Below are 57,221 nucleotides of genomic sequence, written 5' to 3'. Positions count from 1 at the left end.
GCCTCCAGGTCTGCTTCGCGCTTGGCGTAAGCCTTTTCGGCGTCGGCGATCAGCGCCTCGCGCAGCTCGTCCTGCGTCAGCTCGCCCGGCTCGCCGACCGCGTCGGAGTCGATCAGGTCGTGGTAGTCCAGGCCCACCGGGTACAGCGTCTTGAGCGCGTCCCACAGCTTGGCCAGATCCCAGTCCTCGGCGTAGCCCTCGGCGGTGGCGCCGTCGACGTAGGCGGTGATGACGTCGACCAGCATCTTGTGCGCCGTCTCCTGGACGTCCTCGCCCTCGAGGATCGCCTTGCGCTCGCGGTAGATGACCTTGCGCTGCTGGTTCATCACCTCGTCGTACTTGAGGACGTTCTTGCGGACCTCGAAGTTCTGCTGCTCGACCTGGGTCTGCGCGCTCTTGATCGCGCGGGTCACCATCTTTGCCTCGATCGGCACATCGTCCGGCAGGTTCAGCCGGGTCAGCAGCGCCTCGAGGGTGGCACCGTTGAAGCGGCGCATCAGCTCGTCGGACAGGGACAGGAAGAACCGGGACTCGCCCGGGTCGCCCTGACGGCCGGAGCGGCCGCGCAGCTGGTTGTCGATACGACGCGACTCGTGGCGTTCGGTGCCCAGCACGTACAGGCCACCGACCTCGCGGACCTTCTTGGCCTCTTCTTCGACCAGCTGCTTGACCTTCGGCAGTTCCTCGTGCCAGGCCGCTTCGTATTCCTCGGGAGTCTCGACCGGGTCCAGACCGCGCTTGCGCAGGCGCGCGTCGGCGATGAAGTCGACGTTGCCGCCCAGCACGATGTCGGTACCGCGGCCGGCCATGTTGGTGGCGACCGTGACGGCCTTCAGCCGGCCCGCCTCGGCGATGATGCTCGCTTCCTTTTCGTGGTACTTCGCGTTGAGCACGTTGTGCGGGATGCGGCGCTTGGTGAACTGCTTGGACAGGTACTCCGAACGCTCCACGCTGGTGGTACCGATCAGGACCGGCTGGCCCTTCTCGTAACGCTCCTGCACGTCGTCGACGACGGCGATGTACTTGGCCTCTTCGGTCTTGTAGATCAGGTCGGACTGGTCCTGGCGGATCATCTCGCGGTTGGTCGGGATCTGCACCACGCCGAGCTTGTAGATCTCGTGCAGCTCAGCGGCCTCGGTTTCGGCCGTACCGGTCATGCCGGAGAGCTTGTCGTAGAGCCGGAAGTAGTTCTGCAGCGTGATGGTGGCCAGGGTCTGGTTCTCGGCCTTGATCTCGACGTGCTCCTTGGCCTCGATGGCCTGGTGCATGCCCTCGTTGTAGCGGCGGCCCACCAGCACGCGGCCGGTGAACTCGTCGACGATGACGACCTCGCCGTCGCGGACGATGTAGTCCTTGTCGCGCTGGAACAGTTCCTTGGCCTTGATGGCGTTGTTCAGGTAGCTGACCAGCGGCGAGTTCGCGGCTTCGTAGAGGTTGTCGATGCCCAGCTGGTTCTCGACGAACTCCACGCCCGCTTCGTGCACACCGATGGTGCGCTTGCGGATGTCGACCTCGTAGTGGACGTCCTTCTCCATGAGCGGCGCGATGCGCGCGAACTCGGTGTACCAGTTCGACGCACCGTCGGCGGGTCCGGAGATGATCAGCGGGGTACGGGCCTCGTCGATGAGGATCGAGTCGACCTCGTCGACGATGGCGAAGTTGTGGCCACGCTGGACCATGTCTTCGACCGAGTGCGCCATGTTGTCGCGCAGGTAGTCGAAGCCGAACTCGTTGTTGGTGCCGTAGGTGATGTCGGCGGCGTACGCGGCGCGACGCTCCTCGGGTGTCAGCTGCGACAGGATCACCCCGACGTCCAGTCCGAGGAACCGGTGTACGCGGCCCATCCACTCGCTGTCGCGCTTGGCCAGGTAGTCGTTGACGGTGACGACGTGCACACCCTTGCCGGAGAGCGCGTTGAGGTAGGCAGGGAGCACACAGGTCAGGGTCTTGCCCTCACCGGTCTTCATCTCGGCGACGTTGCCGTAGTGCAGCGCGGCGCCGCCCATCACCTGAACGTCGAAGTGGCGCTGGTCCAGCACCCGCCAGGCGGCCTCGCGGGCGACGGCGAAGGCCTCGGGCAGCAGGTCGTCGAGCGACTCACCGTCGGCGATGCGCTTCTTGAACTCGTCGGTCTTGCCGCGCAGCTCGTCGTCCGACAGCTTCTCGACGTCATCGGACAAGGTGTTCACATAGTCGGCGACCTTTTGCAGGCGCTTGACCATGCGGCCTTCACCGATGCGGAGCAACTTCGACAGCACGCTTTTCCCCTGTGGGTCTGGAACGGATATACGTCAGCGGGTTAGACGTGACCATCGTAGGTGACCGGCGGAATCGGCAGATAAGAGTGCGCCCCCGGCGGTTCGGCCGGGGGCGCATCAGCGGGACCTCAGGACAGGCGGATCAGTCCGTAGTCATAGGCGTGTCTGCGGTAGACCACCGTCGGCCGGTCGCTCTCCTTGTCGTGGAACAGGAAGAAGTCGTGTCCGACGAGCTCCATCTCGTAGAGCGCGTCGTCGACCGTCATCGGGTTGGCCGGGTGCTCCTTGACGCGAACCACCTGGCCGGGCACGTGGTCATCGAGCTCGGCGGAGGCAGCCTGGCTCGGCGGCGTGGGCAGGTCCTCGGGCGGGACGATGGACGTCGCCTCGGCGAGGCTCACCGGCGTCTTGTCGCCGTAGTGGATCTTGCGGCGGTCCTTGCTGCGCCTCAGCCGGTTCTCGAGTTTGCCGACGGCGGCTTCGAGAGCGGCGTAGAAGCTGTCGGCGCACGCTTCGCCGCGGACCACCGGACCGCGACCCCGCGCGGTGATCTCGACATGCTGGCAGTTCTTGCGCTGGCGCCGATTCTTCTCGTGGTCGAGTTCGACGTCGAACAGGTAGATGGTGCGATCGAAGCGCTCCAGTCGGGAGAGCTTCTCGGAAACGTAGATGCGGAAATGTTCGGGGACCTCGACGTTGCGGCCCTTGACGACGACGTCGGCGTGCGGTTCGGACGCAGGCTCGGCATCTTCGGCAAACATGGTCGAGCGGACGGAATCCACGGATTGTGTTGTCATGCTTAGCAACTCGCTTCTCTCTCGCAGTGCACGTGTGGCTCTTCTTGCACACGGTCTGAACTACGCGCCGAGCGGGTCTGCAAGTCGCCGCAGCCCGGCGCAAGGTGTTGACTACTCACCTCCTACCGCTGTCAGCGATTTGGTACCGAGTGAATGTGTCGGTACCGCCGTGAGGCTTCACGGATGGTTGCAGCCGACGGTAGTCCGAGTTCACCTAGTCGTGCCACCGATTTCGCATACCGGTTTTGAGAACTTCATATCGAGTTGATGTAGGTGCGTTGCGGGCCGTGTCCTACCGCCTCGAAGCTCATGCGTGTGCTATCGCGAGCACGGCCGAAACCTGTGCTCCGAAGGTTTGCAGGACGCGCACCGCCTCGGCCGCCGTCGTACCCGTCGTCACCACGTCGTCGAACACAATGGCCTCCCCAGCCACCGGTGTGCGCTGCCGGACCCGGCCGCGGATATTGCGCTGTCGTTGCGCACTGGACAGGCCGACGGAGTCTTTGGTGAAGGCCCGCATGGCCAGCGCGGGCTGGACCGTCACGCCCGTCATGCGGCCGGCAGCGGCCCGGGCGATCTTCGCGACGGGGTCGCCGCCGCGTCGCCGGGCGGCCAGGCTGCGGGTCGGTGCGGGCACCACCGTCAGCGGCGGCACGATCAGGCCCCAGGTGATCAGGGTGTGCAGGGCTACTGCGACCGCGTCGGCCAGCGGCGCGACGAGATCGGTGCGGCCGTGTTCTTTGAGCCCGACGACGGCCCGCCTTCTGGCGCCGGCGTAGCGCCCGAGCGCGAACACCGGCACGCCCGGATCCTCACGCGGCGTGACGACGTGCGGTTCGTCGGGGCGGACCGTCAGTTCGGCCGCGCAAGCGGGACACCACCGGGTCGACGGTGCGCCGCAGCCACCGCATTCGACGGGCAGAACCAGGTCGAGCATGGCGTCAGCATGCCGGTGGGGTACGACAGCGGGCCGGTTCAGCCAGGCAGCACCGGCAGCGCGCCGGCGAGCATCAGCGGCCGGACATCGGTCCACATCAGGTTGTTGTCCGCTGCCGAACCCGACAGCTGCAGCACACCGCGCTGGTCGGCGAGGTACACCGTCGAGGTGTTGGCCGCCACGGTGGACACCGGGACCACCAGGTTCCGGGTGGGGCCGTCGGAGTTCACGCCGTCGAGGTTGACGTATGACACGGGGTGCGCGCCATCGGTGCGGGTCACCACGATGTCGTCGCCGGTGCGCCAGGACAGCGACTGCGCCGTGTTGCCCAGACCGAAACCGAGGCGGCGCGGGTAGGTGAGCGCGAGCTGGCCGCCCTCACGCTGCTCGACGCTGGCCAGGATCACCTGGCCGTTGATCACCATGGCGGCGCGGGTGGCGTCGCGGGACAGCTGCAGCGCGCTGATCGGGCCGGGGAACTTGGTGGCCACGGCCGACGAGTCGACGGGGATGCGGGCGGGCTGGCCCGATGCCGCCTCCTGGATCGCGCGCACGACGTTGGTGCCGTCGACCACGATCCAGATCGCGTCGTCGAGCGACCAGCTGGGACGCGACAGCGTGTGCGCGTCGAGTGCCTGAGCGGCGTCGCCGTTGACCGGGCCCACCCACAGCGACTGCGCCATGTCCGGGGCCCCGGGCCGCAATGTCACCACCGAGGCGACCTCCTGCCCACTGCGCGACAGGGCAGCCGAGGTCTGGCCCGGCAGCTGGCCGAACGCGCCGGCGACCCGCGGCGCGTTGTCGCCTTCCAGGGACACCAGCGATCCCCCGGCCAGGGCATGCAGGCCGGCCGCGGCGCCGGGATCGGCACCCGGATCGGTGGCCGCGACGTCGGAGGTGTTCCAGCCTTCGGCGAAGCGGTCGTCGAGGGCGGCGCCGTCGGCGTTGATCACGTACGGGCCGTTGACGCCGGCCCGGAACAGCGTCCAGATGATCTGCGCCGCAAGCAATTGCCGACTGTGCGGGTCGGTGGTCGACAGGCTCTCGAGGTCGATGCGGGCACCGCCGTAGCCGCGGCCGACGCCGGTCTTGCCGCCGTCGGCCCGGGTCACCGGACCGCGCAGCCGCAGCGGTGCGGCCATCAGATTCCGCACGCTGCTGGCCATTTCGGGCCGCGGCCCGGACAGCAGCTTGGTGACGAGTTCGGTGGCCAGCTGGTCCGGGTCGGACACCGCGACGTAGCGCGGGTCGGGCACGACGGTCTTGCCGGTCGGGTCGACGAAGTACAGCGTGTCCCGTTTGTAGGTGGACTGGAACTGTTGCCAGTCCAGGAACACCCCGTTGGGCAGCTTGTCGATGCGCCAGCCGCGCGGTGTCTTCACCAGGTCGATGGGACCGGGATCGGGCAGCGCACCCTCGCCCGTCTCGAATACCCCGACGTCCGACAGCGAGCCCAGGATGTCGGCGTGCATGGTCACCGAAACCTTGTCCGTACCACGGGTTTCCACGAATACGACGCGGTCGATCAGCAGGGCGCTGCCGGCGTCGTCCCACGAACGGGATGCCGATTCGGTGAGGAACTGGCGTGCCGCGAGGTGTCGGTTCGCGGGATCGGCGGTGGCTTTGAGGAATTCGCGCAGCAGCAGGTCCGGGTCCATGCCGGGCGACGGCGTCGGCAGATTGCGCGGGGCCGGCCGGTCGACGGTGCCGACGGCCTGCGGCGCCGACGAACTGGGTACACCGGCGCATCCCGTCAGGACCAGCAGCAGCACGGCCCAGAGCGCCAATGCCCCTTTCACGACGTCTCCCCCGCGGGCAGTTCCCCGGATGAGAGTGCCGTAACCGATTTGGGCCCAGTGGGTTTGAGGGGCAACGGACTGGTGGTCACCTTGTGGCCGCGCACCAGCGGCAGCGTGAGCCGGAAGCAGGCACCGTGCCCGGGCTCGCCCCAGGCCTCCAGGCGACCCTGGTGCAGGCGAGCGTCCTCGATGCTGATGGCCAGGCCAAGACCGGTGCCACCGGAGCGGCGCACCCGCGAGGGGTCGGACCGCCAGAACCGGCTGAACACCATCTTCTCCTCGCCCGGGCGCAGGCCCACGCCGAAATCGCGGACCGTCACTGCCACGGTATCCACATCGGCCGCCATCTTGATCTGAACGGGCTTCTTCTCCGCATGGTCGATCGCGTTGGCGATGAGGTTGCGCAGGATGCGCTCGACACGGCGCGGATCCACCTCGGCGATGACGGCCTCGTCCGGAAGATGCACGGCGAGTTTGATATTGGCGTCGTCGGCCAGGTGCCCGACGTTGTCGAGCGCGCTCTGCACGGTGTCACGCAGGTCGACCGACTCGACCGACAGCTCGGCCACACCGGCATCGTGGCGGGAGATTTCCAGCAGATCGGCCAGCAGCGTCTCGAAACGGTCCAGTTCATTGACCATCAACTCGGTCGAGCGCCGCAGCGCCGGGTCGAGTTCCTCGCTGTGGTCGTAGATCAGGTCGGCGGCCATGCGCACCGTCGTCAGCGGCGTCCGCAGCTCGTGGCTGACGTCAGAGGTGAAGCGGCGCTGCAGGTTTCCGAACTCTTCGAGCTGGGTGATCTGCTTGTGCAGGCTCTCGGCCATGTCGTTGAACGACACCGCCAGGCGCGCCATGTCGTCCTCACCACGCACGGGCATGCGCTCGGTGAGGTGGCCCTCGGCGAACCGCTCGGCGATGCGCGACGCCGAGCGCACCGGCAGCACGATCTGCCGTGCCACCAACAAGGCGATGGCCGCGAGCAGGCCCAGCAACACGATGCCGCCGGTGGCCATGGTGCCGCGTACGAGAGCGATGGTGCTCTCTTCGTTGCTCAGCGGAAAGATCAGGTACAGCTCGAGATTGGTGACCTGTGACGACGTCGGGCTGCCGACGATCAGCGCGGGACCGGAGAACCCGTCGGTGTGGACGGTCGCGTACTGGTAGCTGACCTGACCCGCTTTGACGAAGTCCCGCAACGAATTCGGGATCTCGCCCACCGGTCCGGCCGACGTGGCCGCGCGCGGACCGTCACCCGGCACCACCAGCACCGCATCGAACGCGCCGGCCAGCCGCGAGCCCGAATCGACCTTGCGGTCGATCAACGTGTTGCGCGCCAGCTGCAGGCTGCTGTTGAGCGAGCGTGTCTCCTCGCCGCCGACGATGCCGCTCACCGTCGTGCGGGCGTGCTCGACCTCTTCGGTACCGGCACGGACCTTGGCTTCGAGAATGCGGTCGGTGATCTGACTGGTCAGCACGAAACCGAGCACGAGAATGACGGCAAGGGACAAACCCAGCGTCAGCGACACCACACGCAGTTGCAACGAACGGCGCCACGCGTAACCGACCACCCGGCCGACTGCGCCCAGCCCACGCACGAACGCACCCGAGCCGAAACCGCCTCGGATGCGTCGTCGGGATCCCCAGATCACCGTCGGATCACGGCGGTCCGGCCTTGTATCCCACTCCTCGAACGGTCAGCACCACCTGCGGGTTCTCCGGGTCCTTCTCGACCTTGGCCCGCAGGCGCTGCACGTGGACGTTCACCAGGCGGGTGTCTGCCGGGTGGCGGTAGCCCCACACCTGTTCAAGCAGCACGTCACGGGTGAACACCTGGCGCGGCTTCCGGGCGAGCGCGACCAGCAGGTCGAACTCCAGCGGCGTCAGCGAAATCTGCTCACCCTGACGGGTCACCTTGTGGGCCGGCACGTCGATGTCGACGTCGGCGATGGACAGCATTTCTGCCGGCTCGTCGTCGTTGCGGCGCAACCGCGCCCGCACCCGGGCCACGAGTTCCTTCGGTTTGAAGGGCTTCATGACGTAGTCGTCGGCGCCGGACTCCAGGCCCAGCACCACGTCGACCGTGTCGGTCTTCGCGGTCAGCATGACGATCGGCACGCCCGAGTCGGCGCGCAGCACACGGCACACGTCGATGCCGTTCATTCCGGGCAGCATGAGGTCCAACAGCACCAGATCCGGGCGCAGCTCGCGGACCGCGGTCAGCGCCTGGCTGCCGTCACCGATGACGGCGGTGTCGAAGCCTTCGCCCCGCAGCACGATGGTGAGCATCTCGGCCAGAGATGGGTCGTCGTCGACGACCAGAATGCGTTGCCTCATGGCGTCCATGGTGTCACCAGATCGCGATAAAGCTGTGATCTCCGATGGGTGTTTTGCCTCTTACCTGACAACTTGCTGCTAGACGACGCGGCCCGATCACCCCAGCAGCGTTGCGGCCAGCTCCCCCGGGTCGACGTCTGGCGCGACCAAAGCCCAACGGCCGACCCAATTTTCGGCTGCGAGCGCCGTGTACACGGCAGCGGTGCGGCCCTGCAGGCCGCCGTCGCGCTCATAGGCGTCGCGGGTCCGCGTCTTGTCTTGAGCTTCCCGGCGCGCCGCCCGCTCCGCGGCAAGATCGGTCGGCACATTGAGGTAGAGCTGCCAATCCGGCACCGGCAGCGCCAACCGCTCGAACTCCAGCTGCCGCACCCAGGCGACGACGTCCCCGTCGGCGTCCTGGTGCAGCCGGGCCGCGCTGTAGGCGGCGTTGGAGGCGACGTACCGATCGAGGATCACCACATCATTCGCGTCGCTCAATTCCGCGATCTCCGCCTTGGCGCCCGCGCGGTCGAGCGCGAACAGCATCGCCATGGCGTACACCGACTCCGCCAGGTCGCCGTGCCGGCCGTGCAGCGCCTCCGCCGCGATATCCGCCTCGACCGACCGGCCGTACCGCGGGAACGCCACGGTGGTCACCGACTTGCCGCGGGCCTCGAACTGCGCCCGCAGCCCCTGGGTCAGGGTGTTCTTCCCGGCACCATCGACGCCTTCGATTGCGATCAGCACGTGGCGAGACTAATTGCTGAATTCGATATATCTGCTGCGCGACGTCACAGAAACATCGCAGAAATCGCGCGGTGATGCCCGCTCAGTACTTTCGCGCGATGGCGACCAAGATCGAACCTCCCCAAAGCGAGATGATCCGGCTCGCCAACAAGCCACCGTGGTACTCGTCGCTTTTCGTGCAGCTGCTCGTTGCGATCGTCGCCGGAATCCTGGTCGGCTGGCTGCAACCGAAGGTCGGCGCGGACCTCAAGCCGTTCGCCGACGGCTTCATCAAGCTGATCAAGATGCTGATCGCGCCGATCATCTTCTGCACCGTCGTGCTGGGCATCGCACACGTCGGTGACCTCAAGTCGGTCGGCCGGATCGGCGTGAAAGCGTTGATCTACTTCGAAGCGGTGACCACCTTCGCGCTGCTCTTCGGGCTGGTGGTCGGCAACATCGTGAAACCCGGGGCAGGTTTCCACGTCGACGCCGCCACACTGGCGACCGGGGCCGACGCGATCGCGAAGAAGACCCAGAACAAGGAACTGCCGCACACCGTCGACTTCCTGCTGAACATCATCCCCGAGTCGGTGTTCAAGGCGTTCACCGACAACAACCTGCTCCAGGTGCTGTTCTTCGCCGTCCTGTTCGGGCTGGCGTTGGCGAAGTTCGGCGAGAAGGGGCCGCCCGTCATCCTCGAGATCGTCGACCATCTGAGCCACCTGTTCTTCACCGTCATCGGCTGGGTGATGCGACTCGCGCCGATCGGCGCGTTCGGGGCGATGGCCTACATCGTCGGCCAATACGGCATCAGCTCGCTGGGCAGCTTCGCCAAGCTGATCGGCTGTTGCTATCTCGCGGCCGCGCTTTTCATCCTGGTGCTCGGGGTTGTCGCGAAGGTCTTCGCCGGCGTCAACCTGTACAAATTCCTGGTCTACATCAAGGACGAGATGTTCCTTGCGCTTGGCACCGCGTCCACCGAGGTCGTGCTGCCGCGCATCATGGCCAAGCTGACCAATGCCGGCTGTTCACGCACCACAACAGGTCTGGTGGTGCCGACCGGTTACTCGTTCAATCTCGACGGAGCGACCCTCTACCTCTCGATCTGCGTGCTGTTCCTGGCCCAGGCCCTGGGCGTGAACCTGAGCCTTGGCGAACAGATCACCGCGGTGCTCGTGCTGATGCTGACATCGAAGGGCATGGCCGGGGTCCCCGGCTCGTCCTTCCTCGCGCTGTCGGCGACCGTCGCCGCCATCGGCCACGGGGCCATCCCGGTCGCCGCGGTGGCCCTGCTCCTGGGCGCCGACCGCATCATGGACTCGATGCGCGTTTCGGTGAACCTGCTGGGCAACTGCGTCGCGACGTTCGTGGTGGCCGCGTGGGAAGGGCAACTCGACAAGGACCGCATGCGCAAAGTGCTCGACGGCCAAGACGTTCCCCCGCTCGACGACGCTGACCCGATGGCGGATCGGGCCGCACGCAGTCATGGTCCTGCGTAAACCCGGACGCGCGTAATTGCCGCCCTGACGCACCCCGAGGTGGCAATAGACTGAGCAGTCGGCAAGCACCGACTCGCGCCGTAGGGGGGACCTATGGGACGGCCACTCGAACTCGTCCAATCTGAATTTTCGGCTGCCTCGAACAGCCTGAGCCACTCCGCACAGGAACTGCAGGATGGGCTGTCGCACGTGGACCTGAGCGTTTCTCAACTCCTGACGTCCGATTGGAAAGGCGACGCTGCATCGGCCTTCCGAAAGGTATGGGACCAATGGCACAACGGCGCAGGCCAGGTGGTGCAGGGATTGCAGGCCATGTCGAGCTTGCTCTCGGTGGCCGGACAGCAGTACGGCAACACTGACGAGCAGGGCGGCGCAGCGATCAGTTCGGCCATGGACGGCGGCGGGTCTGCCGGTGGCGGCAGTCCGGCTGCAGCGCCCGCAACGGCGGCTGCGTCGCCAACCGGGGGCGCGTCATCCGGCGCCGGGGGCGGCGCGAGCAGTGTGGCCTCGCAGCTGCCCAGCCTTGCCCAACAGATGATGGGTTCACTGGGTCAGGCAGCCCAGCCACTCTCGCAGGTCGGCCAGATGGCCGCCGGGCTTGCGCAGGCCGGCGCACAGATTGCGACCGCGGCGGCCCAAGCTGGACAGCAAGCGGCGCAAGGCGGCGCCGAGAAGGACGCTCACGAAGCCAAAGACAAGGGCGAGAAAGACGCCGACAAAGACGGCGCCGAAAAAGACCAGGACGAAAAGGCCAGCGATCCCCAGGATGGCGCGGCCGGCGCCCCCACCTCGCCCGGCGCAGCCCCACTGCCGACCTCCACGTCAGACGCTGAACACCGTCGTGAGAACAGGAGAGCCTGATCATGTTCGTGGTGGACCCAGATCAGTTGACCCACGCCGCCGATGACGTAGAAGCGTTCCACAACAAGGTCAAGAGCGTCTTGGAAGAGGTCGAACGGACCATGACGACGTTGCGCGCGTCGTGGCATGGGGAGGCATCCGACGCACAGGCACAGGCACAGCAGCAGTGGAAGACCGGTGCCGAACAAATGGATCAGTCACTTCAGGCTCTGAAGAAGGTCCTGACGGCAGCGCAGAAGAACTACTCCGATGCGGTCAAGAACAACGGTCAGATGTGGGGCGGCACATAGCCGGCCGCCGCGCCCGGCGCAGCCACCGAGGCCGTCGTGCGAATTGAGGTGGAACCCCAGGCGTTGATCACCGCGGGCGCGATGATCAAGTCAGTCGGCGAGCAATTGGCCGCACTGTCAGGCGCATTGAGCGCCGCTTTCAGCAGCGGCCTCGCCTGCGGAATCGATGGGACCGGTCTGGCGTTCGGGCTGAATTACGAGCAGCAGGCCGAGATGTTCGCGACAACGTTGGCCAAGGCCGCCACCGCGTTCAAGAACATCGGATTCATGGTCCAGGTCTCCGGATACAACTATCTCCATGCCGACCAGGCGTCGACGGTCGGCGGTCCAGGCCCCAGCGGCACACCAGGCGAACCACCCAGCACGACCGACGCGCATCTCGACGTACACACCAACATGGGCTTGGTGCCGCCGCCACCGAAATGGTTCCTGGTAGAGCCGCTACTGATGGTTTCAGGAATAGGAACGGCCCTGGGCGTTGCGATGGCCTGGCCGACCGGCGACTCCGGCCTGATGAAAGTCACTGCCGCGCAATGGCACAACATCAACACTGGATTGAACGCGCTGCAGAACCTACTGGCTCCGGCCCGCACGCTTATCGCTGCGCAGAAGATTCCTGAGGGCGCCGCCATCGCGTCGGGGTTGGACACCCTGGACGGCACCATTAACCAATTGGTCCAAGACAGCTCGACCATCGCGACAAAGATCGACGAATTCGCTGCCGGCGTGCAACAAGCCCAAGACGGCATCCGCCGCATATTGGACAGGTTGACATCGTTCAACACGCTCAAAGACCTCCTCACAGGGAAGGGCAAAAAGGTCCTGGAGGAGGTCGCCCGCGATGCCTCGACCCTGCTGAACAACTTTCAGCGACAAGTCAAGGCCCTCACTAGTGTTCTCGACTTCATCAAAGGCAAGCTCAGTGAATGGGCGGACCGCCTCGAGAAGTGGCTCAAACCGACCCTGATCTCCTTGCTCGGCGAGGAAGTCGGCGGAGCCATCGCCGACTACGCCATCTTCCGAATTGATCTCGCCGTCGGCGTGGTGAACGGCGTCATTGGGACCGTGTCGGGTGTCGTGGCCATGGCCGACCCTGATACTTGGAAGGGCATGGCCGATCTCGCGACTGCACTCGCCGAAGACCCGTCGAAAATCCCCGGCACGCTCAAAGAAATGGGTAAGCAGTTCCTGGCGATCGACGCGATCACCGGTGACCACCCGGGCCGCGGAATCGGCGAGGCGGGGTTCAACATCGCTTCGTTGTTCATGCCGGGAGGTGCCGCGTCGAAGACCGGCTCTATTGCCAAAGCCGCGAAGTTCGGTAAGGGCTTGCTTGATGAGGGGAAACTCAGCAAGCTCGGTGATCTGACCGGATTGGGTTCAAAGACAACCAAACTCAATGAGCTCGATCATGTCGGTAATCTAGGCGGCCTGGGCTCCAAGATGCCCGAAGTCCCGGAATTCAAACCCGGCGCGATGCCCGGATCTCCGGACGCGCCAAGGGTTCCCACAGTTCCCGACCCGCCTTCCGGCCCGCGCGGGTTCGACGGCGGCGCCCATGATCCACCAGGACCCGACCACACGCCGGTCAAGGGCGACGGTGGTGGTGGTGGTCCTTCCGAGCGACCAACGGGGCCTGCAGATTCCGGGCCACGACAGCACGAGGGACCAACCAACCCGTCGTCCAATGGGCCTGCGCATTCCACAGACTCCCCGCGGTCGGGTGACGGTCCACGATCGAGCGACGGTCCACGATCGACCGACGGGCCGCGGTCGACCGAGCCGCCGGCCACAAACCACACACCGTCGGGGGATTCTCCGTCGACCGGAGGCCAGCACTCCCCCGAATCATCAACTCGCCCAAACGGTGCCGACGAAGGGCGCACTCCGTCCGCACACGAGCAGCCAAGCGGTCACGATGCGCCGTCTGCGCACGACCATCCCTCGGCACACGACACCGGAGGACACGCGACCAACGATGCGGGGCATGGCGCGGATAGCGGCACCCACGATGGCCGTCAGTCTGGTGACCACTCTCCGAATGCCGACCATCGCCCGAACGCCACCGAATCCGGCGGTCGGAACGAAAGTCACTCTCCCACTGAGCATCAGCCCACGCACGAACCGCGCACAACCGACGCTCCGCACGACCGCAACGGGCAGCCCGCTGATCACTCGCCGGAGCACTCAAGTTTGCCGGACAACAACCCCGCTGAGCGCCACGACTCCGGCACAGCCTCGTCCGGGCTTGCCAACGCGATGGGGGCGGGACTTCACGGGCCTGCCGCCACCCACGGCCCGACGAGCCATAGCCCGAGCGGTGGCGGCCACACACCGCCAGGTAAGCCTGACGGCACGCCGCAGAGTCGGGAAACAACAGCGCCGAAAAGCACACCAGCAGAACGTTCACACGAACGGCCAGCCAATGCCGGCCCGGCGCATGAACGCAACCCAAGCCCGCCGGTCAAACCGACTGGGACGAATGCCGAACAGGGCTTCAGTGACAGGGCCCATGCCGGGGCGGATCCGCAGGTGCGGCGAGAACCAATTGGGCGCGCACCGGAAAAACCAGTAGCTCACGACGAACAACACAGCGAGCACACGCGTCGATCTGCCGATGAGAACCAGGAAACCCACAGCACCACTCCGGCGGAGGCGAACCATCACGCCTCTGACGATGTCGGCGATCGATCGGACGGCCACTCACGCGACTACGATGCCAGCGGCAATACGATCCCCACAGACCAGCTTGTCCACCCTCATGCAGACCTGTTAGACCATGGACTTCTCGACGACGCGGCATCAAACCCCAGTCGAGTCACTGACGCCCTGTCACCAGGTGCGGCGAGTACACACCCGGAGGTGCAGGCTGTGGTTCCAAACAGTTACGACCCACTAGGCGGGCTTCCGCGAGACGACTGGAATCGCGAATTCTGGCCCACCGGCAATCGGGATGCCCACGGGAATCCCGAGTTAGTGTGGCCCGACCCGCAAGCACATCCTCAAGGCTTCAGTACGCCCGAAGACCGGACGCCGACCGTGCTGGAACCAGGCGCCGTTTTCGACAGATTCGGTCCTGGATTCGGGCAATTTGGCTCACCGCTGGGCACTACATTCCCTGAGCGTGCGCTACCGCCGCACAGCCTCGATGCTGGCTACCATCGCTACGAAGTTATTCGACGTCTACCGATTTGGGAGGGCCCGATTGCCCCCGCGATGGGGCAAGTCGGTGGAGGCATTCAGTACTACTTCCCGAATGCAATTGTTGACCTGCTTAATGCCGGCTATCTGAAAGAGGTTCCGCTATGAATCTTACCGAACTTGCAAAGGCACTAGCTTCCATCGGAATTCCGTCGGCTGTACTGGCACTCGGCGGCCATGCAGATTACTCATGGTGCGTCGAGCAATCCCCCGATGGCTTGTGGGAAGTGTATTGGTACGAGCGCGGAGCCAAAAACGGCTTGGTCAAATTGAATACCGAAGCGGATGCCTGTTTCCAACTCTTGGGCCGCCTGACCTACAGCCAATTGTTGGCTGGCGTCGTCGGGCGAAACAAGTAGGTCAAATAGCAAGTCGACACGCTGGATTGTTTTATTGCGCGACCCGCAATCGCGTGCGACAGACACAAGGCTGGCGATCGGCATGCGTGAATACCCTTGAAAGACTTGCTATTTCAAGAGTATTCACGCGACAGTCCGAGCGGCGGTGGGATGTCGGTGTCTGCAGGCGAGTGCTCGGTCGTCTCCTGCGATTGCTGTTGTTCTTCGGCCTGGCGGCCGGCTTCGCGTTCTTGGCGTTCTTTGCGTTGGCGGTCGAAGGCTTCTTGCGCGCCTTTTTGAGCGTCGATGTCGGCTTGGTTGAGGGCGCGCTCGTAGGCGATCTGCTGGGCCTGGTTTTGGGCGCGGGTGCGGCGGCGGATGGGCATCATCAGGCCCCGGCCGGGGGCCGGCGGAGCGTCAGTGTCGAGGTCGGCGGAATCCGGTGGTGGATTCGGCAGCGGTGTGTCGGTGACCTTACGGGGGAACAGGATTCGACTTCCGGGCACGCTGATATAGGTGTGACCGGTCGGCGCGGTCCACACAACGGTGCCATCGGGCTCTTGACGGTCCCGCCACCCATCACGGCCGCCGTAAAACGTTTTCAGCAGATGGTGTTTGCGGCACTTCGGGCTCAGATTGCCCGGATGCGTCGGCCCGGCCGGCCACGCAATCGTGTGGTCAATATCAGAGGCGGTGGCCGGGTGATCACACCCCGGGAACATGCACGTCATCGCCCGCATCCGCACGAACTCATCCATCACCGCCGACGGCCGGTACCGCGCCACCGCGCCCAAATCGGCGGCCGAAGCGACGGCGCGGACCGTCGCGCCGCGCGCCACCAAATCCGCCAACACCGCCGGCGGGACCGCCCCGCCACCGACGACATAACCCACCGGGGTACGCACCGGCGCCGGGGGCTGAGCCGAAGACGGGACGGGAACGGGGCTGGGCGCCGCGTCAGCCGCCGGAGCAGGCTCGACGTCGCCGGCCGCGTCGGCCGCAGCAGGAGCCGGTGTCTCGGCAGGCCGCGAATCGGCTGCTGGTGCGGGGCTGGGCATCGGTGCCATGTCGTCCGCCAGCTCGGCTGCCGGCTCAGATGGGGGCGTGAACACCGGCTCGATCACTGGCTCAGGCTCAGGCACCAGCGGCCCAGCCGGATCCCCGCTCAGCAGTGGATCAGCGACCGGAACCGGCAGGCCATCGGTCAGCACATGAATCACCACCGCCGCCGCCCGCACATCCGGCCCCGCCGCCGGGCAATCCGGGGCACCGCACTGACAGACCAGCCGGTCGCCGCGGGCCGCCAACACCCCCAACGCATCCGCGCGGCGCTGCCCGAAAGTACGCGGATCGCTCTCGCACACCTGACGAGCCATCTCGGTCAACACCCGATCCAACAACTCCGCATCAGTAGCCAGCAACGCACCCCAAATCGACGCCACACCCGTCTCGTCATCAGGCTTGCCCACACCCACCCCACGACGACGGGCCGCCGAGCGCACTTTCAACACCGCGGCCGGGTCGAACTTGTGCACCCAGCCGTCGATCTTGCGCTCAATCTTCTTGCGCGACAACCCCGCCCACTCCGACAGTGCCCCCGCCAGCGCGACATCGATCACGGCCAGGGTGTTGGTGTCCTCCACCAGACGAGTACGCCAGCAGATCGTGCCCACCGTCCGCGCCGACACCCCACCATCGGCGAACACCGCCGCCACCCGCGGAAGCCGGAACCGCAGCGCAACCGCGATCGACAACTGCCCCGACGCTTCACGCTTCCCGATCCCCAGCGCCGCTCCGACCTCAGCGACTGCGGCGTCCCAGCCATCACAAGCCCACCACTGCCGCTCACCCTGGTCATCAACACGCAACATCACCAAGTCGGCGATCGCACTGAAGCGGATGTACGCCGCCCGCGCCTCCACCCGGGCACCATGCCTAATGGCGTCGACCACGGAGGCATCGTGGATCAGCTTCCCACCGACCCCAATACCCTCATGTTCGAACATATGTGCGATTCTACGCCAATCTACTGCTTCAAACTTTCTGGCAGGCACAGATTGTGGATGAATCGCGCTCTGTGGATAAATCAGAATCCCAGCCAGCTCGACAAGGACTTCCAGGCACTGTTCACCAGCCACGACGACCCGCTGCTGCGGCACGTGCGAACCCGGATCAAATCCCGACAAACCAACGGCGTCATCGAACGATTCTTCGGCACCCTCAACGACACCGTTGACGCGGCTACATCGGCGACGGCGACGCCCCCGACATGGAAGCCCACCACTTCCGCATCATCTACAACACCATCCGACCCCATCGAGCACTCGGCGACCGCACCCCCAAACCTGCCAACTTCTTGACGCGCGACACCAAGCATCGGCATATGTCACGAAAACAGCCGACACATCGATAACCCCTTCAGGACACCATCGAACGTTTTCCAGCGCTCCTACGTGTCATTGGGTATAGGACCCGGAAGGACCCTGAGATGCGTACTGCACTAATAACTCTCATAACTCTCACCGCCACCGCCGCCGTGCTGGCCCCCGCCGCGCCGGCAGCCGCCGAATCGGCGATCGTCACGATCGGCCAGCTGGAGGCCGAGGGATTCCACGTGAACGTCGACCGGGTCGGTTCCGCGCCGCTCGATCGGTGCGTGGTGACCAGCGTCCGTAACCCACAAGAGGAGACCAGGTTCATTCGAGTGGACAACGGCCACGGCCGGGATGTGATCGTCCCCATCGTGGTACGACGGACCATCACGGTATCGCTGGATTGCAGTAAGTAGCGTCCGCGCTCAGTTCCCGATCACCGGCAACGTGATCGACGACGGATGTGCGGGATCATGCAGAATGGTCTGCGTCGCAACGACTGTCGCCGCATCCCGCCCGAATGGCGCACCGGTGTTGGGATTCGGCGCGAACTGTGGATAGTCGCTGCTGGAAATCTCGACCCGCACCCTGTCCCCCGGCCTGAGTTGGTAACTGGTGGGCCAGATTTGGATGCGGTACTGGCACGGCTGACCGGGGACGATCGGCGTCGGCGCCGACAGCGAGTCCCGGAATGACGCCCGGAGGATCCCGTTGTTCAGGTTGACGGCCGTCCCATCGGGCTTGACCACCACCAGCTTGGCCGTGAAATCGGTATCCACAGCTGAGGATTGGGCCCACAGCGTGACGGTGGCCGCCCCGGTGATCTCGGTGTCATGGGTTACCGGGTCGCCGGTGTACACCAAGACGTCGGATCGCTGCTCCACCGGAGTCTGGTCATATGGTCCTTGCGGACCGGACTTGGCACCACAACAGGAGTGCCCACCCAGGCTCGGAGCCGGATTCAGCGGATCGTAGGTGTAGGTGTCGGCCGGCTGTGGTCCCGGCAGCACCGGCAACAGCTTACCGTCGCGATCCGCGATGCCCCCGGCACCGGAGAGATAGTAGTTGATCCACTGCGTCTGCGGCAGTGGCCAATTCGCTCCCGTCTTCCACGTATTGGCGCCCATGGTGAAGTAGTCGACCCGCGGCTTGCCCGCCACACCGTTGTCGACGCCCTTCAGGAAATGGTCGAACCAGGCCAACATCAGCTCATTGATCGGACTGTTGCCCACCGCCCCGATGTCTTTGAGCATCGGAGCGGGCTCGGAGTCAGGGCGGCCCCATGCGACGTGGTCCCACGGCCCGATCACCAGACGCTGATTCGTCCGCGCAAAGTCGCTGCCACCGTGGGCCACCATGCCGGCAAAGTTCTCCACGCCGCCGGCCAGGAAGGCGTCGTACCAGCCCTCGAAGTGCAGCACCGGAATTCGCACCGATGGATACCGGTCGCGAATGCTGATCTGCTGCCAGAAGGCGTCGCGCGCGTTGTGCCGAACCCAGTCGAAGTACCACGGTGCCACCGCCGGATTATGCGGCTGCATCGGCGGAAGGTCCTGCTGCGGGCGGAAATTCAGCCATCGCGTCGGGTCGGCGCCGGCGTCCCGCAACAGCCGCTCCGCCTCAGCATCCCGGCGGTTCTGGGCAGCACCGAGCGCGATCGACTCGATGGCCCACGGCTGCACGAACGCCAGCCGGAATTCACCACCCTCATAGGTCCAGCCATCGTAATAGTCCGACGCGGTATTGGCCGGCGCGATCGTCACCAGGTGCGGCGGTGCCGTCACCGCTGCAAGCCATTGCGTCGCACCGACATACGACGAGCCGTACATGGCGACCTTGCCGTTCGCCCCGGGCAGGCCGGCGGCCCACTCGACGGTGTCGTAGCCGTCGGCCATGTCGTTGGTGAACTCGCTGAACACGCCGCCGGAACTCCCCTGGCCCCGAACATCTTGCACCACAACGAGATAGCAGTGGGAGGCGAACCAGTCCGGCGGCTCGTAGCGCTCGGGCGACGTCTGCGCCCCGGACTTGCCGTACTGCGTGCGCATGAGCAGCACCGGCACCGGGTCAGAGGTCCGCGGGCGGTAGACGTCGGCGCGCAGCACGACGCCGTCGCGCATGGTGGCACCGACGTCACGTTCGGTATCGACGGCGCACGAGCCCCGACCCGTCGCAGCAGGAAATGGAGAAGCAGGCGGACGGTCCGCGCCACAGGCACCCAGCACAGCCAGCACCACCACGAACGCCGTCACGCGGATCAGAGCGCGCACACCACCACGCTAGACGGTTACGACGGCGCGCTTCCGCCTGACCTCGTCGTCAGCACCAGGACGTTCTCGTCACGGTCGAGGAACGCCTGCGTGGTCATGCCCGGACCGGAGAAGTGGTTGTTGAGTTCGGTTCCCGACAGGTACGGACCGCCGGGCAGCTCCGACTGCAGAATCTTCTGCACCATCGGTTGCCGATCGGTGGCAGACGGGTGGTATTCCGCCACCAGTCGAGCGGTCTCCGCAGGCGACAGCTTGACCACGGCGTCGACCCAGTTCACTTTGCCGGCGAGGCTGGGATCGCCGCTGTTGTTCCAGGTGACCCACACCGCTTCGTCGGGTTTGCGCAACTGCGGGAATTGCCAGACCAATTGCTGCACGTCATGTCGGACCATCTCCGGCGGTATCGGCGGACCCTTCACAGCAGGCGACGCGGAGCCGAAGACGTCCAGGCTGCCGAGGTTGATGCTGTCGCAACCGGTCAACGCCGCCCCTGCCACGGCCAGCAACGCGATGCGTCTTGCCCATCGGTTCTCCTGCATGGCCGACGTCCCTTCACGAGGGTGCCCTGGTGTCGGGAAATTCTAACGCCGAAATCCGCTCGCCAGCAGATCTTCAGCAAACACAGGAATCGTGCCGCGCAAATCGTAATTGTCGTCTGTTGCAATATAACGACCGGCGACACGGCCCTCGACAGCTAATTCGCCGAGATGTGCCGAGCCCCGCAGATACGAAAACCCCCAATTCCCGTGAGAATTGGGGGCTTTCGCGTGTGCTCGCGCGAAAAGCGCAAACAGACTCAGTAGCGGTAGTGCTCCGGCTTGTACGGGCCGTCGACGTCGACGCCGATGTACTCGGCCTGGTCCTTCGTGAGCTTGGTCAGCGTGCCGCCGAGAGCCTCGACGTGGATGCGCGCGACCTTCTCGTCGAGGTGCTTGGCCAGGCGGTAGACCTCGTTGTCGTACTCGTCGTTCTTGGTCCACAGCTCGATCTGGGCGATGACCTGGTTGGAGAACGAGTTCGACATCACGAACGACGGGTGTCCGGTGGCGTTGCCGAGGTTGAGCAGACGGCCCTCGGACAGCACGATGATCGACTTGCCGGTGTCACCGAAGGTCCACAGGTCGACCTGCGGCTTGATGTTCAGCTTGGTGGCACCCGACTTCTCGAGGGCCGCCATGTCGATCTCGTTGTCGAAGTGGCCGATGTTGCCCAGGATGGCCTGGTTCTTCATGGCCTTCATGTGGTCGAGCAGGATGATGTCGTAGTTGCCGGTCGCGGTGATGACGATGTCGGCGTCGGCGATGCCCTGCTCGACGGTGACGACGTCGAAGCCGTCCATCAGCGCCTGCAGCGCGTTGATCGGGTCGATCTCGGTGACCGAGACACGGGCGCCCTGGCCGGCCATGGACTCGGCACAGCCCTTGCCGACGTCGCCGTAGCCGCAGATCAGCACCTTCTTGCCACCGATCAGCACGTCGGTGCCGCGGTTGATGCCGTCGATCAGCGAGTGGCGGGTGCCGTACTTGTTGTCGAACTTGCTCTTGGTGACCGAGTCGTTGACGTTGATGGCCGGGAACGCCAGCTCACCCGCGGCGGCGAACTGGTAGAGCCGCAGCACACCGGTGGTGGTCTCCTCGGTGACACCCTTGACCGACTCGGCGATCTTGGTCCACTTGGTCTTGTCGTTCTCGAAGCCCTTGCGCACCAGCTCCAGGAAGACCTTCCACTCGGCCGAGTCGTCTTCCTCGGCCGGGGGCACGACGCCCGCCTTCTCCCACTGCGCGCCGCGCAGCACCAGCATGGTGGCGTCGCCACCGTCGTCCAGGATCATGTTGCAGGGCTCGCCCTCCCAGGTGAGCATCTGCTCGGCGCACCACCAGTACTCCTCCAGTGTCTCGCCCTTCCAGGCGAAGACCGGGGTGCCCTTGGGCTCCTCAGGGGTACCGTGCGGGCCGACGACGATGGCCGCGGCCGCGTGGTCCTGGGTGGAGAAGATGTTGCACGACGCCCATCGAACTTCAGCACCGAGAGCGGTCAGCGTCTCGATCAGCACCGCGGTCTGCACGGTCATGTGCAGCGAGCCCGAGATGCGCGCGCCCTTGAGCGGCTGCACGTCGTGGTACTCGCGACGCAGCGCCATCAAGCCGGGCATCTCGTGCTCGGCGAGGCGAATCTCCTTGCGGCCGAACTCGGCCTCGGACAAATCGGCGACCTTGTAGTCGATGCCGTTACGGACGTCTGCCTTCAATTCCGTCATGGATTAGAGCCCCATTCATTCGTTCCACTGGAGTGACCCCATGGCCTGCGGGCTCGCGGGACAGGCGCCGGGAATCCTGCTCGAATGGCGCGCTGACGGCTACGGGGTATCCCCACTACCGTAACGGTCGGCGAACGGCGTCATGAGCCGGGCCAGGTCAGCGGCCACATCGTGGTCCGCTTCCGGCGGCATTGACACGTAACTGATGGCCAGGCGGACGATCGCCCGAGCCAGCACGCCGGCGTCCTCGTCAGAGGTCTGCACCCAGCTGTTGCGGAACGCTTCGGTCAGACGCGCCGAACAGTGCGAAATGATCGGCGCGCTGTCGGTCGTGATGAGCTGCAGCAAGTCCGGTTTGGCGACGCCCGTCAGCAACGAGATGACGAGCGGATCGGACGCCGACTCCGTGAAGAACATCCGGAAGCCCTGCAGGAAGGCCGCGTGGATGTCGCCGACATTGGCGTAGATGGCGTGCTCGACGGCGTCGACCAGGCGGTCGGCGAGGCGCATCGCATACCCCTCGGCGAGGCCCTGGCGCGAGCCGAATTCGTTGTAGATGGTCTGCCGGCTGATGCCGGCCGCGCGGGCGACATCGGACAGCGTGATCGATGACCAGTCCTTGGCCAGCAACAACTCTCGCATGCCGTCCAGGATCGAATGCCGCAGCAGGACCCGAGAGGCCTCGGCGTACGGCACCCGAGGTGCCGCGGGGCGCGACGCCTCGGGTCCGTCCGGCACTGCGGCCGCGGCGGTCACGACGCCACGACCTCCACCATGTCGAAGTCGGACTTGGCGGCGCCGCAATCCGGGCAGCTCCAGTCCTCGGGGATGTCGGCCCAGCGGGTGCCCGGGGCGATGCCGTCCTCCGGCCAGCCCTTCTCCTCGTCGTACTCGAAGCCGCACTGCAGGCAGACGAACTTCTTGAACGGCTCGCTCATGAACTCACTCCTCTTGCATTTCCCGTCGCTTCGCTCGCCCCGACGGACTCGAAATCGATCTTCTCGCGGACCGCGCAGTCCGGGCAGCACCAGTCGTCGGGAACATCGTCCCATGCCGTGCCCGCCGGGAATCCTTCGCGCGGAGCGCCTTTGGCCTCCTCGTAGACATAACCACAGCCCGGGCAGGCGTAGGCACTCATGCGGCCACACCCGCCCCGTACTTCGCCATCACCTTGTCCCGCACCCGCGGGTGGACGTTGACCTTGGTGATGTCGCCGTCGTAGTGCTCGATGACGCGGTGGTCCATCATCCGGCGCCACAGCGGCGGGATGTAGGTCAGGCCGATCAGCGTCGCGTAGCCACTGGGCAGGTTCGGTGCGCCGTCGATGCTGCGCAGCGTCTGGTAGCGACGCGTCGGGTTGGCGTGATGGTCGCTGTGCCGCTGCAGGTGGTACAGGAACAGGTTGGTGACGATGTGGTCGGAGTTCCAGCTGTGCACCGGGGCGCAGCGCTCGTAGCGGCCGCTCTCGGTCTTCTGCCGCAGCAGGCCGTAGTGCTCCAGGTAGTTGACCGACTCCAGCAGGCTGAATCCGTAGATGCCCTGGATCAGGACGAACGGGATGAGCGCCGGGCCGAACACCGCGATCAGGATGCCGAAGAACACCACCGACATGAGCCACGCGTTGAGGACGTCGTTCTTCAGGTAGGTGCGCGGGTCCCACGGGCTGCGGCCGAGGCGACGGATGCGCTGGGCCTCCAGCTCGACCGACGACTTCAGGGCGCCCCACACGGTGCGCGGCAGGAACTCCCAGAAGTTCTCACCGAAGCGCGCCGAGGCGGGGTCCTCCGGGGTCGCGACGCGGACGTGGTGCCCGCGGTTGTGCTCGATGTAGAAGTGGCCGTAGAACGTCTGCGCGAGGGTGATCTTGGCCAGCCAGCGCTCCAGGTTCTCCTTCTTGTGCCCCATCTCGTGGGCGGTGTTGATGCCCACGCCGCCGAGGACACCGACCGACAGCGCGACGCCGAGCTTGGCCCACCAGGCCAGCCCGCCGTCGAAGCCGAGCCAGCTCAGGTCCTTGGCGGTGAACAGGTACGCGCCGAGGATGACGCTGGCGTACTGGAACGGGATGTAGACGTAGGTGCAGTAGCGGTAGTACTTGTCGTTCGCCAGCTGCTCCATCATCTCGTCGGGCGGGTTCTCGCCGTCGGGCCCGAACTTCAGGTCGAGGATCGGCAGCAGCACGTACAGCAGGCCGGGACCGATCCACAGCGGCACCTGCGCGAGCGCATGCCATCCGGCCTGGTTCAGTGCCCAGATCAGCGGGAGCATCACGAACAGCGCAGTGGGCGCAATCAGGCCCATGAGCCACAGATGACGCTTTCGATCGCGCCACTGCGGGGCGTTGACGTCGGATACCTCAACTGACACGCGTCCACCTCCATTGGTTGGGCCAGCAAGTTGTGATCTTGACTATAGACGCCAATTTGTCGCCGGTCTAGACAATGGAGGTGATTTTGTAAAACGGCTAGTGGCAGCCGTCACCAGCTAACCGCGGTAGAGGTCCGGCTCGATGTAGATGATGCGGGCGTTCGGCACCGCGGCCCGGATCGTGACCTCGGCGGCGTCGATCGTGGCGGCGACGGTCGCCAGATCGGTGTTGGGAGCCAGCGCGATCTTCACCCCGACGAGCATCTCCTCCGGCCCGAGGTACTGGGTCCGGAGATGGATGACGCGGTCGACGTGTGGCGTCTGCTCCAGCGCGTTGCGGATCGCGCCGGTCTCGTCGACTGTCGCACCCTCACCGATCAGCAGGCTCTTCATCTCGACCATCAACACCACCGCGATGACGCCGAGCAGCACACCGATCGCCGCGGTGCCGATGCCGTCCCACACCGGGTCGCCCGTCAGCATCGACAGGCCCACACCGCCCAGGGCCAGCACCAGACCGATCAGCGCGCCACTGTCCTCCAGCAGCACCACCGGCAGCTCCGGGTTACGCGAGGTCCGGATGAACCGCCACCAGCTGCCGGAACCCTTGAGCGGACGCGATTCCTTCACCGCGGTGTAGAAGCTGTACCCCTCCAGCCCGATCGCCACGACCAGAATGGCGACAGCGACGACGGGCGACGTCAGCGGCTCGGGGTGGGTGATCTTGTGATAGCCCTCGTACAGCGCGAACATCGCGCCGAGGCTGAACAGGACCAGCGCCACCACGAACGAGTAGAAGTAGCGGCTGCGGCCGTAGCCGAACGGGTGCAGATGGTCGGCATCCTTGCGCGCCTGCCGCTGCCCCCACAGCAGCAGCCCCTGGTTGGACGTGTCCGCCAGCGAGTGCACCGACTCCGCGAGCATCGACGAACTGCCCGTGATCAGGAAGCCGACGAACTTCGCCGCCGCGATCCCGGCATTGGCCAACAGCGCCGCGATGATCGCGCGCGTACTCCCCGAGGCCGACATGACCTGCCCTTTCGTAGGTTTTTCTAGATCCCCACCGTCGCACGGAACACCGTCGACGGCGCGTCAGCCACCAAGCGCACGGGGCCCTCCCCGGCGGCGATCCAGGCGGCGGCGCCCTTGTTCAGAGTCAGCTCGCCATCGGCGGAATGCACCTGCACGCGGCCATTCGTGCCCAGCAGAATCTGCGGGCCGGCATGCACCCGGGGCAGTTCGACCGCATGGCCCACCCGGTCGTCGCCGATCCGCACGACCGACACCGCGAATTCCGGTGCGGGCGTGTCGAAAACCTCCTCGACACCGTCCTCGGCCGGCCGCGGATGGATCGGCCGCCCATCCGTCGGGGTGAAGTCGAGCACCCGCAGGAGTTCGGGCACATCAACGTGCTTGGGCGTCAGACCACCGCGTAACACGTTGTCGGAGTTGGCCATGACCTCGAAACCCATACCGTGCAGATAGGCGTGCAGATTGCCGGCCGGCAGGTAGATGCCCTCCCCCTCGACCAGGCTGATGCGGTTGAGCAGCATGGCCGCCAGCACCCCGGCATCTCCCGGGTACCGCTCACCGAGTTCGAGCACGGTCTTGGCCTCAGCCGCGAATTCCGTTGCCCCCGAACGGATGTAGTTCACCGCACCGTCGAGGACGGCCGGCACCAGCACGTCGAGATCGGGCTGCGGCAAGGTGATCCAGGTGGTGAAGACGGCCCGCAGCCCCGCCGCGTCGGACTGGCCGGCCAGCAGGTTGATGTACGGATCGAGGTCGGACACCGCCAGCACCCGCATCAACTCGACGGTGCGGGCCACGGGCCGGAACCCGGCGAGCGCCTCGAACGGGCCGAGGGCCACGATCAACTCGGGTTTGTGGCTGCGGTCCCGGTAGTTGCGGTTGCGCGCATTGAGGGCAATGCCCTGGCGCTCTTCACGATTGAAGCCCTCGGCAGCCTGCTCGGCACTGGGATGCGCCTGCAGTGACAGCGGTTCGTCGGCGGCCAGCACCTTCGCCAGGAACGGCAACGACTCGCCGAAACGGGCCAGGACCTCGGGCCCCAGCTCGCCGGCGGGATCGGCCCGGATCACGTCCAGCAGCGACACCTCACCGTCGGCCGTCTCCAGCCGCGCCGGGTCCCCCGGGTTCGCGCCCAACCACAGCTCAGCCTCGGGATGCGCTGAGGGACTTGGCCTTCCGGTGAAATCGGCCAAGGCGGTACGCGACCCCCAGGCGTAGTTCCTGACCGCGCCTCGTAGCAGATGCACTATGTCTAACCTCGAACCAGTTTCAGGTATACGGCCGTCATCTCCAGCCGGACCGCGAGCATCGCGATCTGTTGTTCCAAGCGACTACCCGGCACATGCAGGACGGAGTCGGGAACGTCGTCGGCGCTGACCACGTCGACATCACCGCCGAGGGGGTCCATCCGGGCGACCACACCCGGGCGCTCCACGTCAGCACACAGCACCACAGTGCGCACCCGGGCCGGCACGGGCCCATCGATCTCGGGATCGTGGAAAAGCGCGTCCTCGTAAGACATTTCGACGGTCTGCCGGCCGAGCCCACCGTGCAGCGCCACCAGGGCGTCGGCCCCGCTGGTCGCGGTGACCAGTTGATGGGCCACCCGCAGCAGCACCGTCGCGGCGTGGCGGACCAGCGCCAGCATTGCCGCGCCCTCACCGGCCAGCACCACCTGCCGTCCGGACATCCGCTCCGCCAGGTTCTTGGCCGGGTTGGTGAAAATCTCGCGGGCCGCGCTGTTACGCAGGGCCTCGGCGTCCAATTCGTCGGCCAGGGCATCCAGGTCGATGCGTAGCGCCGGGTCGACAACCATCATCGTCGCGAGCCCCGCGGCCAGATAGCGCGTGAGGCCGAAGTCGTCGGGCACCGGCAGCCGCGGCGGCAGCACCACGGCACGGCCGGCGGCGGCATCGCGAAGTGGACCGTCGTTGGGCGCCACCACGATCACCCGCGCACCGCGGCGTACGCCGGTCGCCACCGCCGTCACCAGTGCGGGGTCCGCTGGGTCGTCGCCCGCGGCCACCACGACATCGAGCGCCCCGATCCACGGCGGCACGTCCGTGGTCACGACGAGCGGCACCGACGATGTCGCCCCCAGCGCCGCGGCCAGCACGGTCCCGGCCGCACCGGACGCTCCCGATGCCCCGCGGCCGCACACCCACGTTACGGTCCGCGGACGTTGGTCCGAGCGCAGCTTGTCGAATTCGCCTTCAGTGAGCGCCGCGGCGACCGCGCGGGTCTGTGCACCGGCCATCGACGCCGCCCGTAGCAGGCCGTCGCGGTCGGCCGCGATCAGACCGTCGACATCGTCGAGGTCCAGGGTCGCCGGGGCGGCACTCATGGCGTAGTGGCCCTGATCTGGGCCGCGATGTGGTCGACGATCTGGTCGACTTCCACCCGGGTGCGGGCTTCGACGTTGAGCCGCAGCAGCGGTTCGGTGTTGGAGCTGCGCAGGTTGAACCAGCGCCCATCGCCGAGGTCGACGGTCACGCCGTCGAGTTCGTCGGTCGAGGCGATCTCACTGCCGTACGACGTGAGGACCGCCTGCACGCACGCCGGTGCGTCGGCGACGGTGAAGTTGATCTCGCCGGACGCCTCGTACCGCTGGTACTTGGCCATCAATTCCGACAGCGGACGGTCCTGCTCCCCGAGCGCGGCCAGCACGTGCAGCGCGGCGAGCATGCCGGAGTCGGCGCCCCAGAAGTCGCGGAAGTAGTAGTGCGCCGAATGCTCGCCACCGAATATCGCATTGGTCTCGGCCATCAGCGCCTTGATGTACGAGTGGCCGACGCGCGAGCGCACCGCCGTGCCACCGCGCTCGGCGATCAGCTCGGGCACCGCCCGCGAGGTGATCAGGTTGTGGATGACGGTCGCGCCGGACTCCCGGGCCAGCTCGCGATCGGCGACCAGCGCCGTCACGGCCGACGGCGAGACGGGGTCGCCCTTCTCGTCGACGACGAAGCAGCGGTCGGCGTCGCCGTCGAACGCCAGGCCGATGTCGGCACCGTTGTCCAACACATGCTTCTGCAGGTCAACCAGGTTGGCCGGGTCCAGCGGATTGGCCTCGTGGTTGGGGAACGTGCCGTCCAGTTCGAAGTACAACGGCAGCAAGGTGATCGACCCGACGGTGCCCAGTACCGCGGGCGTGGTGTGCCCGCCCATGCCGTTTCCGGCGTCGACCGACACCCGCAGCGGGCGCAGCGCCGACACGTCGACCAGCGAACGCAGGAACGTGCCGTATTCGGCGAGCACGTCGCGCTCCTCGACCTTGCCTACCGCGCCGTCGTGACCGGGCACGCCGTCGGTGACCTCACTGGCGACGGTGGCCAGCCCGGTCTCTTTTCCTACGGGCTTCGCGCCCGCCCGGCACAACTTGATGCCGTTGTAGGCGGCCGGGTTGTGGCTGGCCGTGAACATGGCACCCGGGCAGTCGAGCAGACCCGCGGCGAAGTAGAGCTGGTCGGTCGACGCCAGCCCGATCCGGACCACATCCAGACCCTGCGCGGTGACCCCCTCGGCGAACGCCGTGGCCAATGACGGTGAGCTGGGCCGCATGTCGTAACCGACCGCCACCCGGGTGGCGCCCTCGGCGCGCATCAACCGGGCGAACGCACCACCGACATCCGCGACGAACGACTCGTCGATCTCCTCGCCGACGAGCCCACGCACGTCATAAGCCTTGATGACGCGCTGTACAGAGGCAGCAGGCCGAGACATAGCCCTCCCGATCTCGTCGTTCGCAGACCACTGCATCACCGAGGGCCTGTGATGGTCAGCCTATCGGCTGGCCCATCTGCCCGCGGACGGTCGGTGGGGTTCGGTAGGACTTGAGTCGCTAACTCTCAGGCGGATCCGGCAACACCCGGAGATGGCCGCGGCGCCGCCCGTTGTGCTGAGTGCGCGGTGCGGGCGGGGCCATGACGTTGCCGCCGGGCGCGCCGGCATGGCTGCCGGGCAGCGGATCGGTGAAACCCGTTGGGATGCCCCCGCGAGAAGGCGCGTCGCGTCCCTCGCGCACTGCGTCGGCGAGCGCGACGAGGTCGTCGTCCTCAGAGGGCGTGGGCAGCGGGCCGGCGTGGCGGACCAACTCCCATCCGCGGGGCGCGGTGATGCGACTGGCGTGCGACACACACAGGTCCCACGAATGCGGCTCCGACGCGGTGGCCAACGGACCTACGACTGCCGTGGAATCCGAGTAGACAAACGTCAGCGTCGCCACGGCGTAGTGCGGGCAACCTGGCCGGCAGCAGCGACGGGGAACATTCACTCGGCGAGATTATCGCGCCGCCGACGCGCCCACTGCCGGACACGCGCGTCGCGGGCGCGTCGATCTCCAACCGTTACTATCGGCCGATGGCCCACTCGCGTGTGCGCCGCCGACGCGGCATGCGCGGCCCGCTCCTCCCCCCGACAGTTCCCGGATGGCGCAGTCGCGCCGAGCGATTCGACATGGCGGTCCTCGAGGCCTACGAACCCATCGAACGCCGCTGGAGCAGTCGGGTGTCCGGACTCGACGTCGCGGTCGACGAGATTCCGCGGATCTCCCCCAAGGATCCCGATGCCATCCAGTGGCCGCCCGAGGTGATCGCCGACGGGCCGGTGGCGCTGGCGCGACTCATCCCGGCCGGGGTGGATGTTCGGGGTAATTCGACACGGGCACGAATCGTGTTGTTCCGCAAGCCCATTGAACGGCGGGCGAAGGACTCCGTTGACCTCGCCGACCTATTGCACGAAATTCTCGTGGCGCAGGTAGCCACGTATCTCGGCGTTGAACCGTCGGTGATCGACCCGACCATCCTTGACGACTAGTCGGTCGACCTACCCGCGGTATGTCAGATGACGCCGCGCTTGATCCGCCGGCGCTCGCGCTCCGACAGACCGCCCCAGATGCCGAAACGCTCGTCATGCGCCAAGGCGTACTCGAGGCACGCGTCACGCACCTCGCAGCCCTGGCAGATGCGCTTGGCCTCGCGGGTCGAGCCACCCTTCTCCGGGAAGAACGCCTCCGGGTCGGTTTGCGCGCACAGGGCACGCTCCTGCCACTGGTCTTCCGTGAACTCGAGTTCGGTGTCGATGTGATCAGGCACCAGACTCAGCTGCGGCCGTCCGGCGACGACGTGCTGAACAGGTCCGGTGTTCGTGTGCGGTGCGGTCCCAACAGAGCCGAGCATCCGCCCGTCGAACTGCATCACGTGATCGAAATCTGCGTGTTCATAAGACATTTGCCGCCTCCTCCCCTGCTTTACGTAGTTTTCAAAACGGAGTCCAACTACTCGCCCTGCGTGCCGTGAGTGGCGAACAAAATTCGAACAAACGGTCGAATCTCAGTCTGCTGCACCGGAACCGGTAAACAAACCGGGAATGACACTGTTGTGATTACACACGGGTTAGCTGCCACGGTCAAGCGGATGAAGCGCATTTCCTACCATCTTGTGACCTGATTACGGCGCGTCGTTACCGCGGCGTGTCGCGATAGTGACCAATAACACGCTGCCGCACAACGTGGTTGGTAATGGCGATAACTGATGCGGCTGTTACTCAAGTGAATAATGAGGTTTAAAGTTTGCTGCGCGCCGAATTGCCATCCGGGCGCGTCATTCCACCCGCGCGTCATCGCCTAGGGTGAGTCGACGTGAAGGTGACGGTTCTGGTCGGTGGCGTCGGCGGCGCTCGTTTTCTGCTCGGCGTCCAGAAACTGCTGGGGTTGGGTCAATTCGCCGAACCCGGCATAAACGGCTCGGCCCCTTCCCCCCACGAGCTCACCGCGGTAGTCAACGTCGGTGACGACGCCTGGATGTTCGGCGTCCGCATCTGCCCCGACCTCGACACCTGCATGTACACGCTCGGCGGCGGCATCGACCCCGAACGGGGCTGGGGACACCGCAACGAAACCTGGCACGCCAAGGAAGAGCTCGCCGCGTACGGCGTGCAGCCCGACTGGTTCGGCCTCGGCGACCGCGACCTGGCCACGCATCTGGTGCGCAGCCAGATGCTGCGGGCCGGCTATCCGCTGTCCCAGGTGACCGAGGCATTGTGCGACCGCTGGCAGCCCGGCGCCCGGCTGCTGCCCGCCAGCGACGACCGCAGCGAAACCCACGTGGTGGTAACCGATCCCGAATCGGGCAACCAGCGCGCCATCCACTTCCAGGAATGGTGGGTGCGCTACCGCGCCCAGATCCCCACCCACAGCTTCGCGTTCATCGGCACCGAGAAGGCAAAGGCCGCACCGGGAGTCGCCGACGCCATCGCCGACGCAGACGTCGTGCTGCTGGCCCCCTCGAATCCGGTCGTCAGCATCGGCGCGATCCTGGCGGTGCCCGGCCTGCGCAGCGCGCTGCGGTCCACCCCCGCACAGGTGATCGGCTACTCCCCGATCGTCGCCGGAAAGCCGTTGCGCGGGATGGCCGATGACTGCCTCAAGGTGATCGGGGTCGACAGCACCTCCGAGGCCGTGGGCGCGCACTACGGCGCCCGCAGCGGGACCGGCATCCTCGACGGCTGGCTCATCGACGAGGGCGACCACGCCGAGATCGACGGCGTCAATATCAAAGCCGTGCCGCTGCTGATGACCGATCCGGCGGCCACGGCCGAGATGGTCCGCGCCGGATTACAACTGGCAGGGGTCTCCCTGTGACCGGCCCGGCAGCCGAAGAACACGGGGCCGCGGCCGCCATCGAGATCCTCCCGGTGCCCGGGCTTCCCGAGTTCCGTCCCGGCGACGACGTCGCCGCCGCCATCGCCGCCGCGGCCCCCTGGCTGCGCGACGACGACGTGCTGGTGGTCACCAGCAAGGTGCTCTCCAAATCCGAGGGCCGGATCGTCACCGCGCCGACCGACCCCGACGAGCGGGACGCCCTGCGGCGCAGGCTGATCGACGACGAGGCCGTGCGGGTGCTGGCGCGAAAGGGCCGCACCTTGATCACCGAGAACGCCATCGGGCTGGTCCAGGCGGCCGCCGGCGTCGACGGATCCAACGTCAGCACAACCGAATTGGCCCTGTTGCCCGTCGACCCCGACGGCAGCGCGACCCGGCTGCGCGCCGGCCTGGCCGAGCGGCTCGGCGTCACCGTCGCCGTCGTCATCACCGACACCATGGGCCGGGCCTGGCGCAACGGCCAGATCGATGCCGCCATCGGCGCGGCCGGACTTGCCGTGCTGCACGGATATTCCGGTGTCCAGGACACCCACGGCAACGAGCTGCTGGTGACGGAGGTCGCCATCGCCGACGAGATCGCGGCGGCCGCAGACCTCGTCAAGGGCAAGCTGACCGGCATCCCGGTCGCCGTGGTGCGGGGCCTGTCACCGCGTGACGACGGCTCGAACGGCCGGACCCTGGTGCGCGCCGGTCAGGACGATCTGTTCTGGCTGGGCACCGAGGAGGCACTGGCGTTGGGCCGGAGGCAGGCGCAGTTGATGCGCCGGTCGGTGCGCACGTTCAGCCCCGAGCCGGTCGCGCCCGAACTCATCGAGGACGCCGTCGCCGAGGCGCTCACCGCGCCCGCGCCGCACCACACCCGCCCGGTCCGGTTCGTCTGGGTACAGGACCACGACACGCGAATCCGCTTGCTGGACCGCATGAAAGACAAGTGGCGCAAAGACCTCGCCTCGGATGGGCGCGCGGACGAAGCTGTCGACCGGCGCGTGGGCCGCGGCCAGATCCTCTACGACGCACCGGAACTCGTCATCCCGTTCCTGGTCCCCGATGGCGCACACAGCTATCCGGACGCGGCTCGTACCGAGGCCGAGCACACCATGTTCACCGTCGCGGTGGGCGCGGCCGTACAGGGGCTCCTGGTGGCCCTGGCGGCGCGGGACGTCGGCAGCTGCTGGATCGGGTCGACGATCTTCGCCGGCGACATCGTGCGTGCCGAGCTCGAGCTGCCGGCCGACTGGGAACCGTTGGGCGCCATCGCCATCGGCCACTTCCCCGAGAGCGACGGGCCGCGCGAACCGCGGCCGCCGGTGCCGACGGACGAACTGCTGATCCGTCGATGAGCGACTCGCTGCACGATTCGGTGTTGATCGCGCTGCGCGACTGGCCGGCGCCCGACCCCGATCAGGACACCCTGCGGCACGCCGTCGCGGCCTTCGTCGCGGCCCGCCCCGACGCCTGCCGGCGCGCCTGCGTACCCGGGCACATCACCGCGTCGGCGCTGGTGCTCGACCACACCCGGACCAGGGCTCTGCTCACGCTGCACCCGCGGTTGGGCCGGTGGGTACAGCTCGGCGGTCACTGCGAGGACGTCGACGCCGACATCCGCGCCGCCGCGCTGCGCGAGGCCACCGAGGAATCCGGCATCACCGGGCTGGAGATCGCCGAGTTGCCCGCCGCGCTGCACGTCCACGCGCTGACCTGCTCGCTGGGGGTCCCGACGCGGCATCTCGACGTGCAATACCTGGCCGTCGCGCCGGAGCACGCCGAGATTCACTGCAGCGATGAATCACTGGATCTGCGGTGGTGGCCCCTGGACGGGCTGCCGGGCCCGGACCCGGGTCTGGAGCGGCTCGCGCGGGCCGCTCAGACGTCCGTGGAGTAGCGAATACCGCCGTCCGGGATGGTGACACCGGGCCACACCCGCGCGCCGCGCAGCAGCTCGCACCGGGCACCGATGTTGGCGCCGTCGCCGATCACGCCGTCGCGAATCAGCGCCCGCGGGCCGATCCGGGCGCCGAACCCGACGATGGACCGCTCGATCACCGACCCGGCCTCGATCTTGACGCCGTCGAAGATCACCGCACCGTCCAGCCGGGCACCGGCGCCGATCTCCGCGCCGCGGCCCACCACGGTCCCGCCGATCAGCAGCGCACCGGGCGCGACTGCGGCACCCTCGTGCACCAGGCTCTCGCCGCGGTGCCCGTCGAGTACCGGCGACGGTGCGATACCGCGCACCAGATCCGCTGAGCCGCGGACGAAGTCGTCGGGGGTGCCCATGTCACGCCAGTAGCTGGCGTCGACGTAACCGCACACCTTGAACCCGTCGGACAGCAGCTTCGGGAACACCTCGCGCTCGACCGACACCTCCCGGCCGGTGGGGATCTCGTCGATCACCGCGCGCTGGAACAGGTAGCAGCCGGCATTGATCTGGTCGGTCGGCGGATCCTGCGTCTTCTCCAGGAAGGCTGTCACCACCCCATCGGAATCGGTTGGCACACAACCGAACGCGCGCGGGTCGCTCACGCGCACCAGGTGCAGCGTGACATCGGCCTGCCGCTCGCGGTGGCTGGCGACCATCGCGCCGAGATCCAGCCCGGAGAGCACGTCACCGTTGAACACCATGGCGGTCGGGTGGCGCAGCTTGGGCGCCACGTTGGCGATACCGCCACCGGTGCCCCGGGCCTCCTCCTCGACCACGTACTCGATCTCCAGCCCCAGCTTGGAACCGTCGCCGAACTCCGCCTCGAAGACCTCCGCCTTGTACGAGGTGCCCAGCACCACATGGCGGATACCCGCGGCGGCGATCCGGGCGAGCAGGTGGGACAGGAACGGCACCCCCGCCGTCGGCAGCATCGGCTTGGGCGCCGACAGCGTCAGCGGGCGCAGCCGCGTGCCCTGCCCACCCACCAGGATGACCGCGTCGACGTCAACCGGATTCACCGCGTCACTCAACTCGCGTCCTTTCAAGCCTCGAGGTCATCGCCGGTAGCCTAGTTCGCCTGACGGCGCTTCCGCCTGCTATTGCCCACCACCGCGCGTTCGCGGGCGCGCAGGGCCGACTTGATGGTCCAGCGCAGCGGGGCCTGCCACCAGTGCGGATGCCGGTCGGCAAGGAATGTATAGGTACTGCGGTGGTGCGCCGCGAGATTGCGGGCCGGGTCCCGACCGGTGGAATGTCCCTTGTCGTGCAGGATTTCGGCCGCGGGGACGTACACGTTCTCCCAGCCGCCGCGCGCCAGCCGGTCCCCCAGGTCGACGTCCTCCATGTACATGAAGTAGTTCTCGTCGAATCCGCCGATCTGCCGGAACGCCTTGGTGCGCAACAACAGACATGAGCCCGACAACCAGCCGACGGCGCGTTCGCTGGGCTCCAACCGGTCCTGGCGGTAGGCCGCCGTCCACGGGTTGGACTTCCAGAACGGACCCACCACCGCGTGCATGCCGCCGCGGATCAGGCTCGGCTGATGCCGCGCCGACGGATAGACCGAGCCGTCGGGGTCGCGGATCAGCGGACCCACCGCACCGGCCCCTGGCCACCGCGCCGCTCCGGCGAACAGCTCGTCGATGCTGTTCGGCCCCCACTGCACATCCGGGTTGACCACGACGAAGAACTCCTGGTCGACGACGCTGTCGGGCGTGTCGAGGTACGCCGCCACGGCGCGGTTCACCGCGGTGCCGTAGCCGAGGTTGCCGCCCGTGCGGAACAACTCGACGTCGGCGTACCGCTCCAGGGCCGCCTCGGGCGCGCCGTCGGTCGATCCGTTGTCGGCCATCACCACCAGCAGGCGGCGTTCGGTCGCGTGGGCCAGCGTCTTCAGGAAACGGTCCAGATGCGCGCCGGGTGAATAGGTCACCGTCACCACGAGCAGCGGTCGGTCCGGCGGTCCCGATGGCTGCTCGATCACGGCCTAGAGGTTAGCGGGCCGACGGCCGTACCCGCACCAGGGTGTGACCCGCCGAACCCCGGGCTACCGGCCACGGCAGGCCCTCACCAGTAGCCTGTCCTGGTGCCAGGTCGACTGTTCCGCATCCTCGCCGTCATGACGACGGTGCTCGTGATGGTGGGCACCGGGGTGGCCTGGAGCAGCCTGCGTTCGCTGGAATCGGGCATCAACCGCATCAGTACCGCGGCCCTCGGCGGCGGAGGCGACGACGGTGCCGTCGACATCCTCCTGGTGGGCATGGACAGCCGTACCGACGCGCACGGAAATCCCTTGTCAGAGGAAGAACTCGCAACGCTGCGCGCCGGCGACGACGTGTCCACCAACACCGACACCATCATCCTCGTGCGCATCCCCAACAATGGGCGCTCGGCCACCGCCATCTCGATCCCGCGTGACTCCTATGTGCAGGCGCCGGGGCTCGGCAAGACCAAGATCAACGGTGTCTTCGGTCAGGTGAAGCTCGAGAAGATGAAGGAACTCGTCGAGGAGCAGGGTGAGGACGCCGCCACCGCCGAGCCGAAAGCCGTCGAGGCCGGCCGCGAAGCGCTCATCAAAACCGTGGCAAAGCTCACAGGCGTGACCGTCGATCACTACGCTGAAGTCGGCTTGCTGGGCTTCGCCTTGATCACCGATGCGCTCGGCGGCGTCAACGTGTGTCTGAAGAACGCCGTCGATGAACCGTTGTCGGGCGCCAACTTCCCGGCCGGCTGGCAGAAACTCAACGGCCCGCAGGCCCTGAGCTTCGTGCGGCAGCGCCACGATCTGCCGCGCGGCGACCTGGACCGGGTGACCCGCCAGCAGGTCTTCATGGCGTCGCTGGCGCACGACATCATCTCCGGGCAGACCCTGTCCAGCCCCAGCACCCTGAGCCGGCTCCGGAACGCCGTGCAGCGCTCGGTGGTGCTGTCCGACGGTTGGGACATCATGGATTTCGTGCAGCAGATGCAGAAGCTGGCGGGCGGCAACGTCGCGTTCGCCACCATCCCCGTGCTCGCCGAGGACGGCTGGAGCGACGACGGCGCCCAGAGCGTCGTGCGCGTCGACCCCGCACAGGTGCAGCAGTGGGTGGCCGGTCTGCTGCAGGACCAGGCCGCGGGCAAGACCGAAGAGCTCGTGTACACCCCCGGCAACACCACCGTCGACGTCGTCAACGACAGTGACATCAACGGGCTGGCCGCCGCGGTGTCGGAGGTCCTCACCGAAAAGGGCTTCGTCGCAGGCAAAGTCGGCAACAACGAGGCCGACCACGTGACGTCGAGCCAGATCCAGGCCGCGAAGTCGGACGACCTCGGGGCGAAGGCCATCGCCCAGCAACTGGGCAACCTGCCCGTCGTGGAGAACGCCTCGGTGCCGAGCGGCGCGGTGCGGGTGGTGCTGTCGCACGACTACGCGGGCCCCGGCTCCGGCCTGGAGGGCGGCAGCCACACCGTGACCCAATCCGCTTCCGACACCAGCGATTCCGGCTCCAGCACTCCGGTACCGCCGTCGCCGATCATCACCGCGGGCGCGGCCGATCCGAAGTGCGTGGACTGACCGTGACCAATCTGTCCAACGCGATCCTCGACCCGTTGCTGCGTGACGACCCGGCCGGGCCGCGGATCACCTACTACGACGACGCCACCGGCGAACGCATCGAGCTGTCGGCGGTGACGCTGGGCAACTGGGCCGCCAAGACCGCCAACCTGCTGCGTGACGAACTCGGCGCGGGCCCGGGCAGCCGGGTCGCGGTGCTCCTGCCCGCGCACTGGCAGACGGCGGGCGTGCTTTTCGGAATCTGGTATATCGGTGCGGAAGTGGTTGTCGGAGAACCGCTTCCGACCCAGTGTGACATCGCCCTGTGCACGGCCGACCGCATCGACGCGGCCGACGAGACCGGCGCCGGCGAGGTTGTCGTGCTGTCGCTCGATCCGTTCGGCAAGCCCGTCCCCGACCTTCCGATCGGCGTCACCGACTACGCGACGTCCGTGCGGGTGCACGGCGATCAGATCGTGCCCGAACGGACCCCCGGGCCGGCGCTGGCCGGCCGCTCCGTCGACGACGTCCTCGCCGCGGCGCGAAACAGCGCGGCGGCAAAGGGTTTCACCACCGGTACCCGGCTCCTGTCGACGGCACCGTGGGGCAGCCCCGACGAACTCGTCGCCAATCTGCTGGCGGTGTTCGCCGGCGGCGCCTCCCTGGTGCAGGTGACCAACCCCGACGCGGGCGCACTGGACCGGCGCCGCGCGACGGAGAAGGTCACTGCCGACCTCTAGCGCGCGGCGTCAGCGCAGCAGGGCGCGGGACATCACGACCCGCTGAATCTGGTTGGTGCCCTCGTAGATCTGGGTGATCTTGGCGTCGCGCATCATGCGCTCCACCGGGAAGTCGACGGTGTAACCGGCCCCGCCGAACAGCTGCACGGCGTTGGTGGTCACCTCCATCGCGACGTCCGAGGCGAAACACTTGCTCGCCGCCGAGATGAAGCCCAGGTTGCCCTCACCGCGCTCGGCGCGGGCCGCGGCGTTGTAGACCATGAGGCGGGCCGCCTCGGTCTTCATGGCCATGTCCGCGAGCATGAACTCGACACCCTGGAACTGGCTGATCGCCTTGCCGAACTGCTTGCGGTCCTTGGTGTACGCGATCGCGGCGTCCAGCGCACCCTGCGCCACACCGACGGCCTGCGCGCCGATGGTGGGACGGGTGTGGTCGAGCGTCGCCAGCGCGGTCTTGAAGCCGGTACCGGGCTCGCCGATGATGCGGTCGCCGGGGATGCGGCAGTTCTCGAAGTACAGCTCGACGGTCGGGCTGCCCTTGATGCCGAGCTTGCGCTCCTTCGGGCCGATGGTGAAGCCCTCGTCGTCGATGTGCACCATGAACGCCGAGATGCCGTTGGCACCCTTGTCGGGGTCGGTCACCGCCATCACGGTGTACCACGTCGACTTGCCGCCGTTGGTGATCCAGGCCTTGGCGCCGTTGAGGATCCAGTCGTCGCCGTCGGCCTTGGCGCGGGTGCGCATGGCCGCGGCGTCACTGCCGGCCTCCCGTTCAGACAGCGCATAAGAAGCAAGCGCGCCATCAACCAAATCCGGCAGCACCTTGCGCTTGAGATCGTCGGAGCCGTTCAGGATCAGGCCCATGGTGCCGAGCTTGTTGACCGCGGGGATCAGCGACGCCGAGACGTCGACCCTGGCCACCTCTTCGATGACGATGCAGGCGGCCACCGAGTCCGCGCCCTGGCCACCGAACTCCTCGGGCACGTGCACGGCGTTGAAGCCGGACGCCGTCAGTGCGTCACTGGCCTCCTGGGGGAACCGGGCCTGCTCGTCGACCTCGGCGGCGAACGGCGCGATCTCCTTCTCGGCCAGGGCCCGGATGGCGGCCCGGAGCTCCTGATGCTCTTCCGGCAGCTGAAACAGATCGAACGACGGGTTACCGATAGACATTGATGGCTCCTTGCCTGCCCATGTGGCGAGATGCGGGTTGCTACTCGCCGGTAACTTTACCGCCCCTGACCCGACACCTTCTGCAGCCCACGGACCAACTCGCGGTAGGTGCGGTGATAGACGGTGCGCAACGTCTCGCTGCGGCGCAGCAGATCGACGGCCGTCACGGGACCCAGCAGGAGCACGGGATGGCCGGCGAAAACGGAGGTGGTGTGCTGGATCCGGGCCGAGCGGTGCGCCGCCGACTCGAGTTCGGCCTGGTAGTAGTCGCAGAACTCCGGCTGGGTGAAGAACACCTTGTTGAAGCCGATCGCGAACGGGGCCAGCCCCGCGCCGTCGTCGAGGTACTTGAGCGTGCCGACCGCGACACCGGGCCAGAACTCGTTGAAGACGTCGTCGGCGATGACGATGCCGCCGTCGGCCAGGGTGGCCTCGGCCAGCTGCATGTCGCTGTAGACGATCTCCTCGGTGTGCCCACCGTCGACGCTGAAGAACCGGACGGGCCCGCCGGCCTCCTCCAGCAGCACCTCGGGGGTCAGCTTCGTGGAGTCGCCCTGGTGGATCACCACGCCGTCCATGGACGACCAGACGTCGACGTTGCTGGTGAACTTCGCCAGGTCACCGGCCCCGGAGCCGTCGATGTTGAGGTCCTGGTCGCCGAAAATGTCGATGGCAACGGACTTTTCGTCGTCCCGCTGCAACAGGTTCAGGCCGATGAACAGCTTGCCGTGGTGCACGCCGATCTCGGCGACCGCACCGCCGACGGACCTGGCCCGCTGGGCCTCGTCCAGCGCACCGGCGACCAGGAGCACCTCAGGCTCCATGAATCCCGTGACGAGTTTGTGGCCGACGCTGCGGTACCGCGCGAATGAGGATTTCATCGATCGTGAGCTTACTTGCCCAGCAACCGATTCCGCAGCGCCTCATCCTTGTCGAGCACCATCTGCTCCAGGTCCTCCTGGAAACGCTGCATCCGCGCGCGCAAAGCGGCATCGGCCGACCCCAGGATGCGTACCGCCAGCAGGCCCGCGTTGCGCGCGCCGCCGATCGACACCGTGGCCACCGGAACGCCGGCAGGCATCTGCACGATCGACAGCAACGAGTCCATGCCGTCGAGGCGGGCCAGCGGCACCGGCACACCGATCACCGGCAGCGGAGTGGCCGACGCCACCATGCCGGGCAGGTGCGCGGCGCCACCGGCGCCGGCGATGATCACCTCGACACCGCGGTCCGCGGCGGTCTTGGCGTAGTCGAGCATGCGCTGCGGGGTGCGGTGCGCCGACACCACGCCGACCTCGAACGGCACCTCGAACTCGGCGAGCGCGGTGGCCGCGTCCTCCATCACCGACCAGTCACTGTCACTGCCCATGATCAGGCCGACCCGGGGGCCTCCCGCGCGTTCACTCATGTCCACTCCATCCGTCGGTCCACTCAGCGTGTGACAACCAGTGCGCGGCCCGGACGGCGCGCTCACGTACGTCGGCCACGTAGTCCTCGTCGTCGAGCGAGCCGCCCGGCGCGCCGACGATGTTGACGTGGCCGATCTTCCGGCCCGGCCGCTCCCCCTTGCCATACAGGTGCACCCGGGCCTCGGGCAGCCGGCCGAACAGGTGATGCAGGCGTTCGTCCATGGTCATCTCGGGCGGTGTCGGCGCGCCCAGCACGTTGGCCATCACCGTCACCGGCGCCAGCGGCGCCGTCGACCCCAGCGGGTAGTCCAGGACCGCACGCAGATGCTGCTCGAACTGGCTGGTCGTCGCGCCGTCCATGCTCCAGTGCCCGGAGTTGTGCGGCCGCATGGCCAGCTCATTCACAACAAGGCCGACACCGCGCTCCTCATCAAAGGTCTCGAAGAGCTCGACCGCCAGCACGCCGACCACGCCGAGCTCATCGGCGATCCGCAGCGCGAGCTGCTCGGCCGCCGTCGCCACGGCGGGGTCCAGCTGCGGCGCCGGCGCGATCACCTCGACGCAGATGCCGTCCTCCTGCACGGTGTGCACGACGGGCCATGCCGCGCCCTGCCCGAACGGCGAGCGGGCGACCAGCGCGGCCAGCTCGCGGCGCATGGCGACCTTCTCCTCCACCAGCACCGCGACCCCGGCGGCCAGGTAGCCCTCGGCGGCGGCGCGGGCCTGCGCCACGTCGTCGGTCAGGGTGACGCCCTTGCCGTCATAGCCACCGCGGCTGGCCTTGACCACCAGGCCACCACTGACCTCGGCGGCAAGCTCATCGATGGCATCGAGATCAGCGGTCGACGCCACCTCGCGGTAGCGCGGCACCGGCGCGCCGAGCTCGCCCAGCCGGCGCCGCATCACCAGCTTGTCCTGGGCGTGCACCAGCGCCGACGGCGGCGGGGCCACGTTGACCCCGTCCGCGACGAGGGCCTGCAGCAGCTCGGTCGGCACGTGCTCGTGATCGAACGTCAGGGCCGACGCACCGGCCGCCACCTGGCGCAATGCCTCGAGGTCGGTGTGCGAGCCCAGCACCACCGCCGGGCTCACCTGAGCGGCGGGCTCATCGGCGGAAACCGCCAGTACCCGCAGGGTCTGGCCGAGTGCGATGGCTGCCTGGTGGGTCATGCGGGCCAACTGGCCGCCACCGATCATTGCCACGACGGGGGGTTGCGTCACGGCGCCTAGTTTGTCACGCACCGCGGGTGTCCCCCGAATCTGCCTATGCCGACTAGCTACCGCCTGCCACCTGCACGGGTACGTGAAATGCAGGTACTTTCCGTAAACTGGCCGCTTATGTCGTTCACCGAGGCCACGATCGCGCGGCTCCCCCGAGTGATTCGGCCGTTTGCCGAGCGGCATCACGAGCTCATCAAGTTCGCCATTGTCGGCGCCACGACGTTCGTCATCGACTCGGGCATCTTCTACACCCTCAAGCTCACGGTGCTCGAGCCCAAGCCGGTCACCGCCAAGATCATCGCCGGCATCGTCGCGGTCATCGCGTCGTACGTGCTGAACCGCGAATGGAGCTTCCAGAACCGCGGTGGCCGCCTGCGTCACCACGAGGCGCTGCTGTTCTTCGCCGTCAGTGGCGTGGGCGTGCTGCTGAGCATGGCCCCGCTGTGGGTGTCCAGCTACGTGCTGCAGCTGCGTCAGCCCAACGTGTCGCTGACCGTCGAGAACATCGCCGACTTCGTGTCGGCGTACATCATCGGCAACCTGCTGCAGATGGCGTTCCGCTTCTGGGCGTTCCGGCGCTGGGTGTTCCCCGACGAGATGGCCAAGCACGCGCCCGACATGACGCTCGAGGCGACGATCACCGCCGGCGGTTTCGCCGAGGCCTACGACGAACTCGGCGACGACCCTCAGCTGGGCGACTCCTCGGAACCCAAGGTGTCGAAGACTTCGTGATACAGCAGCGAGTGGACCTGTTCCACCCGCGGAATGTCATGGAATTCCAGGGGATCCTGCGAAGCCGACTCGATGATCAGGGTCCCGGTGCGCAGTATCCGGTCCAGTAGCCGGTGCCGGAACTCCACACTGTTGATGCGGGCCAGCGGAATGTCGATACCCGACCGCGTCAGCACGCCGCGCCGGAACATCACCCGGCGGTCGGTGATGACGAAATGGGTTGAGCGCCAGTTCAGGAACGGCCAGACGGTGAGCCAGCCGATCACCACCAGCCAGACCACCCCGATCACCGCGAAGATGATGTTCTTGGCGTTCGAATCCCAGTTGGTGTGATTGACCAGCGCCGCGAGGAACGCGGCCAGCGCCGTTCCGGCCAGCAGCACCAGCACCGCACCGATCAGTCGCTTCCAGTGCGGGTGCCGGTGCAGCACAACATGTTCGTCGGCTGCCAGCACATTGTCCGGGTAACCCATACCCAGACTCTAGGCGGTCCTCAGCCGGCGGCGGGACGCAAATGGACGACGTCACCCGCCGAGACGGCCACCACGCCGTCGGCCGATTCGATCACCAGCGCACCGCCCGCGTCGATGCCCGTCGCCTGCCCGACCACCTCGCGCCCGCCGGGCAACTCGGCCCGCACCGACTGTCCGATGGTGGAGCTGTGCTTGCGGTAGATGGCCAGCAGCTCGACGTTCCCACCCGCGCGCCACTCGGCGATCCGGGCGTGCAGCCGGTTCAGCAGCGCCACGGCCAGCCGCTGCCGATCCGGTTGTGCCACACCGAGACTCAGCAGGGAGACGGCGACCGGGTCGGGCAGTTCGTCCGCCGCCAGCGACACGTTCAGTCCGATACCGACGACGATGACGGGCGACCCGCCGGAGCCCGTCGCGACCTCCGCGAGAATCCCGGCCAGCTTGCCGGTGCCCACCAGCACGTCGTTGGGCCACTTGAGCGCGGCCTGCACGCCGGCCACCTCGGCGACGGCCTCCACGACGGCCACGCCCGCCGCCAGCGACAGCAGGCCCCAGGTCTCGCTCGGCACGTCGGTGGTGTCCACACCGATCGACACCAGAATCTGCGAACGCGGCACTGCCGTCCAGCTCCGGCCCTGGCGCCCTCGTCCCTCGGTCTGATCCTCGGTGAACAGGGCCACGCCCGCGACGTTCTCGCCGGACTGCGCCCGGCCCGCGAGATCGGCGTTGGTGGAACCGGTTTGGGCCACGACCTCGACCCGCCAGCCGTCGCCGACGGACGCCTGGATCGCCGCGGCGTCCAGCGGGAGCAGCTCAGCAGTCATTGGTTACCTTCTTCCCGGCGAACCGATCCGCCATCCAGTCGAGCATCTCCTGCGCCGCGGGTGGGTTGTGGCCACCCCGCGGGTCGAATTCGGTCGTCACCGTGCCACCGAGCGAGCAGGCCCGGCCGACGGCGGCCTTCGTCCAGGTGGAATCGATGAAGGGGTCCTGACCGCCGTACCAAACGTACAGTGGCGCGGTCAGCCGTCGCTGCGGAATTGCCCACGCCTGCAAGAGATCCTGCAGCCGCTGGGCCGCATCCGGTGACACCGGCAGGAAGTCGCGCGGCCCGAGCTGCCCGGCGGCGACGGCGCGCTTGTAGGCCGCGCCGGCGCTGCAGTCCGTCAGCACGTTCCAGTAGCGGGCGGCACCGCCGTGCCGGTAGTCGTCGCGGTTGAGGTCCGGGTGCAGCCGGGCCAGCGATTCGATCAGCGCCTGCAGCACCGGCCGCTGCTCGCTGGTCAACGTGCCCGTCTGCGATTTCGCCACCAGACCGCTGATATCAGCGGCGGGCGCGATCGCGACGGCGCCGACCAGCTTGAGTTCCGGGGCGTAGGGCTCGGCCTGCTCATCGGCGGCCCAGGCCGCGGCGCCGCCCTGGGAGTCGCCGAACGCCGCCCACGTCGCCCCGACATCGCTGAACACATGCCGTGCCGCACGGACCGCGTCGATCATGTTGAGGCCCGCGGTGCGGGCGTCGGAGTACGGGTGCACACCCTTGACGCCCAGGCCCTGGTAGTCGGCCAGCGCGACGGCGTACCCGAGATTGATCACCACTTTCGCGATGGGCAGCAGGTTCATCAGGGTCGGCGACAGCGACGGCCCGCAGTTGTTGTCGATGCCCAGGGTGCCGTGCCCGAGGGCCACCACCGGCCAGCCGCCCGTGGGCGCCCGGCCCTGCGGGGTCAATACCGTGCCCGAGACGACGGTCTGCGCACCGGTGTCACCCGAGGTGGAGTGGTACACCACACGTGCGGCGCGAATGCCCTGGCCGGTGAAGGTGCTGGTGACCCCGGGCATCGTCGTCGCCGACAGCAGGGTGCCGGGGCCGGAGCCGGAGAGATCGGCCGAACCGATCGGCTCCGGCGCCCCCGAGAGCGGGATGAACATGTCCAGGGCCTTCGAGGTCCCGATCAACGCGAGTGGCCGCAGGTAGGTCGCGGCGGTGAGACCACCGACGACCAGGACGGCCACCACTATCCACGGCAGGGCTTTACGCATCAAAGGGGATTATTCACCGGCGGTCGCCCGTCCGGGCTCAGTAGGCGCCGGAACCGCCGATGATGGTGCGGAAGGTCTTGGCCGCGATCAGCAGATCGTTGGTGATGGACCAGTTCTCGACGTACGACAGATCGAGTCGCACCGAGTCCTCCCACGACAGGTCGGCCCGGCCACTCACCTGCCACAGCCCGGTGATCCCGGGGAGCACCAGCAGCCGGCGGCGTACCTGCTCGTTGTACGTGTCGAACTCACGGCGCAGCGGCGGGCGCGGCCCGACGACGCTCATGTCGCGGCGCAGGACGTTGAAGAACTGCGGCAGTTCATCGATGCTGTAGCGCCGCAGGTACTTTCCGACCATCGTGACGCGCGGGTCCTCGTGAATCTTGAACAGCACCCCGCTGCCGCTCTCGTTGAGGTCCAGGCTGATCAGGTCGTCGACCATGCGGTCGGCGCCCTGCACCATGGTGCGGAACTTCGTCATCTGGAAAGGCTTGCCGTCCAGGCCGATTCGCTCGGAGCGGTAGAAGACCGGGCCGCGGCTGGTGAGCTTGATGGCAATGGCCGACAACACCATGAGCGGCGAGGTCACCGTCAGCGCGAACAGTGCGACGAAGACGTCGAAGGCGCGCTTCTGGAGTTTCTTGGTCCCGCTGTACTGCGGACGCTCGACGTGGATGAGCGGCAGACCGGCGACGGGACGCATCGTGAGCCGGGGGCCGGCGACGTCGATGACGCTCGGGGACACGACCATGTCGATGCCCAGCTTGTCGAGCTCCCACGACAGTTCGCGCATTCCCTCGGGGCCGAGGTGGTCGGTCGTGGTCAGGGCGACGGCGTCGAAGGCGGCCTGGGTGATGGCGTCGGACACCTGGGTCTCGTTGCCGAGCACCGGCAGCTCGCCGACCCCGGCCACCTCGAAGGTGCCGCCCGCCGGCCGTCCGGTGAGGCAGACGCCGCGGACCGAGTAGCCGTACCACCATTCACGGTGCAGGGACTGCACCAGGTTGCTCACGGCGCGCGGGTCACCGACCGCCAGCACATTGGCGACGCACTTGTTGCGCCGGCGCAGCCGGGCGAGCACCCGGCGACAGACGGTGCGGCCCACGACGAGACCGACGAGGCCGAGCGGCAGCGCGACGGCCAGGTAGCCGCGGGCGTATTCCGGGCGGAAGATCATCAGTGCGACGGCGATGATGCCGACGGTGGCCAGCGTCGCGGAGAACACCCGGCGGTACTCCTCGACACCGGCGCCGACGATGCGCGGCGACCGGGTGCGGTACGCGGCCAGCATGGCCAACCAGATGACGGCGACGAACAGCGACAGCACCGAGTAGTACGAGAAGACGTGCAGGTACGTCGAAGTGAATTCCAGGGAGGCGACCGGTGTCCCGAGTTTGACGAACTGAGCGCTCGCCAGGGCCAACACCACCACGACCAGATCGAATGCGATGAGGCACCAGCGGTAACGCGTCTGCCACGCCCGGTCAGCTAAAGGCGCGACGGCCCGCACAGGACGCGCGGGAGAAGCCTCAGGAACGAAGAGTTCTTCTGCCACTGACACTGACGGCTACTCCCTCCCATTTGCTGGCTGCTCGCTATAGCCCCCGCTCAGCGAACTGTGACTACTATCGCATCGTTTGCTCGAAAATACCACCTGTCAGAAAAATAGGCAGGTCAACCGCAGCGTCCTTGCAGCGCGGCCTTAGCGAACCCGGCAAACTGATAGAAGAACGTCAGCTCCCATCCGACAGGCGAGAAGTCGTAGTCCCTGGGCAAAGCAACCGCGACAACCGAACCGTGGTCCGTGGAATAGCACTGCCGGAAGACCAGCCGGGCGCGCGGCAGGTGATACCGCCAGCTGACCACGATGATCCGATGCCAGGACCGCCCCTCGGCCAGCTGGCGCATCATCATGGCCTCGCCGCGGGTAGTCAGGATCTCGGGCTTGCGGCAGATCACCTCGATGTCGGTCGCCGGCGCGCAGGCGCTCTTCATCTGCGGGTCGCCCGGTAGGTACGGATTGGACAGCACGACCGTGCGCGCCCAGCCCTGCCGGGCCAGGCTCAGCCCGTACTGTTCGCGCCCGTCGTGTTCGCCGGCCAGCACGATGATCGCGTCGGCCCGCTGCAGCTGATCGGATTTGGCGTTGGCGAACAGCACCACTCCGGCCAGCCCGACATCGACGAGCAGGACGATCGTGACCACAGATATGACACGACGAATGATCCGGCCGAGTTCACCGCGCGCCATAGTCCGCCAGTTGTTCGGCGCACATCTCGCGGTACTGCTGCCACATGCGGCGACCCAACTCGCGCTGCCCGGCGGCGCTGTAGTGCCGATCGTCGGGACCGTTGTACGAATCACGCGGGCCCGGCACGAAGGTGCTCAGTGGCCAGCGGTTCGGGGTGTCGGCGTGCACGGCGTCGATCGCGGCGTAGGGCTTGCCGCTCAGCTCCATTTCCTCGGGCACCATCTGCCCCAGGACGAACGGCAGGCGCTCGCCGTACCGCGCGCGCAGGTCCCCGATCAGCGAGTCGAGCTTGGCCTGGTACTGCGCGCCGGAGATCAGCGGCACGTCGGTCTCCCCCTGGTGCCACAGCACCGTGGCGATCTCACTGCCGGGAAAGCGTGCGAGTGCCGCGTCGATGGCCGCCACGGCCCGGCGGTACAGGTTCACCCGGGTCTTGCGGTCCGCCGGATCCCAGGTGTGCCCGTTCTTCGGGGTGAACGAGGTGTCGCCGCGGGCGCCGGGGATCAGCAGCACCGGACGACCGGTGTCATCGGCGAGTTGTTTGGCGAAGGTGGGGCCGAAACCGACGTATTTGCAAGGTATTTCGTGCAGCAGCGGTTGCGTCGCCAGCACCGCGGTGCCTTTGGACGGCCCGCACATGGCCCACTGGTGCACCAGCGGATGCGGCCGGTCCAACCCGTCGGGATCGACGGGCAGCCCCATTCCGAACGCGTTGGACTGCCCCAGGATGGGCAGGATCAGGTACGGCCGCTCGGGCTCACCGACAGGGGTGCCGCGGGGCGCGATGAGTCGCTTCACGATGCATTTCGCGTCGATCAGCAACTGCTGATGAATCGGGCTGTCGCCGTCGGGATTACGTGGTTCCCTGCGCCAGACAGTCATTGACCGCCTCGCCTCCCCTGAATCGTTCTGCCAGCCACCGCAATTGACCCGGTCCGTCAATATCGCCGTGCCCACCGTCCGGCTGGAAATTCCAGACCACCGTACCGCCCAGCGAACACGCGCGGGCGATGGCGGCCTTGGTCCACTGCGGGTCGAGGAAGGTGTCCTTGCCGCCGTAGACCACCGACATGGGAGCCGACAGCGGCTGCTGCGGCAGGGCCCAGTCCTGCAGGTACCGACGCAGCCGGTCGGCGGCCGCCGCATCGGCCGGCGCCAGGTCGGTCGGTCCGATCGCGTCGATGGCGGTGGCGCGGTAGGCGACGTCGGGCCCCGAGCACGCCGACAGCACCTTCCAGTACCTGGCCGCGGCGCCCCGGCGGTAGTCGTCGCGGTTGAGGTCGGGATGCAGCCGGGCCAGTGATTCGACGATCGCCTGGAACGCCGCTTCCTGGTCCTTGGTCATGGTGCCCGCGACGGCTTTGTCGACGATGCCCGCCACGTCGGCCGACGGCACGCTGGCGGCCGCACCGATCAGGTCGAGTTCGGGCGCGTACGTGCGCGCCTGTTCGTCGGCAGCCCACGCCGCGCCGCCGCCCTGCGAGCCGCCGAACACGGCCCAGTGGTTGGAGATGTCGCGGAAGGTGTGGCGCAGGGCGCGTACCGAGTCGATGACGTTGCGGCCCGCGGTGCGGCTGTCGGTGTAGGGATGGACGCCGGGCGCACCCAGCCCCTGGTAGTCGGCGAGGGCGACGGCGAACCCGAGGTTGACGAAACCCTGCACGAACACCACGTTGCCGAGGAGATTCGCCGACAGCGACGGCGCGCACGGCTGGTCGATACCGGTGGTGCCGTGTGCCAGCGCGATCACCGGCCAGCCGCCGTCGGGAGCCTTGCCCCGCGGCGTGAACACCGATCCCGACACCACCGTCGGCGCATCGGTGTCGCCGGAGGTGGATCGGTAGACCACACGGGCGGCCTGGAGATCCTTGCCGTCCACCGAATTGGTCAGCGCCGGCATCGTCATCGCGCTGATCAGGCTGCCCGGGCCCGAACCCGCGAGGTCGGCGGTCCGGATCGGCACCGGATCGCCGATGCCCCCGTGCCGCAGCTTGTCGAGCGCCCAGCTACCGACCTGCCACATCACCGGCAACGACGCCGCGATCAGGAGCACTGCCGCGAGCGCGGCGCCCCACTGGATCGCACGGCGCATTCAGGACCACCTGGTGCGGTACCGCTTGGCGAATTTCATGACGGGCTCTTCCACTGCGTAGTACGTGACGGCCGAGACCACGAGTGTCACCGCCAGGACGAGCGCCACGTTGCGCAGCATGCCGGGCACGGTGTCGCCGGCCATCAGGCCCCAGCGACCCAGCAGCAGCATGAGGGGGAAATGCCAAAGATACGCCGATAGCGAGACCTTGCCGACGAACCGGAAGGGCGCGGTGTCCAGCACCTCGGCGAGGCCCGAGCGCTCCCCGCGGAACAGCGGCGCGACGATCACCAGGATGCCCAGCGCGCACAGGACTGCCAGGGCTGACGTCGCGTACGGGTTGGCCAGGGCGATCAACCCGAGCATGACCACGCCCGCCGGGAACATCGCCAGGAAGCTGTACAGCCGGACGCGCCGGCTGAGCTTCTCGCGAATCACGTTGTGCTCCATGGCCACGACCAGCACCGCGGCGGCCATGCCGAACGCGAAGGTGTCCGAGTTGGTCAGGAAGGTCTTGGTGTAGACCGCAACCCAGTTGGCGCCCCAGTTGATCTGCGTCGGATCGGTCAGGTGCAACGCCGAGATCATCCACGGCACGAAGGCCCGGCCGATGAATCCGAGCGCGATCAGCAGCGCCGGGCCGAGCGACACGACGAGCCACGGCCGCAGGTTGGACCGCCGCCCGAGGGCGAACAGCAGCATGCCCAGCAGCGGGATCGAAAGGTAGAAGGCGTATTCCAGTGTCAGCGACCACGACGGGTTCAGGCCTGTCTGGAAGTACTTCGGGATGTACGACTGCGTCAGGGTCAGGTTGGCGATCAACTGCCACGGGTCGGTGATCATGCCGGTGCCGTCTTCGGTGCGCGTCGGCTGCAGCGACGCGTTCTGGATGTAGACGATCTGCAGCAGGTAGTTGCACAGCAGGAAGATCACCAGGTAGCCGGGCAGAATCCGGGCGATGCGGTGGACCGCGAAGTTCGCGGTGCTCGGCAGTTCGCGCTGCTCGACCAGGTTGCGCACGTAGGGCAGGAACAGCAGGAACCCGCTGAGTGCGTAGAAGAAGATCAGCGACAGCCCGACCAGGTTCGTCTTCCAGTGGTAGGCCGTCTGCGGCGAGTAGTGCCCGGTGACGTGCATGACGGCGACGCCGAGGCACGACAGCCCGCGGGCACCGTCCAGCCCGATGATGCGGGCCCGGGTCCGGACCGGTGCCGAGGTCGGCGCGTTCACTGTCCTGCTCCCTGCGTGGAATTGAATGACGGACAGCTGTTCGGGGCGGGCACGCCGTCGAAGCGGTCCTTGATCCAGTCGTAGGACGCCGCCACGTCGATGTCGGCGTGCCCCTTGGTCGGCTGGAACATGATGTCGATGACGTCGCCGAGGCGGCACGCGGCGGAGAGCGCCCGGTTCGTCCACTCCGGCAGCAGCAGCGTGTCCTGACCGCCGTACAGCACCAGCATCGGCGCGGATGTCGGCTCCTTGGGCAGGCTCCGCTTGGCCAGCAGGCCCTGCAGCGTCGCTTCCGCCTGCGGGCTCGCGGGCCGCAGGTCGTCGGGCGTGATCTTGTCGATCGCCGCGGTCCGGGCCGCGGCGTCCGCCGTGCGGCACGAGGCCAGGACGTCCCAGTGACCGACGATCTCGCCGTGGCGGTAGTCCGCGAGGTTCAGCGACGGGTCCTCGGTCGCCAGCGAGGCCAGGATCAGCTGCAGGATGGCGCTCTGCTCTTTCGACAGGGTGCCGGCCGCGGCACCGGCGGCCAGACCGGTGAGATCGGTGGCCGGCGACAGGCTGACGGTGCCGACGAGGGTCAGCCCGGTGCCGTAGCGGGCGGCGAGTTCGTTTGCGGCCCAGGCGGCTTGGCCGCCCTGGGACACCCCGACGGCAAGCCACCGGTCCGACGACTCAGGTACCAGTTTGTGCGCCGCACGCACCGAGTCGATGACGTTGTAGCCCACCGTGGTGGCGTCGGCGTACGGATGCCCGGCAGTGCCCGGCCCCAGGCCCTGATAGTCCGGCAGGCTCACCACGTAGCCGGCCTTGACCAGCGTGGTGATCGGCTGGGACAGCCCCTGCAGCGTCGACGATCCCGACGGTCCGCACTCGCGTTGCATGCCGGACGTCGCGTGGCCGAAGACGACGACCGGCCACCCGCCCTGCGGTGGTGTCCCGTTGGGCACGAACACCGAGCCCGACACCTCGGTGTGCTCGCCGCTGATCCCCGACGTCGACGTGTACTCGATGCGGGCCGCCAGCGACACCGCCGATTTCAGCCGCAGGTCCAGCGTGGGGAACGTCGAGGCCGACACCAGCGCACCGGGCACCTGACCGGCGCCCGTGGTGTCGGGTTTGAGGTCGATGCCCGGAACCGTAAGCGGCCCAGCCTTTTTCGGCGCCGAATCACCCCCGCAGGCCGGCACGGTCAGGCACACCGCCGCGAGCAGGCCCGCGGCGGCCACGCGCCGCAGCAGCCGCGAGTTCATCCCGACGTCCCGGCGCTCGCGTCACCGATCACCCGCTCGAGGTGGCGGCGACTCTGTACCCGGTCGAAGATCAGCGCCCGTGCGATCACCGCGATGACACACAGCGCGAAACCCAGGACCGTCCCGGTCATCACGTAGGACCACACCCCGCCCACCCGCTCGGCGGGACTGGCGTCGTCGATGACGACGAGCGTCGCGCTGGTACCGGCGACCAGGGCCAGCCGGTTGCCCACCGCGACCATGTCGGTCACGACCTCGTGCGCGATCTGCGTCGTCTGGTCGGCATCGCCGCCGGTGACCGTGACGTTCAACATCGCTGTGGCACTGGGCAATATGACGATCCGGGCGGCGAGCTCCTTGTCGGACTCGATCAGGCCCAGCTTCTGGATGATGGGTGCGGTGATCTGCGAGCTGGTGGCCAACTGCCGGTAGGTCTCCATCAGGCCGAGCATGCCGGCGTCACCGTAGTAGGCGTCGAGCGGCGAGGCGCTGCCCTCGCTCCGGACGAACACCGACGCGGTCGACCGGTACTCGGGCTTGGCGTGCTCCCAGCCCGACCAGCCCACCAGCGCGCTCGCAATGGTGGTGATCAGCACCAGCAGCCAGCTGTTCCTGACGAACAGCACGTAGTCGCGCACCCGCGGCACTCCGGTGGGGGTGATCACGTGGCCCCCACGCAGACGTCGGCCACGCGCTCGCCGTCGAACCGCGCCTGCAGCCAGGCCAGCGCGTTCTGCATCGTCTGGTCGTTGATCTGGCCGGTGTCGCCGACGCCGCGCATCACCACGATCTGTTGGCCGCGGGCGCAGGCAGCGGCGGTGGCCGCCAGCACGCCGGCCGGAGGATTGACGGTGTCGGCCGTGCCGAATGCCACCAACACCGGCGGATCATTCGGTCCCGCAGCGGGACCCGGCAACGCGACGGCACCGAGGCGACGCTTGAGATCGGCCGCGGCCGCCGCGTCCTTGGCCTGGAAGTCGTTGGGCGTCAATTGATTCAGTGCCAGTTGGGCGGCCGGGACGTCGCGCGGTGCGCAGTCGACCAACAGGTCCCACTGGTCCTTGAGTTTCGCCGACCGGTGCGCGTCGAGGTCGAAGTCGGGCTGCATGGTTTCCAGGCTCTGCAACGCCCTGATCTGCAGCCGGTACTGATCGGCGGTCGCCAGCGCGGCGGTGCGGTCCGGATCGGCGAGCGGCGCCAGGTCGGCGATCGGGTTGACGGCCACCGCACCCACCATGTTCATGCCGGCACCGTAGGACCCGTTGCGCTCGGCGGCAGCCCACGCCGCCAGGCCGCCTTCACCGGCGCCCAGCGCACCCCAGTTGGTGCTGGTGGACGGGACGGCGCGATGGATCGCGCGGGCGGCGTCGATGATGCTGTTGCCCAGGCTGGTCGCGTCCAGGATGGAGTGCTGCCGGGCGCTGGAACCGGGGTCGATGCCCAGCCCCTGGTAGTCGGACAGGGCGATGGCGAAGCCGCGCCGCAGATACACCGACATCCCGGTCGAATAACCCCAGAACTGCGGGGCGAGCGTCGGCGCGCACTTGGGCAGCAGACCGGTGGTGTCGTGCCCGAACGAGATGATCGGCCAGCCGCCCTTGGGCGCCGGACCCGCGGGCACCGCAATCAGCGCACTGACCTGTATGGGACGGCCGTCCACGCCACTGGTCGACCGGTACACGATGCGCGCCGCGGTGGCGCCGGCCTCGTCGAAGCTCCGGTCGCCCTTGACAGGCTTCAACTCGACCAGGGAGCCCGGGCCGTCGTCGGTGAGGTCGGGCGGCGGGAGCGCCTCGGCCCCCTGGAACATCGGGGTGAGGTCCCGCGTGGGACGCACGTCGTCGCCCGGTCGCGGCGGCACCGGGCCCGACTGGCCGCACGCAGCGACGGTGACCAGCACTGCAGCCAGTGCCAGTACGGTGCGCCGCAACTCAACCTGACGCATCACGGCTTCTGGTGCGCCGCCGTCTTGGCCTCGGGCTGATCCGCCGTCTTGGGGGCGGCCTTGGGCGCCGCTTTCTTGCTCTTGCCCCCACCGGACTTGGCGCCGTCGGACCCGCCGATGTGGATCTTGAACTCGACCGGTTCGTCCGTGGCGACCGAGCCGATCAGCACCGCGTTCGCGGACTTCAGGGTCTGCACGGCACGGGTGAGTGCACTGCTCGTGGTGTGGCGAATGCGGCCGACCAGCAGCGCACCGTCCGACAACGCGGCGGCGACGGCACCGTCGTTGTACTTGCCCAGGGGCGGCGTATCAACGACGACGTAGTCGAACTGGCCGGACAGCTCGGCGAACAGGCCCTCGGCGTGGTCACCGGCCCACAGCTCCCCGGGGCGCGTGGTGGCGGGGCCCGCGGGCAGCACCGCGATCCGATGCTGACCGACGGAGACCTCGGGGATCACGCTCTCGGCGAGGGTGTTCTCGCCGACCAGCACGGTGGTCAGGCCGCGATCGGCCGCACCTTGCCGGGCCGCCGGGCTCAGGTCCAGGCGCTGCGCCACCGCCGGGTTGCGCAGGTCGCCGTCGACGAGCACGACGCGCTTGCCGGTCTCGGCCAGCACGGCGGCCAGATCGATCGCCACAGTGGTACGTCCGTCGGACGGCGACGGGCTGGCCACCGCGATCACGCGTGCGGCCTCATCACGATTTGCCGGAACGGTGAACCGCAAATTGTTGCGGAGCTCACGCAGGGCCTCCGGATAGGCGCCGTCGGCGGCCAGGTCGACCACCGGCTCCTTACTCCGGGCCGAGTCGGCGGGCAGCGCGCCCATGAGCAGCGAGCCACTGGCGTCGGCCACCCGGTCGCGGCCGCGCACGCGGCGGTCGATGATGCCGAGCACGATGGCCGCCAGGAGACCGAGGACGACGCCACCGGCGAGGCCCATCCCGATCCGGGTGACCATCGAATACCCGAGGGGCTTGGTCGGGTAACCGGCCTCGTCCACCACGATGGCGCCCGCGGCGGGGCTGCCGCCACGGCGGGAGGTCTCCAGCTCCCCCACCAGGCCGGCGAGCTGGTCGGCGACTGCGCTGGCGTAGGTCTGGGCCTGGCCCGGATCCTTGTCGGTGACCGAGACCTGCAGCAACACGGTCTTCGGGAGCGGGACGGCGGTGACCTTCGCCCGCAGTTCGCCCGCCGAGATGGTCGCCTTGAGCTGGTCGACGGCACGGGCGGCCACCTGTTCGCTCATGGCGAGGGTGGCGTAGGAGTTCACGCGGTCCTGGGAGAACAGGTTGTTCTGGTAGGCCTCGGTGACCGAGGTGCCGTTCTGGGTCGCCACGAACAGCGTCGCGCTGGACTGGTACTCGCGATCACCGAATTCCCACCACGACCAGCCCGCGACACCACCGACAACCGCCAGCGCCACGATCGCCCACCAGTACCGGCCGAATATCCGCAGGTACTCTTTGATCTCCAAGGTCGTGCCCCTTATTTCAGCAATGCGACGGCTCACAGATTAACGGCTGGGAACCGGACCGACCATTCAGACGCGCCACGGGTCCGGGCAACCTGCTTGAGCTTAGCTGGTCGAGCTGAGAACATAGTCGACATGAACGCCCGTTTGGGTCAACTCGGCAATCTTAAATCATCGGCCGGGATTCTGGCCGTCATCTTGGGCTTGGTCTGGTTGGCGACGTCTTTCGGCCAGCTCACTTTGTTGGGCATTGTCGCTATTGCCGCGGTGGTTGCCGGCATCTATGTCGGATTACGGCATCCACTGTGGTTCTTGTACGGATTGGCGGTGGTCACCGGCGCGCTGCCTTTCGGATATTTCCCCGGTGTTCACGTCCCCTTATATCTGCCGTTTGCATTCGGTGCGGTGGTCGCGTTGTTCGTGCATCCGCGACTGGCCCGCCCGATTCATCCGATGGAATGGTCGATCATCGCGCTCGTACTCACCTCGATCGCGTCTGTCGCGGTAACCGGTGTCGGCGTGGGCGACATCATCCAGATCGTCCGGTGGTCGGTCGTGACGCTCGTGGCGATCGCCCTGAGCAGCCTGACGACCGAACATCTGGAGAAATTCGGCCGCATATTCGTCTACGCGACGTTGTTCAACGCCGTATTCGGCTTGTACATCGTGGCTTTCGACCCCAACCAGACGTCGTTCAAATACTTGCGGGTGTTCGGCTATGCGGCGGAATACACCGCCACCCGCTTCGCCTTCACGGACGGCGGCATGGCGCGTTCCATGCGACTCGGCGGCACCTCGGTCGACCCCAACGCCGAAGGCATTGCGCTGGTGGTCGCGATCGCGGTCGGCATGGTAGTGCTGGCCGGTTGGCAGCGCATCGTGGTCGAGGGCGTTTTCCTCGTCGCGCTACTGCTGACCCTGAGTCGGGCCGGCATGTTCACCGTCGTCGCGGGCGTGCTGCTGGTGCTGGCCTTCCACACCATGCGGTCGCGGGACCGCGGGTGGGCCCTCGCCGCGATGGTCGCGGGGGTGGGCCTGGCCGCCGCGATACCCGAGGTGCGCACCAGGTTCGCGCACTCGTTCAGCAGTGACGACGTCGGGTCCACGTCACGAATTGATGCCATCCGCGAATTCCCCGACACCATGGCCGGTTACTGGCTGTTCGGAAAAGGCTGGAACCGGCTCGAATTCCGGGACGGCAACTATGCGTTCGTGCTCAACCACGTGTCCAACGCGCCATTGCTGACGATTTACCGCGGCGGCATTTTCACCGGTCTGGCGTTCTTTGCGATCATGCTGATCGGTTGCGTAATGAGCTACCGGGCCATCCGGTCGAATTCATTTCCGTGGGCGGTGTACGGCGGCATCTACATCGGATTCTGCGTTGTCGCGCTGCAACTGGATCACCCGGTGGTCGGTATCCCGCCGGCGACGCTCAAATTCTCCATTTTGCTGGCGTTCCTGGTTCATATAGACCGAGAACGCCGAGATCAGATACGGCGACACGCCCAAGCAGATTCACAGCAAATGCCCATTGCTGCTGCACACTGAGTGCGCGTTTGCGCCTCGCAGCGCACTTCATAGGTGAAGGGCGGTTGCATGATGCCCGGGAAGCGCCCCCGACGATCCGCCCGCCGCTTCTCGAGCGTGGCATCGGCGATCGCCGGCAGCATGGTCTGCGCCCTCATCGCCCTGACCGGCATCCCGGGCGACGCCCCTGAGCGGGTCGCCGTGGCCGAGCGGGCCAACGTCGTCAGCC

General features: G+C 67.3%; 55 protein-coding genes (2 of these 55 cut by a window edge). 15 read left to right on the top strand and 40 right to left on the bottom strand.

The genetic code is table 11. From position 1 onward, the window contains the following. From secA to QRN63_RS15565, 7 genes are all read right to left on the bottom strand, one after another. A protein-coding gene (secA, locus tag QRN63_RS15595) for a preprotein translocase subunit SecA (RefSeq protein ID WP_285031573.1) crosses the window boundary here: on the bottom strand, positions 1–2,258 show its 5' portion. The gene continues 514 nt to the left of window position 1, outside the view; 2,258 of the gene's 2,772 nt are visible here — the first part of the coding sequence; it begins with the start codon at positions 2,256–2,258; the stop codon falls past the left edge of the window. Positions 2,259–2,386: 128 nt separating this feature from the next. Continuing rightward, positions 2,387–3,055 carry a ribosome hibernation-promoting factor, HPF/YfiA family gene (gene hpf, locus QRN63_RS15590; protein ID WP_267318110.1) on the bottom strand — a complete coding sequence of 223 codons (669 nt, stop codon included), beginning with the start codon at positions 3,053–3,055 and terminating at the stop codon, positions 2,387–2,389. A 307-nt stretch (positions 3,056–3,362) separates the two neighbouring features. Then, complete coding sequence (locus tag QRN63_RS15585; RefSeq protein WP_267318111.1) at positions 3,363–3,992, bottom strand: ComF family protein; 630 nt, start codon at positions 3,990–3,992, stop codon at positions 3,363–3,365. Between the two features lie 38 nt (positions 3,993–4,030). Then, positions 4,031–5,791, bottom strand: coding sequence for an MtrAB system accessory lipoprotein LpqB (gene lpqB, locus QRN63_RS15580; RefSeq protein ID WP_285031572.1), 1,761 nt, complete (start codon positions 5,789–5,791; stop codon positions 4,031–4,033). Continuing rightward, positions 5,788–7,440: an MtrAB system histidine kinase MtrB gene (gene mtrB, locus QRN63_RS15575; protein WP_060999049.1), complete on the bottom strand. Its 1,653-nt coding sequence runs from the start codon at positions 7,438–7,440 to the stop codon at positions 5,788–5,790. The genes lpqB and mtrB overlap by 4 nt, the downstream gene beginning before the upstream one ends. Before the next feature lie 7 nt (positions 7,441–7,447). Further along, entirely contained in the window at positions 7,448–8,134 is a 687-nt protein-coding gene (gene mtrA / locus QRN63_RS15570) for a two-component system response regulator MtrA (RefSeq protein WP_020102929.1), read from the bottom strand. A gap of 87 nt (positions 8,135–8,221) precedes the next feature. After that, positions 8,222–8,851 carry a dTMP kinase gene (locus QRN63_RS15565; protein ID WP_267318113.1) on the bottom strand — a complete coding sequence of 210 codons (630 nt, stop codon included), beginning with the start codon at positions 8,849–8,851 and terminating at the stop codon, positions 8,222–8,224. 98 nt (positions 8,852–8,949) lie between these two features. Here QRN63_RS15565 and dctA point away from each other — a divergent pair, with 98 nt between their 5' ends. The 4 genes from dctA to QRN63_RS15545 all read left to right on the top strand — a co-directional run bounded on the left by dctA (position 8,950) and on the right by QRN63_RS15545 (position 14,792). Beyond that, positions 8,950–10,332 (top strand): C4-dicarboxylate transporter DctA, encoded by a 1,383-nt coding sequence (gene dctA / locus QRN63_RS15560; protein ID WP_285031571.1) that lies wholly within the window; start codon positions 8,950–8,952, stop codon positions 10,330–10,332. Between the two features lie 93 nt (positions 10,333–10,425). Further along, a complete protein-coding gene (locus QRN63_RS15555) occupies positions 10,426–11,193 on the top strand; it encodes a WXG100 family type VII secretion target (protein WP_285031570.1) in 768 nt (255 codons plus the stop codon). 2 nt (positions 11,194–11,195) lie between these two features. After that, entirely contained in the window at positions 11,196–11,483 is a 288-nt protein-coding gene (locus QRN63_RS15550; RefSeq protein ID WP_267318116.1) for a WXG100 family type VII secretion target, read from the top strand. 36 nt (positions 11,484–11,519) lie between these two features. Continuing rightward, positions 11,520–14,792 carry a glycohydrolase toxin TNT-related protein gene (locus QRN63_RS15545; RefSeq protein ID WP_285031569.1) on the top strand — a complete coding sequence of 1,091 codons (3,273 nt, stop codon included), beginning with the start codon at positions 11,520–11,522 and terminating at the stop codon, positions 14,790–14,792. An 80-nt stretch (positions 14,793–14,872) separates the two neighbouring features. On the opposite strand, the gene QRN63_RS15540 is transcribed toward QRN63_RS15545, so the two are convergent. Both QRN63_RS15540 and QRN63_RS15535 read right to left on the bottom strand, forming a co-directional pair. After that, a complete protein-coding gene (locus tag QRN63_RS15540) occupies positions 14,873–15,127 on the bottom strand; it encodes a hypothetical protein (protein WP_285031568.1) in 255 nt (84 codons plus the stop codon). A 29-nt stretch (positions 15,128–15,156) separates the two neighbouring features. Further along, complete coding sequence (locus QRN63_RS15535) at positions 15,157–17,028, bottom strand: HNH endonuclease signature motif containing protein (protein ID WP_285031567.1); 1,872 nt, start codon at positions 17,026–17,028, stop codon at positions 15,157–15,159. Positions 17,029–17,085: 57 nt separating this feature from the next. On the opposite strand from QRN63_RS15535, the gene QRN63_RS15530 reads away from it, so the two are divergent. Next, entirely contained in the window at positions 17,086–17,382 is a 297-nt protein-coding gene (locus tag QRN63_RS15530) for a hypothetical protein (protein ID WP_285031566.1), read from the top strand. Positions 17,383–17,510: 128 nt separating this feature from the next. Continuing rightward, the gene (locus QRN63_RS15525; protein ID WP_267318122.1) at positions 17,511–17,810 is read left to right on the top strand and encodes a hypothetical protein; all 300 of its coding nucleotides are present in this window, start codon (positions 17,511–17,513) and stop codon (positions 17,808–17,810) included. 9 nt (positions 17,811–17,819) lie between these two features. Here the strand turns inward: QRN63_RS15525 and QRN63_RS15520 are convergent, their stop codons facing one another. The 12 genes from QRN63_RS15520 to QRN63_RS15465 form a co-directional block, all read right to left on the bottom strand. After that, entirely contained in the window at positions 17,820–19,514 is a 1,695-nt protein-coding gene (locus tag QRN63_RS15520) for a CocE/NonD family hydrolase (RefSeq protein WP_502888150.1), read from the bottom strand. 167 nt (positions 19,515–19,681) lie between these two features. Further along, positions 19,682–20,203 carry a hypothetical protein gene (locus tag QRN63_RS15515; RefSeq protein ID WP_267318124.1) on the bottom strand — a complete coding sequence of 174 codons (522 nt, stop codon included), beginning with the start codon at positions 20,201–20,203 and terminating at the stop codon, positions 19,682–19,684. Positions 20,204–20,460: 257 nt separating this feature from the next. Beyond that, positions 20,461–21,921, bottom strand: a complete 1,461-nt coding sequence (gene ahcY, locus QRN63_RS15510; protein ID WP_267318125.1) for an adenosylhomocysteinase — start codon at positions 21,919–21,921, stop codon at positions 20,461–20,463. A gap of 99 nt (positions 21,922–22,020) precedes the next feature. Beyond that, positions 22,021–22,677 (bottom strand): TetR family transcriptional regulator AlkX, encoded by a 657-nt coding sequence (gene alkX / locus QRN63_RS15505; protein ID WP_267318126.1) that lies wholly within the window; start codon positions 22,675–22,677, stop codon positions 22,021–22,023. Beyond that, positions 22,674–22,859, bottom strand: a complete 186-nt coding sequence (locus tag QRN63_RS15500; RefSeq protein WP_020102918.1) for a rubredoxin — start codon at positions 22,857–22,859, stop codon at positions 22,674–22,676. Before QRN63_RS15500 ends, alkX begins: the two co-directional genes overlap by 4 nt. Further along, on the bottom strand, positions 22,856–23,059 hold the full coding sequence (locus QRN63_RS15495; RefSeq protein WP_285031564.1) for a rubredoxin: 204 nt from the start codon (positions 23,057–23,059) through the stop codon (positions 22,856–22,858). Before QRN63_RS15495 ends, QRN63_RS15500 begins: the two co-directional genes overlap by 4 nt. Next, the gene (locus QRN63_RS15490; RefSeq protein ID WP_285031563.1) at positions 23,056–24,288 is read right to left on the bottom strand and encodes an alkane 1-monooxygenase; all 1,233 of its coding nucleotides are present in this window, start codon (positions 24,286–24,288) and stop codon (positions 23,056–23,058) included. Before QRN63_RS15490 ends, QRN63_RS15495 begins: the two co-directional genes overlap by 4 nt. Before the next feature lie 117 nt (positions 24,289–24,405). Next, positions 24,406–25,317: a cation diffusion facilitator family transporter gene (locus tag QRN63_RS15485; protein ID WP_267318129.1), complete on the bottom strand. Its 912-nt coding sequence runs from the start codon at positions 25,315–25,317 to the stop codon at positions 24,406–24,408. Positions 25,318–25,340: 23 nt separating this feature from the next. Beyond that, complete coding sequence (gene manA / locus QRN63_RS15480; protein WP_285031562.1) at positions 25,341–26,567, bottom strand: mannose-6-phosphate isomerase, class I; 1,227 nt, start codon at positions 26,565–26,567, stop codon at positions 25,341–25,343. A gap of 5 nt (positions 26,568–26,572) precedes the next feature. Next, complete coding sequence (locus QRN63_RS15475; protein ID WP_267318131.1) at positions 26,573–27,664, bottom strand: TobH protein; 1,092 nt, start codon at positions 27,662–27,664, stop codon at positions 26,573–26,575. Beyond that, positions 27,661–29,040 (bottom strand): phosphomannomutase/phosphoglucomutase, encoded by a 1,380-nt coding sequence (locus QRN63_RS15470; RefSeq protein WP_285031561.1) that lies wholly within the window; start codon positions 29,038–29,040, stop codon positions 27,661–27,663. The genes QRN63_RS15475 and QRN63_RS15470 overlap by 4 nt, the downstream gene beginning before the upstream one ends. A gap of 118 nt (positions 29,041–29,158) precedes the next feature. Further along, on the bottom strand, positions 29,159–29,590 hold the full coding sequence (locus QRN63_RS15465; RefSeq protein WP_267318133.1) for a DUF3499 domain-containing protein: 432 nt from the start codon (positions 29,588–29,590) through the stop codon (positions 29,159–29,161). Positions 29,591–29,709: 119 nt separating this feature from the next. On the opposite strand from QRN63_RS15465, the gene QRN63_RS15460 reads away from it, so the two are divergent. Continuing rightward, positions 29,710–30,132 (top strand): metallopeptidase family protein, encoded by a 423-nt coding sequence (locus tag QRN63_RS15460; RefSeq protein ID WP_267318517.1) that lies wholly within the window; start codon positions 29,710–29,712, stop codon positions 30,130–30,132. A 23-nt stretch (positions 30,133–30,155) separates the two neighbouring features. Here the strand turns inward: QRN63_RS15460 and QRN63_RS15455 are convergent, their stop codons facing one another. Continuing rightward, complete coding sequence (locus QRN63_RS15455; RefSeq protein ID WP_267318518.1) at positions 30,156–30,419, bottom strand: WhiB family transcriptional regulator; 264 nt, start codon at positions 30,417–30,419, stop codon at positions 30,156–30,158. Between the two features lie 536 nt (positions 30,420–30,955). On the opposite strand from QRN63_RS15455, the gene cofD reads away from it, so the two are divergent. From cofD to QRN63_RS15440, 3 genes are read left to right on the top strand one after another with little or no spacing between them, the layout of a single operon-like run. Further along, complete coding sequence (gene cofD, locus QRN63_RS15450; protein ID WP_267318134.1) at positions 30,956–31,957, top strand: 2-phospho-L-lactate transferase; 1,002 nt, start codon at positions 30,956–30,958, stop codon at positions 31,955–31,957. After that, positions 31,954–33,318 (top strand): coenzyme F420-0:L-glutamate ligase, encoded by a 1,365-nt coding sequence (locus tag QRN63_RS15445; protein WP_285031560.1) that lies wholly within the window; start codon positions 31,954–31,956, stop codon positions 33,316–33,318. Before cofD ends, QRN63_RS15445 begins: the two co-directional genes overlap by 4 nt. Beyond that, positions 33,315–33,860 carry an NUDIX hydrolase gene (locus QRN63_RS15440; protein WP_285031559.1) on the top strand — a complete coding sequence of 182 codons (546 nt, stop codon included), beginning with the start codon at positions 33,315–33,317 and terminating at the stop codon, positions 33,858–33,860. Before QRN63_RS15445 ends, QRN63_RS15440 begins: the two co-directional genes overlap by 4 nt. Here QRN63_RS15440 and manB read toward each other — a convergent pair. Both manB and QRN63_RS15430 read right to left on the bottom strand, forming a co-directional pair. Further along, entirely contained in the window at positions 33,842–34,918 is a 1,077-nt protein-coding gene (manB, locus tag QRN63_RS15435) for a mannose-1-phosphate guanylyltransferase ManB (RefSeq protein ID WP_061000748.1), read from the bottom strand. The two genes, QRN63_RS15440 and manB, sit on opposite strands and share 19 nt — an antisense overlap. 50 nt (positions 34,919–34,968) lie before the next feature. Continuing rightward, positions 34,969–35,883, bottom strand: a complete 915-nt coding sequence (locus QRN63_RS15430; RefSeq protein ID WP_285031558.1) for a glycosyltransferase family 2 protein — start codon at positions 35,881–35,883, stop codon at positions 34,969–34,971. Between the two features lie 135 nt (positions 35,884–36,018). On the opposite strand from QRN63_RS15430, the gene QRN63_RS15425 reads away from it, so the two are divergent. Together QRN63_RS15425 and QRN63_RS15420 are read left to right on the top strand one after the other, a co-directional pair. Further along, complete coding sequence (locus QRN63_RS15425; protein WP_502888149.1) at positions 36,019–37,455, top strand: LCP family protein; 1,437 nt, start codon at positions 36,019–36,021, stop codon at positions 37,453–37,455. Between the two features lie 2 nt (positions 37,456–37,457). Further along, positions 37,458–38,174 (top strand): TIGR03089 family protein, encoded by a 717-nt coding sequence (locus QRN63_RS15420; protein ID WP_285031556.1) that lies wholly within the window; start codon positions 37,458–37,460, stop codon positions 38,172–38,174. 9 nt (positions 38,175–38,183) lie between these two features. Here the strand turns inward: QRN63_RS15420 and QRN63_RS15415 are convergent, their stop codons facing one another. Genes QRN63_RS15415 through QRN63_RS15400 form a run of 4 tightly spaced genes read right to left on the bottom strand, consistent with a single transcriptional unit; the run spans position 38,184 to position 41,974 of the window. Continuing rightward, the gene (locus QRN63_RS15415; protein WP_285031555.1) at positions 38,184–39,344 is read right to left on the bottom strand and encodes an acyl-CoA dehydrogenase; all 1,161 of its coding nucleotides are present in this window, start codon (positions 39,342–39,344) and stop codon (positions 38,184–38,186) included. 56 nt (positions 39,345–39,400) lie between these two features. Continuing rightward, positions 39,401–40,225, bottom strand: coding sequence for a class I SAM-dependent methyltransferase (locus QRN63_RS15410; protein ID WP_267318140.1), 825 nt, complete (start codon positions 40,223–40,225; stop codon positions 39,401–39,403). 11 nt (positions 40,226–40,236) lie between these two features. Beyond that, positions 40,237–40,752 carry a 5-(carboxyamino)imidazole ribonucleotide mutase gene (gene purE, locus QRN63_RS15405; protein ID WP_064861128.1) on the bottom strand — a complete coding sequence of 172 codons (516 nt, stop codon included), beginning with the start codon at positions 40,750–40,752 and terminating at the stop codon, positions 40,237–40,239. Beyond that, on the bottom strand, positions 40,745–41,974 hold the full coding sequence (locus QRN63_RS15400) for a 5-(carboxyamino)imidazole ribonucleotide synthase (protein ID WP_285031554.1): 1,230 nt from the start codon (positions 41,972–41,974) through the stop codon (positions 40,745–40,747). Before QRN63_RS15400 ends, purE begins: the two co-directional genes overlap by 8 nt. 117 nt (positions 41,975–42,091) lie before the next feature. Between QRN63_RS15400 and QRN63_RS15395 the strand changes: the two genes are divergently transcribed. After that, the gene (locus QRN63_RS15395; RefSeq protein ID WP_061000763.1) at positions 42,092–42,706 is read left to right on the top strand and encodes a GtrA family protein; all 615 of its coding nucleotides are present in this window, start codon (positions 42,092–42,094) and stop codon (positions 42,704–42,706) included. Here QRN63_RS15395 and QRN63_RS15390 read toward each other — a convergent pair. The 12 genes from QRN63_RS15390 to QRN63_RS15335 all read right to left on the bottom strand — a co-directional run bounded on the left by QRN63_RS15390 (position 42,661) and on the right by QRN63_RS15335 (position 55,465). Further along, on the bottom strand, positions 42,661–43,179 hold the full coding sequence (locus tag QRN63_RS15390) for a PH domain-containing protein (RefSeq protein ID WP_285031553.1): 519 nt from the start codon (positions 43,177–43,179) through the stop codon (positions 42,661–42,663). The genes QRN63_RS15395 and QRN63_RS15390 overlap by 46 nt on opposite strands. A gap of 20 nt (positions 43,180–43,199) precedes the next feature. Then, on the bottom strand, positions 43,200–44,003 hold the full coding sequence (locus tag QRN63_RS15385) for a biotin--[acetyl-CoA-carboxylase] ligase (protein ID WP_285031552.1): 804 nt from the start codon (positions 44,001–44,003) through the stop codon (positions 43,200–43,202). Continuing rightward, positions 43,993–45,222 (bottom strand): lipase family protein, encoded by a 1,230-nt coding sequence (locus tag QRN63_RS15380; protein ID WP_285031551.1) that lies wholly within the window; start codon positions 45,220–45,222, stop codon positions 43,993–43,995. Before QRN63_RS15380 ends, QRN63_RS15385 begins: the two co-directional genes overlap by 11 nt. Before the next feature lie 37 nt (positions 45,223–45,259). Beyond that, positions 45,260–46,783 carry a sugar transferase gene (locus QRN63_RS15375; RefSeq protein WP_267318145.1) on the bottom strand — a complete coding sequence of 508 codons (1,524 nt, stop codon included), beginning with the start codon at positions 46,781–46,783 and terminating at the stop codon, positions 45,260–45,262. 113 nt (positions 46,784–46,896) lie between these two features. Beyond that, the gene (locus tag QRN63_RS15370; protein WP_285031550.1) at positions 46,897–47,472 is read right to left on the bottom strand and encodes a YdcF family protein; all 576 of its coding nucleotides are present in this window, start codon (positions 47,470–47,472) and stop codon (positions 46,897–46,899) included. Then, complete coding sequence (locus QRN63_RS15365; RefSeq protein ID WP_267318147.1) at positions 47,459–48,355, bottom strand: sialate O-acetylesterase; 897 nt, start codon at positions 48,353–48,355, stop codon at positions 47,459–47,461. Before QRN63_RS15365 ends, QRN63_RS15370 begins: the two co-directional genes overlap by 14 nt. Continuing rightward, positions 48,327–49,565, bottom strand: coding sequence for a lipase family protein (locus QRN63_RS15360; protein WP_285031549.1), 1,239 nt, complete (start codon positions 49,563–49,565; stop codon positions 48,327–48,329). Before QRN63_RS15360 ends, QRN63_RS15365 begins: the two co-directional genes overlap by 29 nt. Beyond that, positions 49,566–50,795, bottom strand: coding sequence for an acyltransferase family protein (locus QRN63_RS15355; protein ID WP_267318149.1), 1,230 nt, complete (start codon positions 50,793–50,795; stop codon positions 49,566–49,568). Continuing rightward, on the bottom strand, positions 50,792–52,045 hold the full coding sequence (locus QRN63_RS15350) for an alpha/beta fold hydrolase (RefSeq protein WP_285031548.1): 1,254 nt from the start codon (positions 52,043–52,045) through the stop codon (positions 50,792–50,794). The genes QRN63_RS15355 and QRN63_RS15350 overlap by 4 nt, the downstream gene beginning before the upstream one ends. Further along, positions 52,042–52,710 carry a YveK family protein gene (locus QRN63_RS15345; protein WP_267318151.1) on the bottom strand — a complete coding sequence of 223 codons (669 nt, stop codon included), beginning with the start codon at positions 52,708–52,710 and terminating at the stop codon, positions 52,042–52,044. Before QRN63_RS15345 ends, QRN63_RS15350 begins: the two co-directional genes overlap by 4 nt. Next, positions 52,707–53,990: a lipase family protein gene (locus QRN63_RS15340; protein ID WP_285031547.1), complete on the bottom strand. Its 1,284-nt coding sequence runs from the start codon at positions 53,988–53,990 to the stop codon at positions 52,707–52,709. Before QRN63_RS15340 ends, QRN63_RS15345 begins: the two co-directional genes overlap by 4 nt. Further along, positions 53,990–55,465, bottom strand: a complete 1,476-nt coding sequence (locus QRN63_RS15335; RefSeq protein ID WP_285031546.1) for a tyrosine-protein kinase domain-containing protein — start codon at positions 55,463–55,465, stop codon at positions 53,990–53,992. Before QRN63_RS15335 ends, QRN63_RS15340 begins: the two co-directional genes overlap by 1 nt. Before the next feature lie 132 nt (positions 55,466–55,597). Between QRN63_RS15335 and QRN63_RS15330 the strand changes: the two genes are divergently transcribed. Beyond that, the gene (locus QRN63_RS15330; RefSeq protein ID WP_267318154.1) at positions 55,598–57,013 is read left to right on the top strand and encodes an O-antigen ligase family protein; all 1,416 of its coding nucleotides are present in this window, start codon (positions 55,598–55,600) and stop codon (positions 57,011–57,013) included. A 48-nt stretch (positions 57,014–57,061) separates the two neighbouring features. Continuing rightward, a protein-coding gene (locus QRN63_RS15325) for a cellulase family glycosylhydrolase (protein WP_267318155.1) crosses the window boundary here: on the top strand, positions 57,062–57,221 show its 5' portion. The gene runs 1,385 nt beyond the window's last position; 160 of the gene's 1,545 nt are visible here — the first part of the coding sequence; it begins with the start codon at positions 57,062–57,064; the stop codon falls past the right edge of the window.

The sequence above is a fragment of the Mycolicibacterium sp. lyk4-40-TYG-92 genome (genome assembly GCF_030209435.1).
In the GTDB taxonomy this organism is placed as follows: Bacteria; Actinomycetota; Actinomycetes; order Mycobacteriales; family Mycobacteriaceae; genus Mycobacterium.
The sequence above is the reverse complement of the archived record's forward strand: the minus strand, read 5'-3'. Positions and strand labels throughout refer to the sequence as shown.

Coding starts and splice junctions, on each gene's coding strand:
- QRN63_RS15555 (WP_285031570.1), top strand. CDS start 10,426: ATGGGACGGCCACTCGAACTCGTCCAATCTGAATTTTCGGCTGCCTCG.
- QRN63_RS15460 (WP_267318517.1), top strand. CDS start 29,710: ATGCGCGGCCCGCTCCTCCCCCCGACAGTTCCCGGATGGCGCAGTCGC.
- QRN63_RS15500 (WP_020102918.1), bottom strand. CDS start 22,859: ATGAGCGAGCCGTTCAAGAAGTTCGTCTGCCTGCAGTGCGGCTTCGAG.
- QRN63_RS15550 (WP_267318116.1), top strand. CDS start 11,196: ATGTTCGTGGTGGACCCAGATCAGTTGACCCACGCCGCCGATGACGTA.
- QRN63_RS15495 (WP_285031564.1), bottom strand. CDS start 23,059: ATGAGTGCCTACGCCTGCCCGGGCTGTGGTTATGTCTACGAGGAGGCC.
- QRN63_RS15585 (WP_267318111.1), bottom strand. CDS start 3,992: ATGCTCGACCTGGTTCTGCCCGTCGAATGCGGTGGCTGCGGCGCACCG.
- QRN63_RS15540 (WP_285031568.1), bottom strand. CDS start 15,127: ATGCCGATCGCCAGCCTTGTGTCTGTCGCACGCGATTGCGGGTCGCGC.
- dctA (WP_285031571.1), top strand. CDS start 8,950: ATGGCGACCAAGATCGAACCTCCCCAAAGCGAGATGATCCGGCTCGCC.
- QRN63_RS15440 (WP_285031559.1), top strand. CDS start 33,315: ATGAGCGACTCGCTGCACGATTCGGTGTTGATCGCGCTGCGCGACTGG.
- QRN63_RS15415 (WP_285031555.1), bottom strand. CDS start 39,344: ATGTCTATCGGTAACCCGTCGTTCGATCTGTTTCAGCTGCCGGAAGAG.
- QRN63_RS15385 (WP_285031552.1), bottom strand. CDS start 44,003: ATGACTGCTGAGCTGCTCCCGCTGGACGCCGCGGCGATCCAGGCGTCC.
- QRN63_RS15535 (WP_285031567.1), bottom strand. CDS start 17,028: ATGTTCGAACATGAGGGTATTGGGGTCGGTGGGAAGCTGATCCACGAT.
- QRN63_RS15530 (WP_285031566.1), top strand. CDS start 17,086: ATGAATCGCGCTCTGTGGATAAATCAGAATCCCAGCCAGCTCGACAAG.
- QRN63_RS15470 (WP_285031561.1), bottom strand. CDS start 29,040: ATGTCTCGGCCTGCTGCCTCTGTACAGCGCGTCATCAAGGCTTATGAC.
- QRN63_RS15380 (WP_285031551.1), bottom strand. CDS start 45,222: ATGCGTAAAGCCCTGCCGTGGATAGTGGTGGCCGTCCTGGTCGTCGGT.
- QRN63_RS15515 (WP_267318124.1), bottom strand. CDS start 20,203: ATGCAGGAGAACCGATGGGCAAGACGCATCGCGTTGCTGGCCGTGGCA.
- QRN63_RS15350 (WP_285031548.1), bottom strand. CDS start 52,045: ATGAACTCGCGGCTGCTGCGGCGCGTGGCCGCCGCGGGCCTGCTCGCG.
- purE (WP_064861128.1), bottom strand. CDS start 40,752: ATGAGTGAACGCGCGGGAGGCCCCCGGGTCGGCCTGATCATGGGCAGT.
- QRN63_RS15525 (WP_267318122.1), top strand. CDS start 17,511: ATGCGTACTGCACTAATAACTCTCATAACTCTCACCGCCACCGCCGCC.
- QRN63_RS15365 (WP_267318147.1), bottom strand. CDS start 48,355: ATGACTGTCTGGCGCAGGGAACCACGTAATCCCGACGGCGACAGCCCG.
- QRN63_RS15485 (WP_267318129.1), bottom strand. CDS start 25,317: ATGTCGGCCTCGGGGAGTACGCGCGCGATCATCGCGGCGCTGTTGGCC.
- QRN63_RS15330 (WP_267318154.1), top strand. CDS start 55,598: ATGAACGCCCGTTTGGGTCAACTCGGCAATCTTAAATCATCGGCCGGG.
- ahcY (WP_267318125.1), bottom strand. CDS start 21,921: ATGACGGAATTGAAGGCAGACGTCCGTAACGGCATCGACTACAAGGTC.
- QRN63_RS15425 (WP_502888149.1), top strand. CDS start 36,019: ATGACGACGGTGCTCGTGATGGTGGGCACCGGGGTGGCCTGGAGCAGC.
- mtrA (WP_020102929.1), bottom strand. CDS start 8,134: ATGGACGCCATGAGGCAACGCATTCTGGTCGTCGACGACGACCCATCT.
- QRN63_RS15395 (WP_061000763.1), top strand. CDS start 42,092: ATGTCGTTCACCGAGGCCACGATCGCGCGGCTCCCCCGAGTGATTCGG.
- QRN63_RS15520 (WP_502888150.1), bottom strand. CDS start 19,514: ATGCGCGACGGCGTCGTGCTGCGCGCCGACGTCTACCGCCCGCGGACC.
- QRN63_RS15370 (WP_285031550.1), bottom strand. CDS start 47,472: ATGGCGCGCGGTGAACTCGGCCGGATCATTCGTCGTGTCATATCTGTG.
- QRN63_RS15475 (WP_267318131.1), bottom strand. CDS start 27,664: ATGAGTGCCGCCCCGGCGACCCTGGACCTCGACGATGTCGACGGTCTG.
- QRN63_RS15410 (WP_267318140.1), bottom strand. CDS start 40,225: ATGAAATCCTCATTCGCGCGGTACCGCAGCGTCGGCCACAAACTCGTC.
- QRN63_RS15340 (WP_285031547.1), bottom strand. CDS start 53,990: ATGCGTCAGGTTGAGTTGCGGCGCACCGTACTGGCACTGGCTGCAGTG.
- hpf (WP_267318110.1), bottom strand. CDS start 3,055: ATGACAACACAATCCGTGGATTCCGTCCGCTCGACCATGTTTGCCGAA.
- QRN63_RS15390 (WP_285031553.1), bottom strand. CDS start 43,179: ATGGGTTACCCGGACAATGTGCTGGCAGCCGACGAACATGTTGTGCTG.
- QRN63_RS15360 (WP_285031549.1), bottom strand. CDS start 49,565: ATGCGCCGTGCGATCCAGTGGGGCGCCGCGCTCGCGGCAGTGCTCCTG.